General features: G+C 45.2%; 48 protein-coding genes, 1 tRNA gene and 2 pseudogenes (1 of these 51 running past the window's edge). 24 read left to right on the forward strand and 27 right to left on the reverse strand.

Annotated elements, in window-relative coordinates; genetic code table 11:
* Positions 1-77 precede the first annotated feature (77 nt).
* Positions 78-665, forward strand: a pseudogene (locus QUA10_RS09095) (acyltransferase family protein); the annotation flags it as partial.
* Between the two features lie 239 nt (positions 666-904).
* Positions 905-2,470: an NERD domain-containing protein gene (locus QUA10_RS09100; RefSeq protein ID WP_333082542.1), complete on the forward strand. Its 1,566-nt coding sequence runs from the start codon at positions 905-907 to the stop codon at positions 2,468-2,470.
* A gap of 10 nt (positions 2,471-2,480) precedes the next feature.
* On the opposite strand, the gene QUA10_RS09105 is transcribed toward QUA10_RS09100, so the two are convergent.
* Positions 2,481-4,202: an RNA-directed DNA polymerase gene (locus QUA10_RS09105; protein WP_333082544.1), complete on the reverse strand. Its 1,722-nt coding sequence runs from the start codon at positions 4,200-4,202 to the stop codon at positions 2,481-2,483.
* Positions 4,203-4,431: 229 nt separating this feature from the next.
* On the opposite strand from QUA10_RS09105, the gene QUA10_RS09110 reads away from it, so the two are divergent.
* Both QUA10_RS09110 and clpP read left to right on the forward strand, forming a co-directional pair.
* On the forward strand, positions 4,432-4,659 hold the full coding sequence (locus QUA10_RS09110; RefSeq protein ID WP_333086224.1) for a hypothetical protein: 228 nt from the start codon (positions 4,432-4,434) through the stop codon (positions 4,657-4,659).
* A gap of 327 nt (positions 4,660-4,986) precedes the next feature.
* On the forward strand, positions 4,987-5,595 hold the full coding sequence (clpP, locus tag QUA10_RS09115) for an ATP-dependent Clp endopeptidase proteolytic subunit ClpP (RefSeq protein ID WP_006635758.1): 609 nt from the start codon (positions 4,987-4,989) through the stop codon (positions 5,593-5,595).
* Between the two features lie 213 nt (positions 5,596-5,808).
* On the opposite strand, the gene QUA10_RS09120 is transcribed toward clpP, so the two are convergent.
* Complete coding sequence (locus tag QUA10_RS09120; RefSeq protein ID WP_333082546.1) at positions 5,809-6,786, reverse strand: hypothetical protein; 978 nt, start codon at positions 6,784-6,786, stop codon at positions 5,809-5,811.
* Between the two features lie 876 nt (positions 6,787-7,662).
* Here QUA10_RS09120 and QUA10_RS09125 point away from each other — a divergent pair.
* From QUA10_RS09125 to QUA10_RS09140, 4 genes are all read left to right on the forward strand, one after another.
* Complete coding sequence (locus tag QUA10_RS09125) at positions 7,663-10,029, forward strand: ribonuclease R family protein (protein WP_333082547.1); 2,367 nt, start codon at positions 7,663-7,665, stop codon at positions 10,027-10,029.
* Between the two features lie 348 nt (positions 10,030-10,377).
* Entirely contained in the window at positions 10,378-11,001 is a 624-nt protein-coding gene (locus QUA10_RS09130) for a flavin prenyltransferase UbiX (protein WP_333082548.1), read from the forward strand.
* A gap of 115 nt (positions 11,002-11,116) precedes the next feature.
* Positions 11,117-11,998, forward strand: a complete 882-nt coding sequence (locus tag QUA10_RS09135; protein WP_333082549.1) for a LapA family protein — start codon at positions 11,117-11,119, stop codon at positions 11,996-11,998.
* A 22-nt stretch (positions 11,999-12,020) separates the two neighbouring features.
* On the forward strand, positions 12,021-12,572 hold the full coding sequence (locus QUA10_RS09140; RefSeq protein ID WP_333082550.1) for a shikimate kinase: 552 nt from the start codon (positions 12,021-12,023) through the stop codon (positions 12,570-12,572).
* A gap of 950 nt (positions 12,573-13,522) precedes the next feature.
* On the opposite strand, the gene QUA10_RS09145 is transcribed toward QUA10_RS09140, so the two are convergent.
* Together QUA10_RS09145 and QUA10_RS09150 are read right to left on the reverse strand one after the other, a co-directional pair.
* Entirely contained in the window at positions 13,523-13,966 is a 444-nt protein-coding gene (locus QUA10_RS09145) for a hypothetical protein (RefSeq protein WP_333082551.1), read from the reverse strand.
* 63 nt (positions 13,967-14,029) lie between these two features.
* Positions 14,030-14,434 carry an NIL domain-containing protein gene (locus QUA10_RS09150; RefSeq protein WP_333082552.1) on the reverse strand — a complete coding sequence of 135 codons (405 nt, stop codon included), beginning with the start codon at positions 14,432-14,434 and terminating at the stop codon, positions 14,030-14,032.
* A gap of 178 nt (positions 14,435-14,612) precedes the next feature.
* Between QUA10_RS09150 and QUA10_RS09155 the strand changes: the two genes are divergently transcribed.
* From QUA10_RS09155 to QUA10_RS09165, 3 genes are all read left to right on the forward strand, one after another.
* On the forward strand, positions 14,613-15,215 hold the full coding sequence (locus QUA10_RS09155; protein WP_333082553.1) for a thioredoxin family protein: 603 nt from the start codon (positions 14,613-14,615) through the stop codon (positions 15,213-15,215).
* Positions 15,216-15,332: 117 nt separating this feature from the next.
* Positions 15,333-15,467: a hypothetical protein gene (locus QUA10_RS09160; RefSeq protein ID WP_333082554.1), complete on the forward strand. Its 135-nt coding sequence runs from the start codon at positions 15,333-15,335 to the stop codon at positions 15,465-15,467.
* A gap of 204 nt (positions 15,468-15,671) precedes the next feature.
* Positions 15,672-18,899, forward strand: coding sequence for an efflux RND transporter permease subunit (locus QUA10_RS09165; protein ID WP_333082555.1), 3,228 nt, complete (start codon positions 15,672-15,674; stop codon positions 18,897-18,899).
* 117 nt (positions 18,900-19,016) lie between these two features.
* Here the strand turns inward: QUA10_RS09165 and QUA10_RS09170 are convergent, their stop codons facing one another.
* Complete coding sequence (locus tag QUA10_RS09170; protein ID WP_333082556.1) at positions 19,017-19,160, reverse strand: hypothetical protein; 144 nt, start codon at positions 19,158-19,160, stop codon at positions 19,017-19,019.
* 62 nt (positions 19,161-19,222) lie between these two features.
* On the opposite strand from QUA10_RS09170, the gene QUA10_RS09175 reads away from it, so the two are divergent.
* A complete protein-coding gene (locus QUA10_RS09175) occupies positions 19,223-21,370 on the forward strand; it encodes an RtcB family protein (RefSeq protein ID WP_333082557.1) in 2,148 nt (715 codons plus the stop codon).
* 120 nt (positions 21,371-21,490) lie between these two features.
* Here the strand turns inward: QUA10_RS09175 and QUA10_RS09180 are convergent, their stop codons facing one another.
* The gene (locus QUA10_RS09180; RefSeq protein ID WP_333082558.1) at positions 21,491-21,862 is read right to left on the reverse strand and encodes a DUF4278 domain-containing protein; all 372 of its coding nucleotides are present in this window, start codon (positions 21,860-21,862) and stop codon (positions 21,491-21,493) included.
* A gap of 243 nt (positions 21,863-22,105) precedes the next feature.
* Positions 22,106-22,450, reverse strand: coding sequence for a BON domain-containing protein (locus tag QUA10_RS09185; RefSeq protein ID WP_333082559.1), 345 nt, complete (start codon positions 22,448-22,450; stop codon positions 22,106-22,108).
* A gap of 181 nt (positions 22,451-22,631) precedes the next feature.
* Here QUA10_RS09185 and QUA10_RS09190 point away from each other — a divergent pair, with 181 nt between their 5' ends.
* Positions 22,632-22,757, forward strand: coding sequence for a hypothetical protein (locus QUA10_RS09190; protein ID WP_333086225.1), 126 nt, complete (start codon positions 22,632-22,634; stop codon positions 22,755-22,757).
* A gap of 72 nt (positions 22,758-22,829) precedes the next feature.
* Here QUA10_RS09190 and QUA10_RS09195 read toward each other — a convergent pair whose 3' ends face one another.
* The 8 genes from QUA10_RS09195 to purC form a co-directional block, all read right to left on the reverse strand.
* Positions 22,830-24,092 (reverse strand): DNA cytosine methyltransferase, encoded by a 1,263-nt coding sequence (locus tag QUA10_RS09195; RefSeq protein ID WP_333082561.1) that lies wholly within the window; start codon positions 24,090-24,092, stop codon positions 22,830-22,832.
* A 136-nt stretch (positions 24,093-24,228) separates the two neighbouring features.
* Positions 24,229-25,401, reverse strand: a complete 1,173-nt coding sequence (gene lpxB, locus QUA10_RS09200) for a lipid-A-disaccharide synthase (protein WP_333082562.1) — start codon at positions 25,399-25,401, stop codon at positions 24,229-24,231.
* A gap of 9 nt (positions 25,402-25,410) precedes the next feature.
* Entirely contained in the window at positions 25,411-26,013 is a 603-nt protein-coding gene (locus tag QUA10_RS09205; protein ID WP_333082563.1) for a Uma2 family endonuclease, read from the reverse strand.
* A gap of 41 nt (positions 26,014-26,054) precedes the next feature.
* Positions 26,055-26,849, reverse strand: a complete 795-nt coding sequence (lpxA, locus tag QUA10_RS09210) for an acyl-ACP--UDP-N-acetylglucosamine O-acyltransferase (RefSeq protein ID WP_333082564.1) — start codon at positions 26,847-26,849, stop codon at positions 26,055-26,057.
* 220 nt (positions 26,850-27,069) lie between these two features.
* Positions 27,070-27,591, reverse strand: a complete 522-nt coding sequence (gene fabZ / locus QUA10_RS09215) for a 3-hydroxyacyl-ACP dehydratase FabZ (protein ID WP_333082565.1) — start codon at positions 27,589-27,591, stop codon at positions 27,070-27,072.
* A gap of 86 nt (positions 27,592-27,677) precedes the next feature.
* Entirely contained in the window at positions 27,678-28,535 is an 858-nt protein-coding gene (gene lpxC / locus QUA10_RS09220) for a UDP-3-O-acyl-N-acetylglucosamine deacetylase (RefSeq protein WP_333082566.1), read from the reverse strand.
* Positions 28,536-28,731: 196 nt separating this feature from the next.
* Positions 28,732-31,113, reverse strand: coding sequence for a BamA/TamA family outer membrane protein (locus tag QUA10_RS09225; protein WP_333082567.1), 2,382 nt, complete (start codon positions 31,111-31,113; stop codon positions 28,732-28,734).
* A 185-nt stretch (positions 31,114-31,298) separates the two neighbouring features.
* Positions 31,299-32,027 carry a phosphoribosylaminoimidazolesuccinocarboxamide synthase gene (gene purC, locus QUA10_RS09230; protein ID WP_333082568.1) on the reverse strand — a complete coding sequence of 243 codons (729 nt, stop codon included), beginning with the start codon at positions 32,025-32,027 and terminating at the stop codon, positions 31,299-31,301.
* Between the two features lie 400 nt (positions 32,028-32,427).
* On the opposite strand from purC, the gene QUA10_RS09235 reads away from it, so the two are divergent.
* The 6 genes from QUA10_RS09235 (at position 32,428) to QUA10_RS09260 (ending at position 40,919) form a co-directional block, all read left to right on the forward strand.
* Positions 32,428-32,859, forward strand: a complete 432-nt coding sequence (locus QUA10_RS09235; RefSeq protein WP_015177949.1) for a response regulator — start codon at positions 32,428-32,430, stop codon at positions 32,857-32,859.
* Positions 32,860-32,979: 120 nt separating this feature from the next.
* Positions 32,980-36,396, forward strand: a complete 3,417-nt coding sequence (locus QUA10_RS09240) for a response regulator (protein WP_333082569.1) — start codon at positions 32,980-32,982, stop codon at positions 36,394-36,396.
* A gap of 212 nt (positions 36,397-36,608) precedes the next feature.
* The gene (locus QUA10_RS09245; protein ID WP_333082570.1) at positions 36,609-38,918 is read left to right on the forward strand and encodes a DNA phosphorothioation-associated putative methyltransferase; all 2,310 of its coding nucleotides are present in this window, start codon (positions 36,609-36,611) and stop codon (positions 38,916-38,918) included.
* Between the two features lie 91 nt (positions 38,919-39,009).
* On the forward strand, positions 39,010-39,513 hold the full coding sequence (locus QUA10_RS09250; RefSeq protein WP_333086226.1) for a GNAT family N-acetyltransferase: 504 nt from the start codon (positions 39,010-39,012) through the stop codon (positions 39,511-39,513).
* A 300-nt stretch (positions 39,514-39,813) separates the two neighbouring features.
* A complete protein-coding gene (locus QUA10_RS09255) occupies positions 39,814-40,044 on the forward strand; it encodes a hypothetical protein (protein ID WP_333082572.1) in 231 nt (76 codons plus the stop codon).
* A 329-nt stretch (positions 40,045-40,373) separates the two neighbouring features.
* Positions 40,374-40,919 (forward strand): hypothetical protein, encoded by a 546-nt coding sequence (locus QUA10_RS09260; RefSeq protein WP_333082573.1) that lies wholly within the window; start codon positions 40,374-40,376, stop codon positions 40,917-40,919.
* A gap of 406 nt (positions 40,920-41,325) precedes the next feature.
* Here QUA10_RS09260 and QUA10_RS09265 read toward each other — a convergent pair whose 3' ends face one another.
* On the reverse strand, positions 41,326-42,498 hold the full coding sequence (locus QUA10_RS09265; protein ID WP_333082574.1) for a TRC40/GET3/ArsA family transport-energizing ATPase: 1,173 nt from the start codon (positions 42,496-42,498) through the stop codon (positions 41,326-41,328).
* A gap of 66 nt (positions 42,499-42,564) precedes the next feature.
* Between QUA10_RS09265 and QUA10_RS09270 the strand changes: the two genes are divergently transcribed.
* Positions 42,565-42,723, forward strand: a complete 159-nt coding sequence (locus QUA10_RS09270; RefSeq protein ID WP_333086227.1) for a hypothetical protein — start codon at positions 42,565-42,567, stop codon at positions 42,721-42,723.
* 70 nt (positions 42,724-42,793) lie between these two features.
* On the opposite strand, the gene QUA10_RS09275 is transcribed toward QUA10_RS09270, so the two are convergent.
* Positions 42,794-43,186, reverse strand: a complete 393-nt coding sequence (locus tag QUA10_RS09275) for a DUF2358 domain-containing protein (RefSeq protein ID WP_333082575.1) — start codon at positions 43,184-43,186, stop codon at positions 42,794-42,796.
* A 69-nt stretch (positions 43,187-43,255) separates the two neighbouring features.
* Between QUA10_RS09275 and QUA10_RS09280 the strand changes: the two genes are divergently transcribed.
* The gene (locus QUA10_RS09280; protein ID WP_333082576.1) at positions 43,256-43,864 is read left to right on the forward strand and encodes a glutathione S-transferase N-terminal domain-containing protein; all 609 of its coding nucleotides are present in this window, start codon (positions 43,256-43,258) and stop codon (positions 43,862-43,864) included.
* Positions 43,865-44,032: 168 nt separating this feature from the next.
* On the opposite strand, the gene QUA10_RS09285 is transcribed toward QUA10_RS09280, so the two are convergent.
* From QUA10_RS09285 to ahcY, 3 genes are all read right to left on the reverse strand, one after another.
* Positions 44,033-45,457 (reverse strand): NADP-dependent isocitrate dehydrogenase, encoded by a 1,425-nt coding sequence (locus QUA10_RS09285; RefSeq protein ID WP_333082577.1) that lies wholly within the window; start codon positions 45,455-45,457, stop codon positions 44,033-44,035.
* A 176-nt stretch (positions 45,458-45,633) separates the two neighbouring features.
* Complete coding sequence (locus tag QUA10_RS09290) at positions 45,634-46,236, reverse strand: DedA family protein (RefSeq protein WP_333082578.1); 603 nt, start codon at positions 46,234-46,236, stop codon at positions 45,634-45,636.
* A gap of 168 nt (positions 46,237-46,404) precedes the next feature.
* Positions 46,405-47,682 carry an adenosylhomocysteinase gene (ahcY, locus tag QUA10_RS09295; RefSeq protein WP_333082580.1) on the reverse strand — a complete coding sequence of 426 codons (1,278 nt, stop codon included), beginning with the start codon at positions 47,680-47,682 and terminating at the stop codon, positions 46,405-46,407.
* A gap of 360 nt (positions 47,683-48,042) precedes the next feature.
* On the opposite strand from ahcY, the gene QUA10_RS09300 reads away from it, so the two are divergent.
* A complete protein-coding gene (locus QUA10_RS09300) occupies positions 48,043-48,228 on the forward strand; it encodes a mechanosensitive ion channel domain-containing protein (RefSeq protein WP_333082615.1) in 186 nt (61 codons plus the stop codon).
* Here QUA10_RS09300 and QUA10_RS09305 read toward each other — a convergent pair.
* Positions 48,194-48,484 (reverse strand): transposase, encoded by a 291-nt coding sequence (locus QUA10_RS09305; RefSeq protein WP_333082581.1) that lies wholly within the window; start codon positions 48,482-48,484, stop codon positions 48,194-48,196. The genes QUA10_RS09300 and QUA10_RS09305 overlap by 35 nt on opposite strands.
* Positions 48,481-49,495, reverse strand: a pseudogene (locus QUA10_RS09310) (transposase); the annotation flags it as partial. The pseudogene QUA10_RS09310 and the gene QUA10_RS09305, both read right to left, overlap by 4 nt.
* 298 nt (positions 49,496-49,793) lie before the next feature.
* Here QUA10_RS09310 and QUA10_RS09315 point away from each other — a divergent pair.
* Together QUA10_RS09315 and QUA10_RS29090 are read left to right on the forward strand one after the other, a co-directional pair.
* Complete coding sequence (locus QUA10_RS09315; protein ID WP_333086228.1) at positions 49,794-50,120, forward strand: hypothetical protein; 327 nt, start codon at positions 49,794-49,796, stop codon at positions 50,118-50,120.
* Between the two features lie 162 nt (positions 50,121-50,282).
* Positions 50,283-50,477 carry a transposase gene (locus QUA10_RS29090; RefSeq protein WP_445243572.1) on the forward strand — a complete coding sequence of 65 codons (195 nt, stop codon included), beginning with the start codon at positions 50,283-50,285 and terminating at the stop codon, positions 50,475-50,477.
* 251 nt (positions 50,478-50,728) lie between these two features.
* Here QUA10_RS29090 and QUA10_RS09320 read toward each other — a convergent pair.
* The 5 genes from QUA10_RS09320 to QUA10_RS09340 form a co-directional block, all read right to left on the reverse strand.
* Positions 50,729-50,810 (reverse strand) — tRNA-Leu (locus QUA10_RS09320).
* A 223-nt stretch (positions 50,811-51,033) separates the two neighbouring features.
* Positions 51,034-51,744: a peptidoglycan-binding protein gene (locus QUA10_RS09325; protein WP_333082584.1), complete on the reverse strand. Its 711-nt coding sequence runs from the start codon at positions 51,742-51,744 to the stop codon at positions 51,034-51,036.
* 613 nt (positions 51,745-52,357) lie between these two features.
* The gene (locus QUA10_RS09330; RefSeq protein WP_333082585.1) at positions 52,358-54,778 is read right to left on the reverse strand and encodes a sucrose synthase; all 2,421 of its coding nucleotides are present in this window, start codon (positions 54,776-54,778) and stop codon (positions 52,358-52,360) included.
* A 133-nt stretch (positions 54,779-54,911) separates the two neighbouring features.
* Positions 54,912-56,435 carry a carboxypeptidase M32 gene (locus QUA10_RS09335; protein WP_333082586.1) on the reverse strand — a complete coding sequence of 508 codons (1,524 nt, stop codon included), beginning with the start codon at positions 56,433-56,435 and terminating at the stop codon, positions 54,912-54,914.
* A 79-nt stretch (positions 56,436-56,514) separates the two neighbouring features.
* Positions 56,515-57,671, reverse strand: the 3' portion of a protein-coding gene (locus QUA10_RS09340) for a tetratricopeptide repeat protein (RefSeq protein ID WP_333082587.1). 46 nt of this gene lie beyond the right edge of the window; 1,157 of the gene's 1,203 nt are visible here — the last part of the coding sequence; its start codon lies off the right edge, out of view; the stop codon is at positions 56,515-56,517.

Genomic DNA, 57,671 nt, shown 5'->3' on the forward strand with positions numbered 1-57,671 from the left:
GCCGCTTTTACCAACAAGGTATGCGGGCTGCAACCCTGATTCGGTCTATCTCTTAGGCATCTTTGTCACCCCCCCAGGTCGATCGGCTAATTCTCGGTAGCCAACACCTGTATAAAGGCGGCCCCTTCGATCCAGAAGGACTGTTGAGCACTTTACCCGCAGTTGTCACAGTCCTCACAGGCTACTTTACCGGAGAATGGCTGCGCGTGCAGCCCATTAAAACCCGCACCAGTATCAACTTAGCAACCTGGGGGTTCCGTTGCATAGTAATCGGCCGTTTGTGGGGTTTTTTATTTCCGCTCAACAAACAACTTTGGACGAGTTCGTATGTAGTTTTTACTGCTGGTTGGGCCTTACTATTGCTAGCATTTTGCTACGAAACAATAGAAGTGCGGGATTGCAAATGGGGGAGGCCGTGTGAAATCATGGGATTGAATGCCATTTTCCTGTTTGTTGCTTCCGGTATTGTCGCCAGAATCCTGTTGAAAACTCATATCGGTACTGGTGAAAATGCTCCAACAACTTACACTTGGATTTATGAAAACTGGTTTGTGCCGTGGGCGGGGCCGCTGAATGGTTCCCTAGCGTTTGCCGTGACTGCGGTATTATTTTGGTGGTTCATTTTGTATGGAATGTACCGCCGTGGTTGGGCGATTAAAATTTGAGTAGTTTAGTATGTAGTGGATATAACTCTTTTCTGGCTAGCGCCTGATCCACTTGAATCGGAGTGTGCGAGGTACTAGATGCTTGAAAGGGAGACTTCCTCTGGCAAGTAGTAGCTAATGGGGCTTGACATACAAAAGCCTTTTGCGGTAAAATACACCATAAAAATTATTCTCCAAATACTATATAAAAACTTACCAATAAAGTAGTAGTCATCTAAAAAGAGAAGAGGTGAATAGTTATGGCAAGAATGATTCCTCAAAAATTATCATCAACAACTAAGAGCTACGCAGAAAAGACTCTATTCCAGATTTTTGAAAAAAATTTGAGTGATGACTACGTTGTTTTTCATGGAGCATGGTGGCAGCACATCAAATATATCGTTCAAGATAGGGAAGCTGACTTCATCATTATTCATCCCGATCGAGGAATTATTATACTAGAAGCCAAAGGAGGGCAGATCGCCTACGATCATCTGAATATGGCATGGTATCAGAACCAATACAAGATGAAGATATCTCCTTTTCAACAAGCTAGAGAAATTAAGTATAAGTTTTTGGATTTTCTCAGTAAACACGACGAATTTAAAAATAAAGATTTTTGTATTGGACAATGTGTGGCTTTTCCTGATATGGATGACGTGGCAAATAATCTACCCTCGGAAGCACCTCAAGAAATCTTACTTTTACGTCCTCAGTTAGGAAATATTAGTGGCTGGATATCTTCTGTTTTCGATTATTATAGAGCGGCAGGAAATTTTCCAAAACTTGGACAGCAGCGGACAGATTCAATCATTAACCTCATATCTCCAAGTACAGTGTTCAAAAAATATATTGTTAATGATATTGGTGAAAACAACCAAGAAATTCTTCAATTAACAGAACAGCAATTCGATATCTTGAATAATTTGTGCTTCCATTCTCAGTGCATTGTTTTGGGCTGTGCTGGTTCAGGGAAGACTCAGTTAGCCATAGAAAAAGCAAGAAGGTTATGCCAACATAAGGTTAGAACGCTCGTAATATGTAAATCTAATAACCTTTCTCTTTATCTCGCTGCTGCTTTACAAGATGAAATTACAGAGGGTTACTGTGTAGTTTATAGTTATGAAGAAATACAACCCCAAAAATCTCAGTTAACATTTGAGTATACAGCAATCATCGTTGACGAAGGACAAGACTTTGAGCAAAAGGAAATTAACGATTTGAAACAGTTGATTCCTGATGATGGAATATTCTACATTTTTCAAGATAGTAATCAAAAAATTTCAAAACATGCAAATAGATGCGCCCTTCAAGTAAACCCGACTGTCTTAAATAAAAACTGTCGAAATACTCACAAAATATTCAAACATGCTGAGAAATTTGTATCCTGTATTTATGAAAGAAAGAGTTCATTAATTGAAGGAAGAGAAGTAATACATCAGATATATGAAGAGACAGATGATATCTTTAGTCTATTAGAAAAAGATATTACCGATCTAGTGAATAAGGAGAATGTTTCTCCGGCTCAGATAGTTATATTAACTGATATGTATCCATCATCAAAGTCCTTACTTTCACAATATTCGCATATCGCTCGTTTTTATCTTAAGCCATATTCATTTTCCGATAAAGATCAAAATACTATTCATTGGTCGAATATAGGGATGTATAAGGGACTAGAAAGTGATGTTATAATGTTATTTTTTGAAAAAGAAAAGAATTTGATATTAAGTAATTGGGATATCGCAGATAGGTATGTTGGATCTACAAGAGCAAAAAGCTTGCTTGTTATTTATGAACCTCCCGATCGAGATATTGATTTTTAAGATGGGAATTTTACTGAGAATTCAAGTCTTCAGATTCATATTCTATTTCACTCTCTTCCAAAATCTCTTCAAAAGAAGCTAACCCGGGAGAATGATTTTCATATAAAGTTCCTATCTGATAAACAGCCTGTTGGATCGGTTTTGGTATGGGACGCTTTAAGTTATGAGATACAAAGTCTTGCAAATGTCGATGATCGCGGTCTCTGAACATCAGATAATAAGCATATATACAATTCAACTGCAATGCGATACAATTAATTTTCATTAACTTAGTTATATGTTCAATAATTCTATTTCGGAGTTTTTGATTCATCCCTATTCTTTCTATATAGGGTAGGCCCCCCTTTCGTGAATTAACCAGATGATGAATAATTCTAGTTTTGATAAATACATTAACAAGTTCATCATCAAATACTTTAAAAAGATATTTAAGGCTGATGTTTTGAATATCATTACTATAATTTTGTGATATAAATTTTACCAACAACCAAGAGTAATAGCTCCAATGTTTTGGGTATTTTTTGGACAATATATAAAGAGATTCCATCTGCTGACTAAATGCTTGATTTTCAAGTTTCGCGCCTAATTTAATGCCATTCAAAAAAACACAGAAGTTTTTTGCTTTATCTTCATCATCAATATCGTTTATTTTTATAACTTTCTTTGGATATTTTGAAAAATATAATTTCTCATATTGCTCACTTGCTTGTTTAGAATCAATTTCTTTAATGATTTGGGTTTTATCTAGCTTCTTTTCTTGCTTGCTTTCATTATAACTCTCTTCTTGACAGGGCATTCCATAAATCCCACTTTTATTTGAATGTTTAATGAATTTAATAATTTGTTCTTGAGCTTCTATGATTTTAGTTTTTGAAGTATTCAAATTTAGTCCTATTTTTAGAAGAAATTCTTGTAGGATTATTAACACCTTTAATGAATCACTTTTATTGTTGGTAAAAACTCTAAAATCATCTACGTATCTGCCGAAATTTATACCTAAGTTGAATAATGCTTCATCCACTTCATTAAGAAATATATTAGCTATAAAGCCTTCTGCTGAATTTCCTATCGGTATACCTTGGCTATTATATGTTTCACATAATTTTCCGTCCACCATTGAATAGTAACAAGTTTTGAATTTCAATGTCCTACTAAATAGAATCATAAAATGACTTTCATTAGTTATGTTTAGTTTCTGTGAAATTGCTGAGAGGAGATATTCATGAGATATAGAGTCATAAAAAGATGATATGTCGGTTTTCAGCAGACAAGTGCTATTTTCGACTTGGGCTAATTGCCAATTTATAAACTCTTGAAATCCTGCATAGTGAGGCCTATATAAATATCTCTTGGAAATCTTATTTTTTATATTTCTATCAAGACGATGTGAAAAACAATTGTGAACAAACGTAAAATCTAATAGTTCAGCTAATACAGATACAAAAATAAATTTGATTACTAAGTCTTTGAATGGAGTATATATCATCCTTCTGAAGAACATATCTGATTTTGGTAGATAGAATGAAAACGCAGTTTCTGGTTCATACAAACTGGGATTTTCCAGAGATGATTCAATTTCTTTAAATAATTTTTCTTTATTTTGTCTGTAGTAAGCTATTTCAATAAAGTTGCAGTAGGCATCTTCTTTGATTTGGTAGTAAATAGCATAGACATAGGCTTTTTCAAAAACTTCTCTTTTTTTAATTTGTTCAAGCCAAAAATTTTTATTCATTAGTTGGATTAATTTAAATGTTACCTATCAGCAAAGGATTCAATGGGTCAGGGCAAATCCCGAACGGCGGAGGGCATCAAGGGAAGGATTGCCGCTCGCACCTCTCATGATATGAGAAAAGGGCGATCGATCTTTCTAGCAAAACACCAGTTTAAGTTAAAATTGAAGGCATGAGCAAGTTTTTAGGCAGACTATCGCTCAGGAAATCTATATCCAAGTTGTCCGCACTTTGTCACTAACAGAGCGGCTCCGCTTGGCAGCTCTTATCCTCAACGAGTTATGGCAGCCCAATCTCGCTGTAGTCGAGCCAAGTGATACCTGGACTGAGGAAGATTGTCTCGATGTCACAACCTTTTCTTTGCAATACGCAGCTACTATCGTTCATAGCGACCCCGACATTTTAGGGGGGAATTCCTGTCTTTATCGGTACTCGCGTCCCGATGAAAATTCTGCTTGATTGTATCGAAGCTTGTGATTTGCCCTGCGGAGTTTCTAGACCATTTTGCTAGTGTCAGTGGCGAACAAGCAATTTCAGTTTTAGCAATGATACGATCGCCACATAACAAAATTTAACGTTTATTGATGTCCGCTTCCTCAACATCGATCGCCTGCGGGATCGGAAATCCGATCGCACCCCCGCCACAAATCCCTCAAATTACCGCCCCAACCCCGCCCAGCTAAAGGATTTTGCCGATTTCTCGATCGCACGCCACCGATCGCTAACTATAACTGAGCCCTAATCGCTAAAATTAAAAAAAGATACGTAATAGGCAGGCAGGCGTCAATGATCCCAACAGTTATAGAACAATCCGGTCGCGGCGAACGCGCCTTTGACATTTACTCGCGACTCCTGCGCGATCGCATCGTCTTCTTGGGCCAACAGGTTGACTCAGACTTGGCTAACCTGATCGTTGCCCAATTGCTATTTTTAGACGCCGAAGACCCGGAGAAAGATATTTACCTCTATATCAACTCCCCAGGGGGTTCGGTAACAGCAGGTATGGGCATTTTTGACACGATGAACCACATCCGCCCCGACATTTGCACTATTTGTCTCGGTTTGGCCGCCAGCATGGGCGCTTTTCTGTTGAGTGCCGGCGCTAAAGGCAAGCGGATGAGTTTGCCCCACTCCCGGATTATGATCCACCAACCTCTAGGCGGAGCTCAAGGACAAGCAACCGATATTGAAATTCAGGCCAAAGAAATTTTGTACCACAAGCGCCGCCTGAACGAACATCTTGCCAACCATACCGGTCAGCCACTTTCCCGCATTGAAGAAGATACCGAACGGGATTTCTTCATGTCGGCTGAAGAAGCAAAGGACTACGGATTAGTCGATCAAGTGATCGATCGCCGTCCTTCCGCCAGCCGCCCGATCGCCGCTGTGGTCTAAATAAAAAGTTAAAAATCAAAAATGAGGAAATACTCTTCATTTTTGATTTTTAATTTTTAACAGTCATATAGCAGTTTTCAGTCGAGTGAATTACAGATGCTGGGGCCCATGATACGCCGTCATAGTTTAGTCCTTACTGTTTTTGATACAATTGAAAACTGCTATATGTAGCTTTTTATAAAAAACATCACACCTAGAAACCCTACATAATTACTAGGGCAAAGATTCGAGATATTGCAGGAAGTCGAGCAATTCTACTTGATTTAAGAAATGGCGCGCTTCTTTGCCATAACCTTGTTTGAGATAATCTTTTCCTTGGTTGGGAGTCCAGCCCAACCGCTTGATTTCCTCAGTGGTTCTGCTGTAGATTTCCAGATATTCTAGAAAATCTACTAACTGTTCGCTAGAAAGCTCTCTCTGCGACGACTTGCCGTAATTTTGTTCGAGACAATCGCTTTCCTGTTTTTTCTTCCATTGCAGGCGTTTGAGGATGGCGTCTATTTCGGCGATCGTATCCGAATTATCCTCGATCGCATCGCTCGGAATTCCTACTGCGATCGGTTGCAATTCCCTGACTTCGGCCGCACCCTGTAGCAGTTCACTTTGGCTAGAAGTCGGTACCTCCAGTTCCTGAAGTGGTTCGCCGTAGCTAGAAGAAAGCCAAGCGTCCGAGTCTAACTGCTTTGGTACAAACCCAGTAACCTCGACGCGATCGACCGTTGGTGGCAGCGGTTCCGGTACAGGTGCGATCGGCTCTTCATTTAATTTCGCTTCAGTCTTGACAAAATTGCTTTGATGTGTTTGAGACAATTTGTCAGCAACAGGCATTTCTAGAACCGGAAGAGGAACACTTGTCGGCCCAACAGGAACCGGAACAGCAGGAGGAGGGGGAGGGGGAGGAGCAACTGGAGCAACGGAAGCAACCGGAGCAATCGGAGCAACTGGAGCAACCGGAGCCGGATCAACACTCGCGATCGCACGATCGGGCGCAGCAAATCCAAGGATAGCGATCGCTCGCAACCGGGCGCGGTCTTCAGCATCCTCAACAGACTCAGCAGCCGACATAGCCGTAACAAGAGTTTTGCCGTCAACCTGAACCAGACAGCGAACAACAAACTTACCGTGATGAACAGTCAGCAACTCACAAATTAACTGTCCAGCGGGATAAAGGGCGCGAAATTCAGCAAACATAATTTTTTGACCCCGAAACCAGAGGGGGCTTATGACTTAAGTGTAGTACAGCCCTGAGAAAACAATTTTCTGAAAGCACCTATTCAACATACAATAAATTAAAGGTGAGTCATCCGCGCAACCTTAAACGCCACTAAACCCCATGCCACATCCAGCGGTTTAAGCTAACAAGCATCGGGCGTCATTTCTACCTATAAGAGATGACACAGCAACTAAGCAAAAGTAGTAAAAGTCTCCGGTTTGCGTACCTGTACTTTCTACAGCACAGATTGCTCCCGGCCCGCTCGTTGCACCTCCGTCCGCAAGGACAGATCGCGTGCAAAAAACAGGGGCATCGCAGCGGCGAGCTACTAGCAATTTTGCCTTGATCCGGTAAGTTCTTTGCTAAAGCAAGAGGCAAGAGGCACTTCAAAAGGAAGAAGGAACAACGCAGAAGGAAACAAGGCAGAAGCGAGAAATGCACATTTTCTCCCTCTCCATCCCTCCATCGGCTCATCCTCGACTCAAGCCGTTGCTTTCAGTATCGAGCCATCTTTTAAGAACCGACAGAGGCTTTCTAATTCGCGAAGTGCTCGGCGCTGCTGACCTAAAAGCAAACAAACCAACGCTAAAAAATTGTATTGGGGAATAGCGTGCGGGACAGTTTTCTGCACCGTCAGCAGTCAGTTCAATACAGACAGCAGACAATTAGCACCAAGCCGGTGTCGGGAGAGAATCTCAAAAAAAACTCGCGATGAAACAAGGTGGCTGTGCTCGCGTCTCCACCTATCAACCCGCCCATTTGTTGGGAAGCAGGCACTGCGAGGGCCCGAGGGGGTGCGGCTGATTTCGCCAAAATTTAGACTAATTGCTGGAAACAAGAGGATCGATCGCTACATGGAATTTTCTATCGCTGCACTGCTGGCAAATTTTACAGAAGACAAATTAGTGGCCCCAAAAGCATTGGAGAAAAAACTCGACTGCAACGACGCCACCAGTCAACTCAAACTTCAAATCGCATTAGAAGCTCTAGAGAAAATTGGCATATTAGTCAAAGACAAAGGCCGCTATCGCCGAGTAGCTGAAGACGACGTAGTAGAAGCAAAACTGCGCTGTTCGAGCAAAGGATTTTGCTTTGCAATTCAAGACGCCGAAGGCTCAGAAGACGTTTACGTGCGGGAAAGTCACCTCTCGACAGCTTGGAATGGCGATCGAGTCTTAGTCAAAATCATCAAAGAAGGTAGCCGCCGCCGATCGCCCGAAGGCGAAGTCATGCTCATCCTCGAACGCGCCAACCCCTCGGTACTCGCGCGAGTCAAGCAAACCGCCACCCCCACCGGCCGCGTCAGCTACAGAGCAATCCCCCTGGACGATCGCCTGTTGTTTGAACTAGACTTGCTCGCAAATGGCACAAATCTCCAAGAGGCGATCGACCACCTAGTACACGTCGAAGTCAAACGCTACCCCCTCGGCACCCATCGGCCAGTCGGCAAAGTAGTACAGGTACTAGGTTCCGATGCCGAAGCCGCCGACGACCTCGACATCGTATGCTGCAAACACGACTTGCCGCGATCGTTCCCCGCCGCCGTCATCAAAGCAGCCGAAAATTTGCCCAGCAAAGTCAAAAAAACCGACATCAAAAAACGCCTAGATTTGCGTAACATTCTGACGGTTAGCTTCAGCAAAAACGAACCGGGAACAACCAACAGCGAAAACGATAGCCCTCGATCCCAGGAGGAAAATATCTCCGAAGGAGGAGGGGAAAACGAGTTTGATCCAACATCATTCCTGTCCGATCCGCCAGTAGAACGCGCTTTGTCGATCGAAACCCTGAAGCCCGGCCGCTGGCAAATAGGAATCCACATCAGCGACGCCGCCGAGTACGTACAGCCAGAAACCCCGATCGACCGTGAAGCCCGCAAGCGAGGCACCGCCGCCCATCTGGGAGAAAAAATCATCGCCGTATTGCCAGAAACCCTCAACGAGCGCTGCTCCCTGCTGCCAGACACAGAACGGCTGGCCTTCAGCATACTGCTCACCCTCGACCAATCAGGAGAACTCCTAGAATACGAAATTCAAACTAGCGTCATTCAAATTGACTACCACCTCACCTACGAGCAAGCTCAAGCAATTCTCGAACCAAGCAATGCCCAAGAGCACCCTTTATCTTCCGCCCTCCGTCCTTTCCTCGATCAAATCGGGGCCGCCTCACAGGCAGCCAGACAGACAAGGCTCAAGCGAGGAGCTTTTGAACTAAATTTGCCTGATGCTAACTCTCACTTCGACGACGAAGGCGAATTAGGAGCTTTTGCAACAGCTCCCCCCGTTCAGTCGGCTGTCTCCGAGTTGGTCGTACTCGCCAACCAAGCTGTCGCCACCCACCTGCAAGCCTTGGGAGTCCCAGCAATTTACCGTGTCCAGCCGATGCCAGATCCGGCAGACATTCAAGAGTTCATCAAACTCTCGAACAACCTCGGAGGCGAACTGTATCTCGAAACCGAAGAAGAAGTTTTGCCCTTAGACTTTCAGCGATTTACCCAGCAGTTTGCCGGTCTTAAGTCCGAAAGAGTTCTCACCTACCTGCTCGAAGACACCATGAAGCCCGCTGTTTACAGCACCACTGCCAAGCCGCACTTCGGTTTGGGGCTGTCAGAGGGTTACACACGGTGCACTTCGCCGCTTTCCCGCTACGCCGATTTGCTGGTGCTGCGGGTGTTGCAAGCGGTGTTCGAGCAAGGGCGCAGCAGCCGCACAACACGGGCTAAGGAAAAAGTTGACTTGCACCATTCCTCCTGTCACGGTCAAATTACTTGGAATGTTCTCCCCCCAGATTTGCACCACGAATTTGAGACAGAGTTTGCATCGGTCGTGGTACACCTGACGGAACGCGAAAGGGTTGCTGAGGATGCCGAAAGCGATTTGCAGGGATTGAAGAAAACCGGATTGATGAAAGAACGCACTGGGCAAACTTTCCAGGGTTTAATTACAGGTGTGCAGTCTTACGGTTTCTTTGTGGAAATTGAGGTGCGGCCACCGGAGAGCGACATCCTGCGTGTTGAGGGATTGGTGCACGTTTCTTCGCTGAAGGATGATTGGTACGAATATCGATCGCGCCAGCAAACTCTGGTGGGTCGCAAAAACCGCAATCAGTACCGTTTGGGCGATCGGGTGGAAGTTCAAGTCAAGAGTGTGGATTACTACCGCCAGCAAATTGATTTAGTTGCAGTTGGGGGCGGCAGCCAAGCTTTTGACGATGATGAATAATCTGTTGACAGTTGACAGTTGACAGTTAACTTTTCTCAATACTTAGTTGTCATTATCGGGCAACTAAGTATTAAAAAGTGGGCGCCCAACTATACTCAGCAATCATCAATAAACAATTAATGACTAATATCCAATCCGGTAGCATTTATATAATTAATCTGCGTTAATCTGTGTTAATCTGCCTGTATCTGCGGTGAAAAGAAGAGAATTTGTTAGCCGCAGATGACAAGGGATAGACGCTGATTCACGCAAATTAACAGAAGAGAGATATGAATAATTCCAATGCTAAGAAATTTGAGCTAACAACTAATTACTAACAACACTCAAGCGTCAACTAACAAATAACTAATGACGAATAACTACCCTCTCATTGTAGGAGTTACTGGTGCATCGGGACTGATTTATGCGGTGCGAACTCTCAAATATTTGTTGGAAGCCGATCGCGCGATCGAACTGGTAGCATCGAAATCTACTTACATGGTTTGGCAAAGCGAACAGAACACGCGAATGCCCGCCGAACCGACGCTTCAAGAGGAATTCTGGCGAGAACAAGCAGGAGTCGCCACAATGGGTAAACTTCGGTGTCATCCTTGGCAAGATGTCGGTGCTAATATTGCTAGTGGCTCCTTTCGTACCCAAGGGATGATCATTATTCCCTGTAGCATGAGTACGCTGGGCAAATTGGCTGCTGGCTTGAGCTCGGATTTGCTTGAAAGAGCGGCCGACGTTCAGCTCAAGGAAGGGCGAAAATTGGTACTCGTGCCTCGCGAAACGCCTTTTAGCTTGATTCACCTGCGGAATTTGACTACCTTGGCGGAAGCTGGAGCTAGAATTGTACCAGCGATTCCTGCTTGGTATCACAATCCGCAAACTATTGAAGATTTGGTAGACTTTGTGGTGGCTCGCGCTTTAGACCAGTTGGGGATTGATTGCGTTCCTCTCAAACGCTGGAAGGAAGAAGAAGGGAGTTAGTTGACAGTTGACAGTTGACAGTTGACAGTTTGTTATTTGTTATTGATGATTTGTTAGTTTTAATTAGCAATTCCCAATTAGCAATTCCCAATTACCAATTACCAATATTTTTAATATGCGACTTGTATTTTTGCTAGTAATTGTGTTGGGGTTAACTATTTTTGCCCTGCAAAATGTGGAGCCAGCATTGTCTCTGGTATTTTTGGGAGTTCGATCGCCTGCTTTGCCTTTATCTATCTGGATTTTGCTGAGCATGGCGGTGGGAGCTCTCACATCTTTATTGATTTCTGGTTTGCTGGCTTTTTCAAATTACCTATCTCTAACGGCAGACCGCGCAGGCAGATCCAGTCGCAGCCGTCCCGATACTTTCCCAGAGGACAGGAGAACGCCTTACACGCCGCCTCCCCCTCCTCGAAAGATGGAAATTGACCCGGATCTGAATAGGGAAAATAGCCAAACTCAGGCTGCTGGTTCCTACCGAACTGAGTACGGCTCGTCGGCGGGTTACAGTGCCCGGACTTTCCAGCAAGAAACTCCGAACCCTGATGGGGCGAAGGATTACGCTCAACCGGGGACTTATGCAGCAGACGATGAGGACGATTGGGTCTCAGATAACTCAAAATCCGGCTCTCAAGGGGGTGATGACGATTGGGGGGACGATCACGATTTTTCCGATCAACCGCAGGTCAATGATGTTCCAGCGGCAAATCCGAGGGCTTATGAAGCTCAGCAGGAACCGAAAAGCAAGTCTTGGGCTGGCTCAGTATATTCTTACGGCTATAGAGATCCGAGCCAGTCTGGGGTGGGACAAACTGAGTCTGTATACGATGCCGAGTATCGGGTGATTGTTCCTCCGGGAGGGGACATTCCTAAACCCGCTGATGAAGCACCAATAAATCCTCTTGCAGAAGCAGATGAGGATTGGGGATTGGATGAGGGTGATGAGTTTGATGACGATGATGGCCTCAGTGGCAGATCGATTAACCTGAAAAAATAGAAAAATATCGGAGGATTTGGCAGTGGATGGGTTGAGGGGAGTAAATATCTATCTTGTGGGGATGATGGGTGCGGGGAAAACAACGGTAGGGCGGATTTTGGCAAAAAAATTAAAATACCGTTTTTTTGATACTGATGAACTAATTGTTCGAGTTGCTAATCAGTCAATTGCTGAGATTTTTAATCGAGAAGGGGAAGAGGCTTTTCGGGAACTAGAAACTAAAGTGCTCGGCGAATTGTCTGCGTATCAAAATTCGGTGGTGGCTACGGGCGGTGGGATTGTGACGCGACCGATGAATTGGGGTTACTTGCACTATGGTGTAGTAGTTTGGCTGGATGTGCCTGTAGATCAATTGTACGATCGACTGCGTTCAGACACCGCTCGACCCCTACTGCAGGAGGGCGAGATCAAATCTAAGCTGCAAAGCCTTTTGAAAGAGCGAGAGCGTTTCTACACTCAAGCAGATGTCCGAGTCTATGCTGGTGTCGGGGAAAGGCCTGAAGCAGTGGCGACTAGGGCGATGGAGGAAATCCAAAAAGTTATCAAATCAGAAACCGGGCCTGATCTCAATTGATACATTCAGAAACCGGGTTTGTGGAAAAATAACAGGTTTTTGAAGGCTTTTGATATTAGTTCCCAAAAATAATGCAAGCCTAAGCAAGCTCCAAAACACCAGCTTCATCAGTTATTCCCCAAATCTAAAATCTAAAATCTAAAATCTAAAATTGTATGACTTCGGTAAAAATACTGATTTTTGTCTGAGTGTGTCCGTTTCACTACCCCATATTTTGAAATTCACCGGGTTTGAGTGGATGTAATGCGTAAGTTTTATAGGTATGAGGATGTGGCGATGCGGAGATTTTATACAAGAACTAATGCCAGAATCATCTGATTCGTTAAAGCCGGCTATTGAGTTATCCCTAAAAATAAAATGGCCCCACCGCTGAAGGGCTGTAGGGCGCAAGGACAGTTAAACGCTAACTTGATTGTCGGGAAATTTAGCATCAATGATACCCTGCTATGTGACGATTTTACGATCGTCCATTCCCTCATCAACTATCCCGTATCAAAAAATGTAACCCAGCACTGATCGAATTCAACCTGTTCTATTCTAAAAACAATACCTCATGCATTCTGACTAGCAGCTCCCGAAAGCTGCTTTTTTATTGCGATAAGTTTTTGGCTGCGGGACTTCCGGGATCTTGGCAATAACATTTTGAGCAAAAGTCGCTACAGTTCAATACAACCCTAGGGGTTTTCAGTTCCACTCCCGGTTTGTCGGTAATTAGTAATTGGTAATTAGTAATTGGGAATTAGTAACCCCCAACGGGGAATCGGCAATTGAGAGGCTGTAACTCACCAGGCTTGAAAACTGCTATGATTACGGCGCGGAACGGGGGATTAATCCGGGGGTGGGGGATTGAAAAAAAATAAGCTGTATTTATTGATGGGCGATGTGATAGTTTTTGGCTAAATATCAGTTGCGAGTTATAGAATTTGGTTGGATGAATTTCCCGTTCCTCATTAAGAGAATACGAGCCTGCCTGTTTTTAACCAAAACTCCAGAGTTCCGCCCAGCGCCACACCTGTTAAAGAAATGGTAGCTAATACCGCAAAAGCCCGCCAATTCTTCCAACCAGATATTTGAATATCGAGTCTTGCCAAAGCTCCGGCTGAAATCAAGAGTAAACAAGTAGCAAAAAGGTGCAGCCAAGCAAAAACTACCACTGCCACAAAAGCTCCTACAATAATAGAAAGAAAAGCACCGATATCACTCGAAAACCACCGCATGATTAATGCTTTTATGTCTCTCAGCGGGAACGACAAGGCGGCCGCCAACACTAGAATTGAAGCTATGGCTAGAAACCAAGTCAGGTGCGGGGGAACATCAAACTCTGATAATTTCCAGCCAAAAGTGAAATAAGTAACAAAAAGTAGAGTTAGGGAAACCCAAGAGTTTTTTTTCATCCAATGGCACAATTAGGAGAACCAGGGAAAAAAGATGATGCTTCCGATGAGTGTGTACAGTTTCTAGAGGTTAGTAGAAATAGCTTGCACCGGACAAGTAGGGATGCACTGCTCGCAAACGATACACCGCGATCGAGCAAAACTTAGTTTAAAGCTTTCTGGGTCAATGGTCAAGGCTTCCGTCGGGCAAACTCCCGTACACAAACCGCAGTGAACACAGCTATCTTCGTCTATGAGTATTTCCCGACTGGCTAGGGAAACGCCGATATTTTGCGATCGCATCCAGTCGATCGCCGCTTCTAGTTGGTCGATATCCCCTGATAACTCTAGCACAAGTTTGCCCACTTGATTCGGAGCTACCTGAGCACGGATAATGTTGGCTGCAACATTAAAATCTTTTGCCAGTCGATAGGTGACAGGCATTTGGATCGATCGTTGGGGAAACGTCAGTGTTACCCGTTTTTTCACCCTGCAAGTCCTCGGTAATTTACAAACAATCTTTGTTATCTTATGTTTTAGCGCACTTAATCTAATTACTGCCTTTAGCACAAATTTTTATGAAATGGGTCTGATTATCTCAAAATGTGCTATAATCTGAATCTATTATTTAAAATAAAAACATAGAAATCAAAGCGCAATTTATTTTATGACCCAGAATTCGCCCAAGTCAACGGTCGCCCCCGTCGCCAAAAATCCCGAAACAAAAGTCGCCACGCGCCTCAGAAACTTATTGATCGTGTTAACAGCGATCGCCCTTTCAATATCCATCTTCTTCGGGCTGCAAACCCAAACGCCGTCAAGCAGTCTCACCGACATGGCAAAAGCTTCAACGCCATTAGAAACAGCTTTGGTAAATGGGAAACCGACACTCATGGAATTTTATGCTAATTGGTGCGGTAGCTGTCAGGCAATGGCTAACGATTTGAGCGAAATTAAACAGAAATACGCCGAACCGCTAAATTTTGTGATGCTGAATGTAGACAATGACAAATGGCTCCCAGAAATCACCAAATATCGAGTAGACGGCATTCCGCACTTTGTCTACTTGAACGATAAAGGCAGCGCCGTTGCTGAAACGATGGGCGAAATGCCGCGCAGTATTATGGAAGCTAACTTAGAAGCTTTAATTGCAGGAAAACCTCTGCCACACGCCCAAGCTGGCGGTCAAGTTTCTAATTTTACTCCCCCCACAGGGCCTGTCAAAACAAGTAGCTCCGACCCCCGCGTCCACGGCTCTCAAGTACAGTAAAAGAAGGAAGTTCGGCAACGGATTCGCTCGACGGATTTAACTGATGTCAGGAAGAAGGAAGAAGGAAGAAGGAAGAAGGAAGAGAGAAAAGGGAAGAAGACTTTAGGAACAGGCAAGATGCCTGTTCCACAAGAAAGTTTATTTGTTGTGGAACAGGCATCTTGCTTGTTCCTGATGGCGATAAGTTACAGAGATTCAAAATCCCCTCGCAATTTCTGCCAATCTGCATTTTGGGCGATCGACTACCTCTAAAGGAATATTCAAAAAAACATTTTTGACAATTTATTAAAATTTATTATACTACTTGTCAGGTGCAGAGCGTAAATATTCTCTCACTGCCTATACAAAATAAAGCCTGAGCGAAAACAATTTGGTCGCCAGCCCCGCGATTCATTCATTTGCAGGCTGGCTGACTGGGTAAACTTTTCAATTCAAAAATCTAAAATCTAAAATCAAATGACCCCCGACAAACCCGGATTCAGCATTAGCGCGATCGCCATCCGTCGCCACATCGGCACCCTCATGCTGACAGTTGCGATTATAGTCGTGGGCATTTTCTACATCACCCAACTGCCCGTTGACTTGCTGCCCTCCATCACCTATCCCCGCATCAGCGTGCGCTTAGACGCCCCCGGAGTCTCGCCAGAAGTTGCAGTTGACGAAATTACCCGCCCCCTCGAACAAGGGCTTTCAGCGACAGAAGGAGTCACGCAAGTTTTTTCCCGCACCCGCGAAGGACAAGTCAGCGTCGATTTATTTTTCCGACCAGGGGGCGACATCAACCAAGCCCTCAACGACGCGACAGCCTCCGTCAACCGAATTCGCAACCGACTTCCCGATACAGTTGAATCGCCCAGTCTGTTTAAATTTGACCCTTCTCAACAGCCGGTTTACGAATTTGCCCTGACTTCAGACTCGCGACAAGGGGTAGATTTGCGGGTATTTGCCGATGAAGAATTAGCCAGGGAAATTAACGTTATTCCCGGAGTAGCTTCGGTTGACGTTTCCGGCGGCGTTCAAGAAGAAATTCAGGTTAATATTGACCTGAATCGGCTGCAAAGTTTAGGAGTTAATCTTAATGACGTTTTTAATGCTTTGCGCGATCGCAATTTAGACACTTCCGGCGGCCGCCTGCGGCAAGAATCTAACGAACCGCTGACGCGCACAATCGGTCGCTTTAGAACAGCCTCTGAAATCGCCAATCTTTCCTTTCAAGTATCCGGTTCCAACCCGCCAAAACGAGTTTACGTGCGAGATTTTGCTCAAGTCAATGACGGCACGGAAGAACAGCGAGTCAAAGTTTTTCTCAATCAAAAACCAGCCGTTAAAATTAGCATCTTAAAACAGCCGGACGCCAACACAATTACTGTTGTAGATGGAGTTAAAAATCGCATCAAAGAAATGCAGCAGTCCGGCTTAATTTCTGCAGACATGACCGTAGTTACTACCTTAGACGAATCCCGATTTATCCGCAATTCCTTAGCGGATGTGGCGAATGCGGGGGTTTCAGGCGCAGTGCTGGCTGCGATCGCAGTTTTGTTCTTTTTAGGTTCTCTCAGACAAACGCTGATTATTTCTCTGACTATTCCCCTGTGTACTCTAGCAGCCATTATTTTAATGCGGCTGTTCGGCTTGTCGCTGAACTTGTTTAGTTTAGGCGGTTTAGCGTTAGGAATCGGTCAGGCTATCGACACCAGCGTAGTTATTTTAGAAAATATTGTAGTCGGTCTAGACAGCAACCCTCATCTGAAAAAAGGCAGAATCAAAGATCGAAAAGAACGCACGATAGAAGAGTCAGTATTGCGGAGTGAAGAAGTAGAATCAGCAATGGTTGCTTCCACAGCAGCCAACTTAGTATCAGTGCTGCCATTTTTGCTTATCGGCGGCTTCTTTTCTCTGCTATTTAACGAATTAATTTTGACAATTAGCTTTGCAGTAGCAGCATCTCTGCTAGTAGCTTTAACGGTAGTGCCGATGCTGACTTCTCGCCTGATGGGAATGTCTTATTCCAGCAATATCAGTCAGTTCGGGCCGATCAAACATTTCAACCGCGGCTTTGAAAACGGTACGCGGGCTTACGGTTCGATGCTGTCAAAAGTTCTGAGTTTGCGGTTAATTATCATTGGACTTGCTTTTGTGATTTTAGGCGGTGGCACTTGGGTGATGGCGGGTCAAATTCCCCAAGAAATTTTGCCGAGAGTTAATACAAGTCAAGCCAGATTATTTGCTTCGTTTCCTCCGGGGACTAACTTGGAAACCAATCAAAAAGTGATTGCAGCAGCCGATAAACTTCTACTAGAACAGCCAGAAACAGAGTACACTTTAACGACAGCAGGGGGGCTGCTTTTCGGGAACAATACGGTGGAAAATTTGCTCAGGGGAAGCAGCACAATTACCCTAAAACCAGGTACGAATACTACCGATTTTACGGAAAGAATGACTGAGGAATTTAAAAAACTTGACCTTCCTAAAGGAACTCGTCTGCGGCTAGTGCCAGAATCGATTAGGGGTTTAGTTTTAACTAATTCTCCCGTACGGGGTGGCGAAATTGATGTCGTGGTTCAGGGGGAAACTGAAGAATCATTGCAGGAAGCCGGCCGTCAGATATTAAAAGAATTAGATGAGAAGGTAAAATTAGCCCGGTTTCGGCCGGAGGCAGACGCGCCGCAGTCAGAGGTACAAATTCGTCCTGACTGGGAAAGGGCCGCTGTGTACGGGCTGACAGCCCAAGATATTGGGGAGACAATTCAGACAGCAATTGAAGGTGCTGTTCCCACTCAGTTGCAGCGGGGAAACCGATTAATAGATGTGCGGGTGCAGTTCGATCGCAATTCTGTAAAAAATACTTCCCAACTCGGACAAATTCCCTTATCTGGCGGCAATAATACCATCATCCGTTTAAGCGACGTAGCCAATATTGCGATCGGCAAAGCGCCGGCAGAAATTCAGCGCCTCAATCAGCGCCAAGTTTTCTTAGTTGTCGGAAACTTGAATAAGGGTGCAAGTCTCGGCGATGCTGTCCAGCAAGTCGATGCAGTTTTATCAGAACTGAAGTTGCCGCGAGGAGTAAGAATTCTGCCGAGTTCGGCTGCTGAAACTAATGAACAATTGCAAACTTCTCTCAAGCTGTTGGGAGGGTTGGCGACTTTTTTAGTGTTTGTAGCGATGGCGGTGCAGTACAATTCTTTGGTCGATCCGCTGGTGATTTTGCTGACAGTGCCACTGGCGTTGGCGGCGGGAGTATTCGGGCTTTATGTGACCAAAACTGCGATCGGTGCGACGGTGATGATCGGTGCAATTTTGCTCGTGGGAATTGTGGTGAACAACGGCATCATTATGATTGAGTTGGCGAACCAAATTCTGGAAGATGAAGGAGTCGATCGCACAACAGCAATTCTCAGGGCGGCACCTCAGCGCTTGCGACCGATTTTGATGACAACTATTACTACAGTTTTGGGTTTGTTTCCCCTAGCTTTGGGTATTGGAGAAGGTTCGGAGTTTCTGCAACCTTTGGGTGTGGTGGTATTTTCCGGTTTGTCGCTGGCGACGCTGCTGACGCTGTTTATTATTCCGTGTTTCTATATTTTACTGCACGACTTCTTCGGGATGTTTGCAGGGAATAAGAAACCGCAGGCGGTTGCTATTCCTGTGCAGAAGGCGGGGAGAAAGAATGCGAATTTGTAAAATGTAGCGTCAGCTTTTTACGCACTTGCCCGCAATCCGGCAGGGGTTTAAACCCCTGCCTCATAGCGAAAGTCGGTTAAAACCGACTGTAGATTTTGACTGGAAGTGCGATCGATTTCAGTTTTCTTTCAGAGGACTTTCGCTATGAGACAGGGAATTCATTCCCTGTCGGAGTGTCGGATTTACCAACAATATCGGTGCTGCAATTGATGTTAAGCTGACGCGCCCTAATAAAATCAGCCAGTAAGGTGAATTTGACATTATAAATCATTTATACTACAATATATACTACACAACACTAAGCAAAATAAATCTCAATAAAAATGCCCTACGAAAAATTAGACATCTCAACCCCAAAGCCAGTTTTATCTTGGGCAAATCACGCCTTGGGCGAAAAAGAAACCAAGATGACCGCAAACGTAGCATCTTTGCCCTTTGTATTCAAACACGTCGCACTAATGCCCGATGTACATTTAGGAAAAGGTGCTTTAGTCGGTTCAGTAATTGCCACAAAAGAAGCGATTATTCCGGCTGCTGTGGGGGTTGATATTGGTTGCTTTACTGATGATACACAAATTCCTCTAGTTGATGGCAAATCTTATGCGATCGGGGAACTGGCTAGGAGCCAAAAAGAATTTTTTATCTACTCCTGTACAGAAACAGGCCGAATTGTTGCTGCTAAGGCTACAGCCAAATTAACTAGAAACAATGCCGAACTGGTTAAAGTGGTACTAGATAATGGAGAAGAAATCAAATGCACTCCCGATCATCAATTCATGTTGCGGAATGGTGAATACCAAGAAGCGCGGGATTTGACAACTGGAACGTCATTGATGCCCTTTTATTCCAAACTAGATAAGGATGGGTATACCTTAGTACAGCAAAATTATTCAGGTAGATGGCAAAAAGCTCATTGGATGATTGCTCGTTGTGGTTTGTTAGGAGACATACCATCTTTCCCCAATCAGAGAACTGTGATTCATCACAAAAACTTTTATCCCGCAGATAATAGACCAGAAAATTTAGAATTCATGGGTCATAATGACCACTCTGCCTATCACAGCTCATTGGTTGATAGAAATACCTATTGGCAATCCCTGGAATTTGAACAGAAAAGAAAGCAAGCCCTAGCTAATAAAGCTCAAACCTCAGACGGACACAGGTATTACGCCGAACGCGGAACGAAAAATATCCTTAAGTATATGAATAATAATCCCCAACACTTCCAAGGGTCAGTGGCAGGGAATGGCGAACGAGGAAAGGAGTATCTAATTAACTACGATCAGAGTGAAAAGGGTCCAGCAAAGAGTAAAGAAATTGCTAATCGGCTTTACCCTTGTGATACTTGTGGAACTCAAATTAAAAGTCCTATCGGGCTTCACAATCATCGGAAATATCAGCATGGCTACAACCACAAAGTAGTTGATATTATTCATTTAGTTGAAAAGGAAGATGTCTATTGCCTAACAGTTCCCGAATACGGAAACTTTGCGTTAACAGCGGGAGTATTTGTCCATAACTGCGGTATGATGGCAGTGAAAATGCCTTTCACTGCCAACAAATTAGAAGGCAAACTCAAACAAATTCGCCTCGATATCGAAGCCGCAATTCCCGTGGGATTTGCGGAAAACAAGGAAGTAGAAAAAACAGTCACCAACTGGCAAGGATGGGGCGAGTTTAAGGAACTTCATCAAGGCGTGCAGCACCAAAACAATAAAGCCTTAAAACAAATGGGTTCCCTCGGCGGCGGTAATCATTTTATTGAGGTTTGCGTTGATACTGAAAACTTTGTTTGGCTGATGCTGCATTCCGGTTCTCGCGGCATTGGAAATTTGCTCGCACAGCAGCACATCGAGAAGGCTAAAGATTTAGCTAAACTGGCAGAAATTAATCTGGCTGACAAAGATTTGGCTTATTTTGTAGCGGGTACGCGGGAGTTTGCGGATTACTGGCACGATTTGCAGTGGGCGCAAGATTATGCTCGTTTTAATCGCGATGTGATGATGAATCGGTTTAAGCGGATTGTCGAAAAACACGTCGCGGGTGGCAAATCTGTCAAGCCGCTATTAGAGGTAAATTGCCACCACAATTATGCGGAAAAAGAGGTGCATTTTGGCGAAGATGTGTATGTGACTCGCAAGGGTGCTGTGCGCGCGGATGTAGATGATTACGGGATTATTCCGGGTTCGATGGGGGCGAAATCTTTCATTGTTAAAGGGAAGGGAAATGCTGAAAGTTACTGTAGTTGCAGTCACGGCGCAGGGCGCTTGATGTCTCGCACTCAAGCTAAAAATGTATTCACTCTCGATGATTTGGTGCGGCAGACTGAGGGGATTGAGTGCCGGAAAGATGAGCAATTTTTAGATGAAATTCCGGGGGCTTATAAGCCGATTGATGAGGTGATGAGTCAGCAGTCGGATTTGGTGGAAGTTGTGGCGACGCTGAAGCAGGTGGTTTGTGTCAAGGGGTGACAGAAAGTGGTTTATTTGTACTTCACTTACCTGAAAATTGCTTTATGGGAAGAGGGGGGAAATCAAGCCGCTGTTGATTTCCCCCTCTTGACAAACGCTTTGTTTTCGGAAGCTTTTTCTCTAACACACCATGTGTCTCGACTCAATTTCTAGCAAGCGCAGCAGTGTTTCATCGCCCTTGGCTTTGGCTGCTTCCTTTCTACGATCGAGAATATTGCAAATATTCGCTTGATGCACTTGCGCCACTTCCACAACTGTTGGGTAATATTCCCCCCTCGCTGAGGCGCGAGCTGCTGCGACATCCCGATCGCCAGCTTGAGCATCTCGCTTTTTGGTATTGTTTGTGCCACCGTATTTTTTGGGGTTGGGAATGTGTCTCGGATACCGATAGTTCCAGTTTTGGCCCCGATATTTGCCCGCGACTTCGCCTTCGATCATATCAACTGTCGGAATGTCGTACTCGTAGTTTGAACCGCGATAAGTCAGTTTCATATTTTTTGATCCTTATATTTATGGAGATAAAAAGGGCAGTCAGGTCAGGGTTGGTTTTCTTTGCTAAAACTTTTTTAGTTTCTGTATTCAATTATACTGTTTTTTGAGATAAATCAATTTTATTTACAATAATTAATATTTTGAGGGGGGTGACGGCAACAAAAAACCCGCCGCAGCGGGTTTAATCGAGTTTTTGGCTAATTTGAGCAGCACCCGGAGCGAGACTGCTTCGGTTCCCAAGAACTAGCCGACTGTCACCTGATCGGTTTGCACGTTTGTGGCACCTTCTTCAGCAGAGGCGATCGCCACCAACTTGTCGAGAATTTCCTGACTAGGAACTTGACCTTTGAGAACAACCGTGCTGCTGAGCTGAGCTACATAAACAGTCTCGATATCAGCAACTTCTGCATCGGCGTCAAAAGCTAAAGCAACCCGCTTCGCTAAGCCGCTTTCGTCAAAATTTCCGTCTGGGCCGACTTTAGCAGGAGCGATGGATTGCGCTTGTGCTGCTTGCTGTACTACTTGTGCCATCGGTTCAGCCTGGGGTGCAGGCTTTTCGAGTCCGAACAGTCTTTTAAACCAACCCATAGTAGTTGAGTCTCCTGAAAATACACTTTTTACACAATAGCTCTAGAAGTCCAAAAGACTTGTAATTGTTGCAAAACTCAGTGAAATTTTTCACAATGTTTGCCGGCAGACTTTCACAATCTCAAATCTCCTCTGATATCCAGATGTTGATTTTGCTATTTTATGTATAGGACGCTACGCCTTGGATTGCAGGCCAGTAGTCGAAATAGTTCCCACTTTTACCTTGAAAAAACTTCACAGCGCCCCGGAATACATTCCCGGTTTGTTTAACTACCGGGGACATCTCGTGCGGGTAATCGAAGTGTGATCACTGATACAGGGGACGCTAAACCCGCGCTTAATTGGAGGTAGCCCTGGATATACGCTGTCAATCTAATTCTTAACTTTTTAGATAATATTGTTCTGCTTCCGACCAATTGAGTTTAAGCAACGAATCATCTCCCCATGTCAGTTTGAGACTGGGCTTAAAGGCTGTCACCCCTAAAGCGCTAATAATTTGCGCTGCGACAGCTTTCGCCAGTAGCGGTGGTACAGAATTTCCGACTTGGCGAAAACCGTGCCATTTTGTGACGTGAAATCTAAACCAGTCAGGATAGGAATGCAGTCGCGCAGCTTCTCTGACTGTAATGCACCGAGGGGCGATCGGGTGAATCGGTCTCGGCGAAGTATAAGCCCCCCTAGCCCTGTCGGTTCCGGCCCTGAGTGTGTTGCAAACTCCGTCAGGGTGAAGCTTGTAAAAACGGCTGATTGGCTCTTTTTCGCCGTGTTTAGCCGCCTGAAACCTTTCTATACATTCCTGAGAATGTTTAGTTCGCAAACTACCAGAGAGGATTTGTCGATCGTACTCGCGATCGTAGGAATAATCATCATCCAAAGCATCAATTCCGCGCATTATACTCCCATAAGTGCTGCATTTTCCGTACTCCGCCATCACCCAATCTCGATACAGCAAGTCGCTGTACTTTTCCACTTCCGGCAAATCTCCAATCGCATCCCAAACTGTCGGGACAGCAGGCAAATTAATTTTTTTATAGCGTTTAGCAATTTTAATTTTCGGCAGTATAGTAATTTGCTGAGGGTATTTGGGTAGCTCATAACCTTCTTTGCACCCCATCAAAAACAATCGTTTGCGAGCTTGCGGCACTCCATAGTTAACAGCGTTGAGAACTTGATATTTTTCTTCTACTTTATAGCCACATTTCAGAAAAGAGCTAATTAAAACATTCAGGAGTTCTTTGTGTTCTCCTGATGCAATTCCTGGCACATTTTCCATTACAAAGAACTTGGGTTTTAGCTCCAAAACTAAGCGCTGAAAGTGAAAAATTAGAGAATTTCGCGGGTCGTCCACATCGCGCTTGCCCATCATGGAGAATCCTTGACAGGGCGAACCGCTGATTACTACGTCTATCTCGCGCCGCCCGATCGCCGATTTTTTCCGAATTTCTGAACCCGTAAGCTGTGTGACATCTTTGCAAAGAATAGAACACAGCGGGAAATTAAACTCGTGTGTGGCGCAGTGAATAGGGTCGATTTCGACTGAGGCAAGTACATCAAACCCTGCTTGTTCAAAGCCCAGGGTCATGCCGCCCGCGCCTGCAAATAAATCAACAGCGATCGGTCGCTTTTTCCGATTGCTTGGCATAACATTTCAATAACAAAGTTGCTTTAATAGAAATTAAGGAAATCAACCGCGTTTCTGGTAATAAATCGTGGGTTTGTCCACGAGCCAGCCACAAAGGAACCGGGTTTCTACATAACCTTTCAATACCAAAATTGCTTTAAGAAGCTGTATTTAATTTAACATTTTTCATGATTTCTGCAGCGGCCCGATCGCACACGCCCACATCTCCGAGACTTTCGCGCATTTCCCGATAACCTGCCAAAGTTTGCTGGCGTCGATCGGCATTTTGCAGCAATTCCAGTGCGTGATTCACTATATTTTCCGCAGTCGCCTCGTCTTGCAGCAACTCCGGGACGATCGGCTTCATTTGCACCAAATTGGGCGGAGACATAAAAGGAATAGAAAATTTCAGCACATGGCGAAAAATCCAAGCCGTAATTGGACTGACGCGATAGAGGACAACTTGCGGAACATCCAGCAAAGCCAACTCCAGATTAACAGTACCAGATTTAGTAATCGCCAGATCGGCAGCGGCTAATATTTCCAGAGTTTGATTTTCTAACAAAGTAGCCCGCAAACCGTAATTCTCGATCGCCTGTTCGATTTTGCTGCGGAAAGCTTGGTTAGCAAGCGGAATCCAAAAATGAACTTCCGGCAATTTAGCTTGAATAATTTGAGCTGCCTCAAATATAACCGGCATCAGGTACTTGAGTTCTTGGTGTCTGGAGGCGGGAATTAGGGCGATCGACACCTGTTCCGGCAAAATTCCCAAAGTTTTGCGGGCAACTTCCCGGCTGGGCGCAGATTGCATTCTATCCACCAAAGGATGACCAACCCAACTCACTTGGGCTCCTTTTTTTTGATAATAACAAGCTTCTTCGGGGAAAATTGCCAAAAGTTGGTCGCAAATATTGACAATCAGATCAGTATTGCGAGGAGAAATCGACCAAACCCATTCTTGAGGTGCGATGTACCAAACCACTGGCAAATCAGGCAAACAGCGGCGGATGTAGCTGCCAATACCGAGATTTGGAGTCAAATAATCAATCAATACAACAACATCGGGGCGGAAGTTTTGAAGATATTGTTTAGCTTTTTGCTGAACTTTGATCGTTGGCCAAATATACGGTACTGATTCTATCAGACCCATAGAACCAATGCCCACAGTATCGCCTAAAATAGTAGCACCCGCTTCCGCCATACGAGGCCCCCCCAATCCTGTTATTTCTAAATCCAAACCGGCGGCGACAGCGTGACGTTTTAACGCTGCAATTAACAAAGATCCTTGCAAATCGCCCGAAACCTCACCAGTGCTGATAAAAATTTTCATATTCTGAATTTATACAGGTGAGATGTTTGCTAATAACTCAGTAACAGCATCATATTGATCGGGCATATTAGCACAGCTTAGCAGTAATTCTAAGTCCAGATCGGGAAGGAATGTACTCCGGGCCATCTCCTGATAATTTTCATCGGTTAAGTAATAGAGAGATAACTGACTCTTTTGCCAAAACCAGACTTCCCTAACGCCCAATCTTTTGTAAAATTCTAGAGTATTTATTCCACCACTGGTAATTACCACTTCAATAGCAATATCTGGGACTATTTTTTGGGTTCCTATATCATAGGAATCATCCGGCTCTTTTCTACCGCCCAATTCTCTGTTACCCAAAGTCGGCCCGCCCTTGCCGTAAAATCGAATCCCATTTGCTCTCATATATGCCTCTAGCAGCATACAGAGAGTTTTCTTGATGATTTCGTGTTCGGGCGAGACAGTCATAATTTGCAGTAGTCGATCGAGATAGAAAAATTTCACACCTCTGAAATCTTTAAAAGCTGCTTCTATAGCTTCAAATTGCTCCCAACTCACATCTGAGAACCTGATGCAGCCATCTTGTTCTGTTTCAGGGGATGTAGATTTGACTGAAGTATATACATTCATAGGGCAACCGTCGCTTAGTTCCTAGGTTTATTCTACCTGATTCACTTTTTACCAGGAATCAAACCGCGCCGCCCTTTGGTTATAGACTGCTGCACAAATCTCTGCAGGTGCTGCAAGTGGGGGTTTTCCGGCAACAAATCCAACTGTTCCAAAGCTTGATTTAGAGTGTAGCCAGAATGGTAGAGAATACGAAAAGTTTTCTTCAAAACTAGCAAATCTTCTGCTGTAAAACCGGCACGTTCGAGACCTATTTTGTTGATTGCTCGCACTCTCGAAGGATTCCCCTCGACTAGCATATAAGGAGGTACGTCTCGATCGATCCTGCTCAAGCCGCCCACCATAGACAAGCGGCCGATGTGGACAAACTGGTGAACGCCCAAAACACCGCTCAAGCGGGCTTGAGACTCGATTTTAACGTGTCCGGCTAAGGCTACAGCATTAGCGATAATTACTCGATCGGCGATCGCGCAATTGTGTCCCACATGAACATAAGCCATCAATAGATTATGATTGCCAATAGTCGTGCTTTCCCCGGCTCCAGTAGCGCGGTTAATTGTCACGTATTCCCGAATCTGATTGCTGTCGCCAATTTTCACCCTAGTCGGAGAACCCTCGTATTTCAAATCTTGAGGTTCCAAACCTATCGCCGCACCGGGGAAAATTTGATTGCGAGCACCTATTTCGGTTAGCCCGTCGATAATTGCATGGGCACCAATCTTAGTATCTGGCCCGATTTTCACTCTTTCCCCAATTACAGCATAAGCTCCCACTTCTACAGTCGGGTGAAGTTCAGCACCGGGATGAATCACAGCAGTTGGGTGAATCAAAGTAAGCATTTGTCAGTTGTTTTGCTGGTAAGTGGGAAGGAAGTTTTGCAAAGCGCAGTGTAAGGAATTAAACGGATTTAACGGATGGATGTTGACGGAATACGGAAGAGGGAAGAAGGATTTTTTTTTAATTTTAAGATTACTTCCTTCCAATGAAGGCTTGGCGGTTTCAATTTAAATTCAAAACTCATAACTCAAAACTACCCGCAAGCCCTCACTAATTCCAAATTTAATCTACCATCGAAAACGTCAATTCTCCTTCACAAACTTTTTGTCCGTCTACTACAGCCAGAGCCTGCATTTTTGCGAAGCGGCGGCGTTTTACCCACAGCAATTCTACAGTCATCAGCAACTGATCGCCCGGTACAACCTGACGACGGAACTTGACTTGATCAATTCCGGTAAACATCCACAATCCTTGCTTGATGTCGGGCAACTGAGCCAGAACAATACCGCCAACTTGAGCCATCGCTTCGACAATTAATACTCCAGGCATAATCGGCCGTCCGGGGAAATGCCCTTGAAAATGTGGTTCGTTGAAAGTCACATTTTTAATTCCTACAGCCTTCTCGGACGGCACGTAATCAACAATCTTGTCAACCAGTGCAAAAGGATAGCGATGAGGCAATAATTTCTGAACTTCTTCGAGAGTAAAAGTAGATTTAACCGCTGGAGAATCTTCACCGTTTTTGGTGGAGACGGATTCAGAATTAGCAGTATTGAGGGTGTTAACTTCAGTCAGCGTAGACATTTCTTGAAGAATTTTGAGTGTGGTATGGCAGAAGGCAGAAGTCAGAAGGAAGATGCAATCTTAACAGAAGATCACCTTGTTTTTTCCTAACTTTTATCTAGGGTAGCTAGAGCTTCCGATTTCAGGGCTTGGGCGAGTTGGACGTGCAGGTTGTGACTGGCTTTGTAAGCCAAGTAGTGAGCTTTTGGCCAAGTTCCGAGCAGACTGAGGTCGCCTGCTAGGTCTAGGATTTTATGGCGCACGGGTTCGTTGGCAAATCTCAAAGGCGGGTTGAGCCAGCCGGATCGATCGCAAACTAGGGCGTTCTCTAGGGTACCACCTTTGATCAAACCTGCTTGTCGCAATTGGTCAACTTGGCGAGCAAGTCCAAAAGTGCGGGCTGGGGCGATCGCCGTCGCAAAACTTTCTGCCTCTGGCGACCAACTGTACCATTGATTGCCGATCGCCTGTTCCTCAAAATCAATTCCGTAACTAAACCGAGTTTCGGCTGACGGTAAAGCCGCTGCAAAAGCATCCCCGTAGCGCACCCAAATTGGCTCACTAACGACAAAGGAGGAAGTGGGGTCTTGCTTCGATTCTTGAGGAACTAAGCCAGTATGGGCGATCGCCTCTACCCAAACCTGAGCCGAACCGTCCAGCAGAGGCACTTCCGGCCCATCAACCTCAATTCGAGCATTATCCGCTCCCATCCCCGCCAAAGCGGCTAATAGATGCTCTACAGTGCGAATGTGAGCATCGATACCTGCCAGTTCTGTTGAAAGTGCAGTCTGGCAAACCGCCTCAATTTTTGCAGGAATTATCGGAGCACCGGGCAAGTCAATTCTGACAAAATAGCGGCCTTCCTCAACCTCCGCAGGCAAAACTCGGACGCGAGTTTGTTCGCCGCTGTGCAAACCGATTCCCGACAGTTCAAATTCAGATTTTAAGGTACGTTGAATAGTCATTAGTTATGGGAATGGGGCATTGGGCATTGGGCATTGGGCATTGGGCATTAGTTAGTAGTCAGTAGTCAGTAGTCAGTAGTTAGTAGTTAGTAGTCAACTGCCAATTGCCAACTGCCAACTGCCAACTGTCAACTGTCAACTGCCAACTGCCAACTGCCAACTGCCAACTGCCAACTGCCAACTGTCAACTGTCAACTTAGAATCGCTCACCAATTCCAAAGTGAATTTGATTGTCGCCCGTGTCGTTGATACCGTAATCGATGCGGATCGGCCCTAAAGGAGATTGAACCCGCACGCCGAGGCCGTAACCGTAACCGCTACCGGGCTTTTCGCGGATACCGGCCGGGTCGCCCGGCACATCTTTGCCCGTGCCCAAGTCAGTGCCAGCATCCAAAAATAGCGCTCCGCCGATAAACGAAATAATCGGGAAACGGTACTCAACGCTGGCTTCTAGGAAACTGCGGCCGGCTCCCATGTCGCCTTCGTCGTATCCGCGCACCGAGTTGGCGCCCCCCAAGGCAAAGGCTTCGTAGGGAGGCAAATCTCCGAATACGGTGCCGCCTCTAAAACTGAATGCCAGGGTTTGAGGGCCGGGGGTAAAGTTAGTGTACTTGACTGGTAGGTACAAGCTGTAGCTGGCCCGCAGGCGGTTTAACAGGATGCTGCCGGAACCTACAGGAATCGATTGTTCCATCCCAAACCTGAGCAGGGAACCGCTAGTGGGGCGGAGGGGGTCGTTGCGCCGATCGCGCACAACACCTGCTTGCAAAGTTGTCAAGTCATCCGAGCCCGAATCGCTAAAACTCAACAGGTTGCCGAGTTCGTCCTCGGACTCGCGCCTGCCTTTGCGATCGGTAATTGAGACTCGCTGGTACTGCAAGCCGACTGAAGCTGTCCACTCAGAATCCGCAAAAGGATTCCGATCCAGGGGACGGGTGAAATTGATACCGGCACCGGTGCGGACGACGCGGGGTCGATCGTCGTTGGGCAATCTAACTTCCCGTTCGCCACCGTCAAAAATCACGCTGATCGATCGTCTTCTAAACGCATTAATCGTATAAGAAGTCCGGTAAGGATCGCCCGCAATCCAGGGGTCGGTAAAACTCAGGTCAAACAGGGTTTGGCGTTCCCCAATTTGTATTTCAGCCCCCAATTTCTGGTTCCTACCTCTCAAGTTTTGCTGCTGGTAACTCAGCGTACCGAATAAACCCGTCGCGGAACTCAAACCCGCACCAGCCGCCAGAGAACCGGTATTTTTCTCAATGACGTTGACAATTACTCTTGCCTTGCGGGGGTCAGTCGTTCCCGGTTCCAAGGCAAGTCGCACGTCTTCAAAAATTCCCAAACCAAACACCCGTCTCAAATCCCTTTCCGCCTTAGTGCGGTTAAAGATGTCTCCGGGCTTGAGTTCTACTTCGCGGGTGATGACAAACTGACGGGTGTTGCCTCCGATCGGCTGACCCGTGGCATCTGTTGCCTCTCCCTCCTTGTTCAGGAAGCGGACATCAACGGATTCGATCTGGCCTTCTGCCACTACCAGGGTGACAGTGCCGTCGTCTGCTACTTGCGGGGCATCAGTGATTTGGCCCAAAACATAGCCGTTCTCTTGATACCACGCATTAATTTTTTTCACTCCCTCTTCAAAGCGGCGAAGGTTGAGAATTTTGCCGTATTGATCGCGGAAGCTTTCGTCAATTACGCTTTGGGGCAGCACTTGCTGACCGGTGATTGTCACTCCCCGCAGCACCGGATTTGGCTGCACAATAAAAGTTACCCGGACGCCCAACGGGGTGTCTTCCGGTACTGCCCGCACGTTTCTGAAAAAGCCTGTGGCAAAAATGGCGTTGATGTCTTGTTGCAGTTGGCTGCGGTTGGTCGTGCGTCCCGGTTGGGTGCTGATGACTCGGTAAATTTCGCTTTCCAGGTCGTCCGTCGCCCCGGTGACTGTCACTTCTGCAACTAGCACTTGCGGTTCTGCCGCCCCGGCGGGTGCGGGGGTTTGTCTCGGCTGCGGTGCTGGGCTAGGTGGCAATGGGGGAACGGTGTTAGCGGGCGGCCTGGTCGGGGCCGGTATTGTCGGAACTTGGGCGTTTTGAGCGATCGTCCCTGGTTCCTCTGGTTTCCCTAGCTCTGCTGCGATCCAGGCGGGCGTTACAGCCGATTCCTCGGGGGGGAGCGAAGTGTCCTGTTGCGCGTCTGGCAGGGCGTTTTGGCTGCTAGAGGCGGGGGAGGGGTTGGATGCTAGCTCGGGTTTGAGTTGAAGGATCAGAGGTGAAACCGGCGAAGGCGGTTCTGTGACTCGATCTGGGGGTTGGTCGTTGGGTTCTCCTCTGGCAGGGGCCTGAGCTATTTTTAGGGCTTCCCCTTTGCCGGTTTTAGCGGCTTTACGGTTTTGAGGAGGGTTTTGGGTTAATTCTGGAATGGGGCGATCGGGTAATTCGATCAACGGGGCGGGTCGGGCGGCAGCCAAAGCTTCCTCTGCTGATTCAGAGTAGGATGTTTGGCCGGAAGCAGAATTTGATAACCCGAATGTTGCTGAGGCAGTAAAAACTGCCACCAATACAGCAGATAAACGCATTTTTGTTCACTTTTTTGGGCAATCCACACACCACATTAGTCATTAGTCATTAGTCATTAGTCATTAGTTATATAAGTCGGTGGAATTTCGCGCTGACCGCTAATTGATGACTGTTGACCGCTGATTGCTGACATCGAAAGCAGAAGGGTGACAAACTGTGCAATTCTAGCGCATTACCAAGGCCTCTAGACTTTCTGAGCGAGAACGCGTTGGAGAACTTGCTGGTAAGCGGTTTCTACCGATCCTAAGTCGCGGCGGAATCGGTCTTTGTCCATAACACGGGCGTCGGGGTCGGCTTCTGCGTTGTCCCAGAGGCGGCAGGTGTCGGGACTGATTTCGTCGGCGAGGATCAGATTTTGATGTTGGTCGATACCGAATTCTAGTTTGAAGTCTACCAGGGTGATGCCGCACTGGCTGAAAAATTCTTTGAGTATTTCGTTAATTTCGCGGGCGGCGATTTCTAGTTGGTCTATTTGTTCGGGGGTGGCTAGCTGCATTAGCAGCAGCCTGTCGCGGGTCAGCAGCGGGTCTCCCAAATCGTCGTTTTTGTAATAAAACTCCACCAGCGGCGGATTGACTATTGTGCCGAGAGCGAGTCCCGTTTGCTTGCACAGACTGCCGGCGGCAATGTTTCTGACTACGACTTCCAATGGCAAGATTTGGACGCGACAGACTCGCATTTCATTGGGGGCCGGCGTGTCGATGAAATGGGTGGGAATGCCTTTGGCTTCTAGCATCCGAAACAGGTGGGCAGATACGGCGCAGTTGATTTCGCCTTTGCCGACGATGCTGCCGCGTTTTTGGGCGTTAAAGGCTGTGGCGTCGTCTTTGAAGTGGGTCAGCAAAATTTCGCTGTCTTCGGTGGAGTAGAGGATTTTGGCTTTGCCTTCGTAGAGTTTGCGATCGGCTGACATGGCGATTAATAATAATGTAGATGAGTTTTAGATTTTACCGTAGCTCGATCGGGTGTTATTGGCGAGTTTTTGGATCTCCGCTGCACCGCTCATGCTCTGACAAGCGAATTTCTTGATGGTACAAGCCGCCGGATTTATCCGTGGAATCAATCCCAAATCTCAAATCTAAAATCCTCAAGCCCCCGCATTTATCCGTCGGGTCAATCCAAAATCTCAAATCTCAAATCTCAAATCGAATGACGGGCAAGTACGCCTGCAGGTAGATACTGTCATCGACCCCGGCATAAATGATTCTTGACAAAGGACAATAGATATTAAACCTGCTGGGCTCGCGATCCGTGCTGACAAAACCTCGCAAACGAGACGGGCGCTTAAAAAACATCTAGAAAATGGCTGATTTATGCAAGACAAAAAAATTCATATTCTCTTGGTAGAAGATGATGAGGTTGATGTGATGAACGTCCGGCGAGCTTTCAAAAAAAATAACATCGTCAACCCCCTCTACATTGCTGCCAATGGATTAGAAGCTCTAGCTATATTACGTGGAGAAGGAAAAATAGATCCTCCCATGCCTAAAGCGCGCCGGTTGATTTTGCTGGACTTGAATATGCCGAGAATGAGCGGGATCGAGTTTTTGCAAGAATTGCGACTGGATGAATGTTTGAGGTCGATTCCGGTAATCGTCCTCACAACTTCTAATGAAGATAGAGATAAAGTAAAAGCTTATAATTTGAATGTAGCGGGCTATATTCTTAAACCTGTTACTTTTTCTAACTTTGTGGAAGTGATGGCTACCCTAAACAAATACTGGATGCTGAGCGAAATTCCCTAAAATAGGGAAATTTGAATATTTTTTTTTTCAAGAGGGCTTTATGATTTTTCAGCGATGCAGTTGTTTGAATGCCTTTTTCTCGACAGCAGCTTTTTCGGAGTAATCCACAATTCGGTTTTTATGGACAAAATTCTCACAATTCTGATAGTTGATGACGATGCAGTAGATCGAATGGCGATCAAACGCTCGCTCAAGTCCGCTGGTGTTTCGGCAGAAGTTACTGAGGCAGAAGACTGCGCGGATGCCCTGGTCCAACTCTCGGTCATCAAAAATTCTACGCAGGCTACCGCGAAACACTCCCAAAAAAATAAATCTCAACCTTTAAGCGAGCTTGAGGAGACAGAACAGGGGCTGCTATTAAATCAAATATTTGAGTGCAAATTTGACTGCGTATTCCTCGACTACGGATTGCCGGACGGAGACGGACTGAGTTTGGTAAAACATCTACGAGAAGCTGGACTGAAAGTTCCCTTAATTGTACTCACCGGTCAAGGCGACGAACAAATTGCTGTAGAATTGATGAAGGCAGGAGCTTCAGATTATATCGCTAAAAACAAGCTTTCTCCCGATAGTTTGTCCCGCAGCTTATCCAATGCGATGCGCGTTTACCGTGCCGAATATCAGGCGTTTCATACTAGTCAAAAGCTCAAGGAAAGTGAAGAACGATACAGGTTAGTTTTAGAGGGAGTGAACGACGGAATTTGGGATTGGGATTTAAGTAAAAATGAGGTTTATTGGAACGATCGCCTTTTGGAAATTATCGGTTTGTCGCGCAAGCAATTTGGCAGGACTATGGAAGCTCTATATAACCGCCTGCACCCCGATGACAAGGAGGGAATTGTCGCGGCGATCGCCGCTCACTTGGAACAAGAAATAGACTACAATGTAGAATTTCGGCTGCTGCACTCGAACGGTGTTTACCGCTACTGCACTTCTCAGGGAAAAGCTCAGCGCAATTCCCAAGGAAAACCGCTGCGAATGGCCGGCATGATTAGCGATATTACTGAGCGGAAACAGGCGGAAGATGCTCTGGAAAGGGAACGGCAGCAACTGAGACAAATTATTACTTGCGTGCCTGTAGCAATGGCTATGTTCGATACACAAATGCGCTATATGGCTAACTCTAAAAAATGGGTTAGTCAATTTAATTTGGGCTTGCGGTCCCTGAATAATCTCAGCCATTACGAATTGTTTCCAGATACGCCGAATCGCTGGAAAGTAATGTACCAAGAAGTGCTCCAAGGCAAGGTAGTTTCTGTGAGCGAAGATGCTTGGGAACGAGCAGACGGCTCTGTTATCTACCTGCGCTGGGCCGCTCACCCTTGGTACAATCCAGACGGTAAAGTAGGGGGAATTGTGATGGTTGCCGACAAGATTAATGAGTTGGTGGAAGCGCGGGAAACTGCCTTAGAAGCTAGTCGGGTGAAGTCGCAATTCTTGGCGAACATGAGTCACGAAATTCGCACTCCGATGAATGGGGTTTTGGCAATGGCTCAATTGATGCTGCGCGCTCCTCTAGAACAGAAACAGCGGGGCTGTGCTCAGACGATTTACCGCAGTGCTGAACATTTGCTAAATGTTATTAATGATATTCTCGATTTCTCTAAGATTGAAGCTGGAGAGATGCGGCTGGAAAAGGCTAATTTTGATTTAGATAGTTGCGTGGAGTCTGTGATAGAAATTATAGCGCATTTGGCTGAAGAAAAAGGTCTTGAATTGAATATTTTAGTTGACAGTTCAGTGCCCAGAAAGTTGGTAGGCGACTCGGGCAGATTGAAGCAAGTTTTGCTGAATTTGACGGGTAATGCCATAAAGTTTACGGATCGCGGTCAAGTTTTAGTTCACGTAACGGTGAAACAAGGCAACCGACTGGCAGAGGGTAGACAAGGGGCAAGATTGCTATTTTCCGTCCGAGATACTGGCATTGGAATTTCGGCAGAAGGGCAAACAAAGTTGTTCCAATCTTTTTCTCAGGTAGACGATTCTCCTACTAGACCTTACGGCGGGACGGGTTTGGGTTTGGCTATTTGTAAGCAGTTAGTGGAGATGATGGGAGGGGACATTGGAGTTCGCAGTTTGCTGGGCAGTGGTGCTACTTTTTGGTTTACTGTACCTTTGGAAAAACAGTTGCCAGTTGAGCCTCATGATCCCGAACTAGCGGGCAAGAAACTGTTAGTAGTCTCTGGAAGCGCTTTGAGAAGGGCAGCGGTGCGCTCGCTCGCTCAAAGTTGGGGTGCCCGCTGCGATGAGGCAGAAACTGCTGCTGAGGCTTGGAATTGGTTTCCTAATGCCCAGGGCGGGATTTCTCAGTATTCGGGAGAGGGGGGAAAAAGCTGGGATGTGGTGCTTGTGGACTTGCAAATGCCGGAGTTGGATGCGGAGGAATTTGCTAGGAAAGTGCGATCGACCTCGGCAGTTGGCTCGTTAATCGCCATGACTGCTTTGCGGGAACAGCCGAAGGCTGAATCGCTTTGCAGTCGAGGTTTTAACGGATATTTGATCGAGCCGGTGCGACCAAGCCGCCTGCTTGAGGCTTTGCAGGCGCCGGTGAAGGGAACGGGAGATTTTGGGAGAGTGGAGGCTGCTAATACTTACAAGTTGCCACCAGTTAATTCTCAATATGTTACTCCCAATTCGCTGTCATCGCTAAGGATTTTGGTGGCGGAAGACCACCCAATCAATCAACAAGTTCTTGTGGAACAGTTGGCAGTTTTAGGCTATCAAGCTGACTGCGTGGTCAACGGTCAAGAAGCGCTGGATTTGCTGGCAAAAAAAAGCTATGATTTAGTGCTGATGGACTGTCAAATGCCGATACTTGATGGTTACAAAACGGCGCAAAAGTTGAGGCAAATTGAAGGAAGAGATCGGCATACTTTTGTGATGGCTTTAACGGCTCATGCTATGCCGGGGGAACGAGAAAAGTGTCTGGCAGCGGGGATGGATGATTATCTCAGTAAACCTGTAGATTTAGATGCTTTGGCGGCGGCTCTGAAAAAGTATGAAGCCTTAAATGTTCAGGGTGACAATAAGTATGGAGTTAAAAGTATAAATTCGGCAAATAAATCTCAATTAGCAACAAATTATACAGAAGTTATGGAAACAGCGCAGGTTGTGGCTCTGCCGACACCAAGGGCGATCGCACATCAAACTTGGGAACATATAGACTACGACGGACTGTTCGACAAGAGCAGATTGGAGCAACTCGGACGAGTTAATATTAAATTGCCAGAGCGACTTTTACAAGCTTTTGTGGCAGGCGCGCAAGCTGATGTAGCTGCTGCCAAAATAGCCGTAGAAGCTAAAGATTGGCAAGCTGTGGAATATCAAGCCCACCGTCTCAAAGGAACTTCTGCTAATGTGGGAGTTGCTCTGATGTCGGATTTGGCCGCACAATTGGAGCATCAAGCGCGAAGCTTTCAATCTGAATCACCAGATGTGGAATTGTTAAATATTGAGAGGGTTGAGAACATATTAGTAAGTTTGTTCAGTCATTTAGCCAGGGTTCAAGAATTTGTGGAAACGCGAATGCTTGGTTAATATCTTACTCAATCATAGTTGCTCCTAGTCGGCAATTAAAATCGCCATTACAAAAACGAAGTTTCTCTCTAAGAGACTAAGAATATAGAGCGGTACGGTACGGAGTGTGCATCCTAAATAGAAAAAATCTAGAAAAATTTTGTTTCTTTCTTTCGTTACTCCGTGTTCTTTGCGTTCTCTGCGGTTAATTAAAAATAATAATTAATTTAGCTATGAATTACGATACCAATACAAACACTATTTTAGATAGCAATTCATTAAAAAATGATGAAAAAATGCTAACGCCTTTGAGGGTTTTTGCTCGGGAAGTTTTATTGTATGAAAACAAGGCTATATCTGAGCAAGATTCTGTAAATTTTGTGCCGTACCCGCAAGATGAAAACAATAATTTATGTGTTGACAATCTCCTAGCAAAAGTGGCTCGCTGCTGTCGAGAAAGCAAGGTGGGAAAAAAATTACCGACGGCTTTTTACGTTCACGTTTCGGCTTTGCAGACACTCCACCCTGTCCTCGGTATCTACGAAAATTGTGCCAGACACACTCTCGAAAATATTGATGAAGCAACTTTAGTGAAATTTCTGCTCCATCAACCTAAAATATCTTATCTTTTTTATCCGGATTTCGATACAGATGCTCATCCTGCTTTGCAAACCAGCATCCAAATTAATCTAGCAACAGGGGAAGTTAAATATTTCGATTACAGCAACAGCGAAAATCCTCCTGTTTTGCACCGTAAGGAAACTTTTGTAGCTGCCGATTATCCCAATTACGAAAAGTTTGCAAGGCTGACTCGCACCGAGGAAAAGTGGGGGCTGCTTGACAACACTAGCGTGATCGGCACTCGCGAGGGTTGGCTCAAATATTTGGGATATTGCGGTGTAGAAATCCAAGATCATACTGTTGTCGAGCGTTTGAAACAGGAGAATAGTGAGCTATCAATTCCTAAGATCGAGCGACACAAAGCTGCAATGGTACGCAACTCGCTTTCTAAACCTCTGCGTCTGGTTTTAGAAGCTGATTTAGCGAGGGACGGGGCGACTTTTTTTGATTACGGTTGCGGTTACGGGGGGGATGTTAAATATATTGCACAAGAGGGTTATGCTATTTCTGGTTGGGACCCATACTATCAGCCGGATACTCCGCGAATTTGTGCTGATATTGTGAATATTGGTTATGTGATTAATGTCATTGAATCTTTGGCGGAACGCCGAGAAGCGTTGCTGAATGCTTGGGAGTTAACTAAGAATTTATTAGTTGTGGCGGCTCAGGTTTTGATTGATGATAGCGATCGAGGTCAAATTGCTTATGGGGATGGGGTGATTACTTCTCGGAATACTTTTCAGAAGTATTACGAACAAGAAGAGTTGAAGGTTTATATTGACCAAGTTTTGAATGTTGATGCGATTCCTGTGGCTTTGGGGATTTATTTTGTGTTTCGGGATGCTGCGGAGGGTGAAGGTTTTCGCGCTTCTCGTTTTCGATCGCACTTATCGACTCCCAGGGTGCGATCGCAAGTTAAGCGGTTTGAGGATTATGCGGAAATGCTGGCTCCTTTGATGGCTTTTGTGAGCGATCGGGGCCGACTTCCTGTTAAAGGCGAACTAGCGGAAGAATCGGCGATTAAGGGGGAATTTCACAGTTTTAATCGCGCTTGGAGGGTGATTTTGCAAGCAACGGATGCGGATGATTGGGAGAGAATCGCCGACAAGCGCCGCCAGGATTTGCTAGTATATCTCGCTCTCAACGGTTTGGGAGAGCGGCCTTCAATGCGCCGACTCCCGGCTCAAATCCGCAACGACATCAAAGGTTTGTTTGACAATTATCAAAAAGCTTGCACTTTGGCGGATTTAATGCTATATAGTTTGGGAAAACCTGATATTGTGGCTGACTGTTGCGAAGATAGTGCGATCGGCTACAAACAGCCCGGTTCCCTTTCAGTTCACGTCTCTGCATTAGAAGAACTTGACCCTTTGCTGCGGCTCTACGAAGGCTGCGCCAACCGCACAATTGGCAGGCTTGACGGGGCGACAATTATCAAATTTTACGCTCGCAAGCCTCAGATTTCCTATTTATTTTATCCCGATTTTGACAGTAACCCGCATCCAGCTTTGCACACTTCTATGCACATAGATTTGCGCGACCTTTCGGTCAGCTATCAAGACTTTTCTGATGTGTATAATCCGCCAATTTTAGTTAGAAAAGAAGCTTTTGTTACTGCTAGTTATCCGCATTACGAGAAGTTTGTGAAACTCAGCCGCCAAGAAGAAAAGTTAGGGATTCTCGATCGTGGCGCAGTTAAAAAACATCGGGAATGGGTGAAGTGTTTGGAGGAAAATTGCGTTAAAATTAAGGATCATAAGTTGTTTTGGCGATCGAATGCTGACCCAGAAAAGTTGAAAATGCTGCAAAAAGCTGCGTCGGAACGTCAGCAGAAAAAGATTGAGTTGAATCCAGGAAAGATTGAACAAACCGCAGAGGACACAGAGAGCACAGAGGATGGGAAAGAAGAGGGAGAGGAATAGTTATGGAAGCAGAGTATGATTTTAGTTAAGGTAAGTGAGGGCGATCGATCTACAATTACCTGGGAAAAATCGGATCTCAGCTATCACAAGTTTGACATTCAAAGAAGTTATGATTAATCTACGCTCGGCGACCTCCGCTGATTTGGATCTGTTACGACACTGGGATGAGCAACCTCACGTAATTTCGTCAGATCCTAACGATGACTGGGCTTGGGAAATAGAACTTGAGCGTGCGCCCGATTGGAGGGAGCAATTAATTGCTGAAATTGATGGTCGTCCCATCGGATTTATCCAAATCATCGATCCGGTACGCGAGGAGACCAACTATTGGGGTGATGTTGCGGCGGATCTTCGTGCTATTGACATTTGGATTGGGGAAGAGGCTGATTTAGGTAAAGGCTATGGAACACAAATGATGCAGCTTGCAATTGTCAGATGTTTTGCAGATCCGGCGGTGAAGGCTGTCCTCGTCGATCCGCTTGCCAATAATACTCGCGCCCACCACTTTTATGAACGTCTTGGCTTTCAATTTATCGAGTCCCGAAAGTTCGGTGACGATGATTGCTTTGTTTATCGCCTGAACCGAGTAGATTGACTCCATGAATTGCTCTCGTATCGCTGTAGCAGCAGTGCGTGAGCGATCGTACAAATCTATAAGTTTTTTTTGAGCTGTGATTGGAAAATATTAGATGATCCTTGACGTAATTGATTAGGAAGTTGTGGTCAGAGTCGCTAAAAATTAAGCTGAGTTCAGGAAAGATTGAACGAGCCGCAGAGGGTGCATAGAGCGCAGAGGAGGAGAAAGAAGAGGGAGCGGAACTTGAGCGTATTGAAAAGTGAAGTGCTTACATAGAGCTAACATAACACGGCATCTCATTACGAAATTCACTGTCTCATGAACGAAGATGCTATGAACAATACCTCCAGAACCGACTGGGCTAGAATCGACGCAATGAGCGACGAAGATATCGATATATCCGATATTCCACCACTGTCGGAGGAGTTTTTTGCTAAAGCGCAATTACGAATGCCTAAGTCGGCTATTACTATGGCATTTGAAGTCGATCCTGAACATTTTCTTGCTTTCAGGCACAAGGAGAAAGTGCCCAACAGCAAATGTCTGTAGCACTTAGGATTTATGCAAATGCACACAAAAACTATGGCGTTTAGGCAGAAACTTGACAATCAGCCTAAATGCCCTATAGTGATATTAGACATAATTTTTCCGTCTAATACATAGTTAAACTGCTAAATATTCGGTTTGAACACAGTTAAAAGTTGATCTGTGGGTAAGTAAGTAACCGGACAAAATTAATTACCTCAAGCCTTTTGAAGAGGCAAGGTTTTTAGGAGGTATTTTAGGTAATTAATTGTGTCCCACTACTTACCGAAAGTTGAGTGGTGATCGCACAGAAAAGCAGTTAGAGTTTAGGCAAGCATAGCGAATCTATTTACATGACTAAAAATTCAGACAAAAACTTAAGAGAATTTATATTGGATACCACCGCAAACATCTCTGATAAATATCTAAGCCAACTCCTGATAGAAATTTTTGGACGGTATAATTATCATCAGGAAATCGCAAAGAAAAACCACAAATTTTTTAGGAATGCAAATTATTTGTTTTCTTTCTTAATTCCTACCTATTCTGCATTTCTTACATATATTGTCAGTACTGACTTCATAAAGTCCAAGGCGATTTTAGGTGTTATCGGACTATTTTTGACTATTCTTACAATTGTCGCATCTATCTTAAAACCTTATGAGAGATGTATCTCTGCTGCTGATGTACTGATTATTTTAAGTGATTGGAAAACAGACATAATAGTTAATTTGGGTAATATTGAATTTGAGCTAGATGAAGCTCAAAAAAGGAAAGCACTTTATGAGCTTTTGCAGAGAAAAGACCAGGAAATTTCAAAAGTAGGAGAAGCTATGATGGAAAACTTGATACTTAAAGGTATCAGCGTTCAAGGAAGTGCAGATAGAGAAAAGAGCTAATTAGGTAAATGTCCATATATTACATCGAGGTGAACGGATGAAAGACTTTTAGTTCATAGTTTCTAGCTTCTGGTTGATCGAGCTGGCTAACCCTGCGTTGGAGGGGATTTCTGAAAGCCTCTGAATACTGAGTCTTAAATGATCTGAAGCCGCTCAACTTGATCGTTATACCAACAGCAAAAGTCCGTTAAAGTTATCTATTTTCAGCCAAGATTTGGCAAGGAAAAATAATCGGCTTATTTGTAAGTCCCGAAAGTGGATAGCCGATCGCACGAGGATAAATAATTGTTAAGCGATCGGAGTATAACACGTCATTGGAGCCGACAAAAGAGATATAACTTCAGTTAAGCTAAAAATACAGAACTTACTCAGGCACGCTACATATAGTGTGCCTGCGTAAGTCTTCTTAAGCAAACTTAATCTTCAAATAATCATCCTCCATCTTCGCCCCCGAAGGTTGTAGCGCCGCTAAAGCTTGCGGCAACACCATATTGCGCCGGTGATTCCCAATCCGAACATTCAACTCATCTCCCGTTTTGCTCAACTGAATTTGATCTTTAGCAATTCCAGGCAAATACAGTTCAAGACTATACTGATTGTTTTCCTGAACAATCCTAATCGTATTTTCTTTGTAATATATTTGACTAGGATCTTCGTCTTTGTAAAGCGTTTCTTTCAAGCGTTCCAAAGCTGGTAAACCGCACATTTCTTCGGAATAAAGCGGTACTTCTTTAACTGGCAGCGGCATGAAATCCGAGTGAATTTCCTGACGGTACTGCTCCTGGCTTTCTTTCCACCGTTTAAAAAATGGGTCAGTTACTTCTGCGGGAATAATCCGGTTAGCTACTACTAAATCTGTGGCTACATTGTACAAACTCAAATAGGCATGAGCCCGCAGAGACTCTTTAATTACCATTTTTTCGGGATTGGTAACTAACCTTACCGAAGTTACAGTATTGTCGGTTAAAATCTTTTCCAAAGCCTCAATTTGTTCGTAAAATTCGTAAGGTGCATCCATCACCTCTTTGTCTGGCAAAGAAAAACCCGCAATTGGTCTAAAAATAGGTTCAACTAAAGGCCGAAGGGCGGCTGATATGCCTTGCAACGGCTTGTAAAATTTTCTCATGTACCAGCCGCCAACTTCCGGCAAACTTAGCAGTCTCAATGCAGTGCCAGTCGGAGCAGAATCGATAATTAAAACATCAAATTCGCCTTCGTCGTAATGCCGCTTCATTCGCACTAAACCGAAGATTTCATCCATTCCTGGCAAGATGGCTAATTCTTCAGCTTGCACCCCTTCGAGTCCCTGCGCTCGCAAGACTTGAGTAATGTAGCGCTTAACGGCTCCCCAATTGCCTTCTAATTCCCTGAGAGCATCTAATTCTGCTCCCCACAAATTCGGTTTCACCAGCCGCGAATCGTGCCCGAGTTCCATGTCAAAGCTGTCGGCTAAGGAGTGAGCGGGATCTGTACTCAGCACTAGCGTTTTGTATCCCAATTCGGCACAGCGCAGCCCAGTCGCAGCGGCTACGGAGGTTTTGCCGACGCCGCCTTTTCCAGTCATTAATATTAAGCGCATTGATTGTTTAGCTCGCCTGAAAGTAGTTTACTCCTATATTGTAACGTTATGTAACGGAAATTAATTTTGTGGGGAATTAATTTGGGCGATCGCGCCGCCGAACATACAACATTTCCCGTGATACACGAAATTGCCGCTATGTCAATATCCGTTAAAATTACTTATCTCAGATATCAATTGCAACAAATAAAAATCCATCAGCGTTCATCTGTGTTTATCTGCTAACGTCTGCGGTTAAAAAAGATCTCTCTCTTGAAATACTATTTTTTATTGCTAAAAAATCTAAGATCAATTCTCAAACATTAGTTTTCAGAGGAAATACAAGCTGTTTGAGCACATCCAACCGCGAACAGTCCCAGTAATCGATGTGAGAAACAATTAAATCATCACTGTTGACTTTAAGTTCGCTCCTTCCGGCGATCGCCATTTTCGGTTTCCAAGGTAGCGGTGCGATCCAGCTCAGAGTCCAGCGAGTTTCGATAGTATCTCCCGATCGCGAAATGCCGTGCAAATCGAGATTTATCTCCTGAAAAAAACTCCCCATAAACCCGATCATTTTGCGGTAGCGATCGATTCCTGTAAATCGATTCACTGGATCTTCAAAATAAACATCTTTTGCATAAATGCCGTAAGTCTGATTGTCAGGAAATCTTTGATAATCGTCTTTGAGAATTTCAATAATGTCCATTATGATTAGCTATTTGCCTTAAATTATTATAATATAGTTTATACCTGCTTGAGAAAAGGCGAACAACTTATGATCGACCTGTACACTTTTACCACACCAAACGGCCGCAAAGTCTCGATCATGCTCGAAGAAATAGGTTTACCCTACAACGTGCACGTCATCGACATCACAAAAAACGACCAATTTAGCCCAGAGTTCATCGCAATCAACCCCAACAGCAAAATTCCGGCGATAGTCGATCGAGATAACGGCATCACCGTCTTCGAGTCGGGCGCTATTCTAATCTATCTTGCTGAAAAAAGCGGTAAATTTATGCCCACAGACAAACAAAAATACTTTCAAGTTATGCAGTGGCTGATGTTTCAAATGGCCAGCGTCGGCCCGATGTTTGGTCAGCTAAACCACTTCAAACGCTTTGCACCCGAACAAATTCCCTATGCGATTGGGCGCTACGAAAAAGAAACCTTGCGCCTCTACGGAGTATTAGACACTCAACTAGCAAAATATGAATATATCTGTGGCGACTATTCTATTGCCGACATTGCTACCTATCCCTGGGTTGCTATTTACGAATTTCAAGGATTAACCCTCGACAACCACCCCCACCTCAAACGTTGGGTAGAAACCTTGCAGAAGCGTCCCGCAGTTGAGCGCGGAATGGCTGTTCCAACATTATAAACCGGGCATCTAAATTATATTTTTGGCAGGGCGGGACACCCCACAAGCAAATTGACTTTTGTGGAACCGGCTAGAAGCCCGTTCTTAATAAACAGCGGGCGGGCTAGAAGCCCAAAGTTTACTGGTTGTGGAACGGGCTTCTAGCCCGTTCAAAAAAAGCCCTCAAACTCAATCAGCGAAATGCTTAATAATCGCCTCAGCAAACTCCGAACACTTCAACTCAGGCACCGGCGGCTCCATCAACCTTGCCAAATCGTAAGTAACTTCACCATTAGAAATTGCCGCTCCCAAACCCTTCTTAATCAAGTCTGCTGCTTCCTGCCATCCCATGTATTCTAACATCATCACCCCGGACAAAATCAGGGAACCGGGATTGACTTTATCCAAACCAGCGTGTTTCGGTGCAGTGCCGTGAGTGGCCTCAAAAACTGCACATTCATCACCAATATTCGCACCAGGGCCCATACCCAATCCACCCACAATGGCGGCGGCCGCATCGGACAAATAATCCCCGTTTAGATTCATTGTCGCCAAAATCGAATACTCGGCCGGTCGGGTTTGAATTTGTTGGAAAATACTGTCAGCAATTCGGTCGTTGACCATAATTTTTTCTTTCCACTGACCGCTGCCGTGAGTCTCCCAAATTGCAAACAGAACGTCGGCTACTTCTTGACGAATTTTGGCTTGTTTTTCTGGCGTCAAAGCATCGTATCCCGGATCTATTTGACGAGCATTATCTTCTAAGCTAATGTCGGGATTTTTTTCTTTGTTGCCGAGAATCCAAGACTCTCTTTCAGTTACGCACTGTTGGCGAAATTCGGTGGTTGCTAATTCATAGCCCCAATCTCGGAAAGCTCCTTCAGTATATTTCATGATGTTGCCTTTGTGCACCAAAGTCACTTGCTGCTTATCTTTCGGCAACCGCAAAGCGTGGGTAATGGCACGCCGTACTAAACGCTGAGAACCTGTTTTGCTAATGGGTTTAATTCCGATGCCAGAATCGAGGCGAATTTGTTTTTTGCCATGTTCTGGTGTTGCTGGAATTAACTCATTATTGAGGAAGTCAATCAATTTTTTGCCGATTTCGCTGCCTTTAGCCCATTCAATTCCGAGGTAAATATCTTCTGTATTTTCCCGGTAAATAATTACGTCTAGGAGTTCAGGAGTTTTGTGTAGCGATGGTGTTCCAGCATAATATTTGCAGGGCCGCACGCAGGCGTAAAGGTCAAAGATTTGCCGCAAAGCTACGTTTAGCGATCGAATGCCGCCCCCGATTGGGGTTGTCAGTGGCCCTTTGATGGCGACTCCGTATTCTTTGATGGCGTCTAAGGAATCCTGGGGCAGATATTGGTAAGTACCGTAGACATCGCAGGCTTCGTCGCCTACATAGATTTTAAACCAGTTGATTTTTCGATCGCCACCGTAAGCCTTTTCTACCGCAGCATCCATGACTTTCTGGGATGCAGGCCACAAGTCAACGCCGGTACCGTCGCCGCGAATGAAGGGAATAATCGGGTCATTGGGGACGATCGGCGAACCGTCTTTGAAAGTAATTTTAGAACCTGTTGTTGGGGCTACAATTTTTTCGTACATATCTTAACAGCGCGGATAGGAATGTTCCCTATTTTGCCACGATTGTCTGCCTAAACCTCAATCAATCCTAAATATTTGTATAAATTTTTGATAACTTGATTTTTCACCGCAGATAATAGCAGATAGACGCAGATAAACGCAGATGTTTTTGGGGATGTCTGCATTTATCTAGGATTTTATTCTTTTTGCATATTCTTCTTCACTATCCATAAAATACACCAGATGACTATAATCACCACAACTATTTTGGAAACCGGGCCGAGATAATCCTCTACAAGTGTATAATTTTCCCCTAGTTTATATCCGGCAAAAGTCAGAAAACTTACCCATAAAAGAGTGCCGCCTGTTGAGTAGATTAAAAAAGGAATTAAAGGCATATTATTGATGCCAGCGGGTAGGGAAATTAGGGTGCGAACTCCGGGTACGAGGCGACATAAAAACACGGCTTTGTTGCCGTGTCTGTTAAACCATCTATTTGCTTTGTCAATATCGGCGCCCGATACTGTGATCCACTTACCGTATTTGTCGGCTAAATTCCTCAAGCGTTCTTCGCTCAATAATTTACCAGCATAGTACCAAGGAAGTGCTCCTAGAACTGTACCAATTACTCCTGCTGCGATCGCCGGTGAAAACTCCATTCTGTTCTGGAATACCGTGAATCCTGCCAGCGGCATAATCAATTCTGAGGGTATGGGGGGGAAAAGATTTTCTAAAAACATCAACAGCCCTATTCCGAGATAGCCCATCGACTGCATTGTGTTAGTTATCCATTCAACCATTTTGATTCACTAATTTGGTAAGAAGAAGTCAGTAGTCATTAGTCATTGTTCGTTCCCTGGCTGTGCCTGGGAACACATATCTAGAGGCTCTGCCTCGACTCCCCTTGAGGGAGGCAGAGCCTCCTTGTATCCATTCCCAGGCCGAGCCCGGAAACGAGAATACTATGATTAAGTGCCCGAAGTCCAAGAGTTTGTGTACTCAATTTGTTCGGCAGTCAAAGTATCAATGTGAATACCCATTGCTTCCAATTTGAGACGGGCAATTTCTTTGTCAACTTCCACAGGGATTGAGTGAATACCAGGCTCTAGTTTGCCTTTGTTCGTAACTAGATATTCGCAGGCTAAAGCTTGGTTAGCAAAGCTCATATCCATCACGGCACTGGGGTGTCCTTCGGCTGCTGCCAAGTTGATCAAACGACCTTCGCCCAACACAATAACCGACTTGCCATTATTGAGGTGATATTCTTGAGTGAAAGACCGGACTGTTTTCACGTCGGTGCTTTTTGCACCGAGGGATTTGAGGTCAATTTCAATGTCGAAGTGACCGGAATTGCAAACAATTGCGCCGTCTTTCATTGTCTCGAAATGTTCGGCACGAATGACGTGTTTGTTGCCGGTAACGGTAATGAATATATCTCCGACTGTTGCTGCTTCGTCCATCGGCATGACGCGGAAACCGTCCATCACTGCTTCGATCGCCCGAATCGGATCGATTTCGGTGACAATTACGTTAGCACCCATACCACGGGCGCGCAGTGCCGTGCCTTTGCCGCACCAACCGTAACCTGCAACCACAATATTTTTACCTGCTAACAAAATATTGGTAGCGCGGATAATGCCGTCTAGGGTAGATTGACCGGTACCGTAGCGGTTGTCGAAGAAGTGCTTGGTGTCGGCGTCGTTGACGTTCATTGCGGGGAAAGTCAGCACGCCGTCTTTCAACATGGCCCGCAGGCGCACGATGCCGGTGGTAGTTTCTTCAGTAGTTCCGATCAAGTCGGAAATTTGGTTCGGGCGGTGTTGGATCAGTGCCGCTACCACGTCGCTGCCGTCGTCGATGATAATATTGGGGCGGTGGTCTAGGGCTGTGTAGACGTGACGTTCGTAGGTAGCCGCATCTTCTCCTTTGAGGGCGAAGACGGAAATGCCGTAGTCTTGAACTAAGCAAGCTGCTACGTCATCTTGAGTGCTCAAGGGGTTGCTGGCGATCAGTACGGCGTCGCCACCGCCGAGTTTGATGGCGATTGCCAAATGAGCGGTTTCTGTGGTTACGTGGCAGCAAGCAGCCAAGCGAATGCCAGCGAAAGGCTTTTCTTTAGCGAAGCGTTCTTGAATTTGCCGTAAAACGGGCATTTCCCGGCCGGCCCACTCGATGCGTTGCTTTCCCAAGGGGGCGAGGGACAAGTCTTTGACTTCGTGTTTAATCTTGACGGATGTAGCAACCATGTATGTTATTTCTCAGAAATCATCAAACTTTGTTAGTTTTAGCAGATTAACCCATCGGTGGGCAAGTGCTGTGATTTTACTCGATCGGGGTCGGCGCTGCTAATCTTAAATTTTGATTGTGTTTTAATGATTAGCGAGCTAGTCGATGGAGTCACCCGCACAGTGAGAGTCAAACATTCTTGTCGGGCGATCGAGCTCAATCTTTTGTGTTAGCGTGGCGTTCTGGAATTATTTGACACTCTCACTTGGGCTGCTGGCAGTTTGAGCGCCTGCGTGATTGCCTTCCCGGCTTGGCGTCCGGCAGATATCATTGGTTTGTTATGACTTGGTTCAGTAGGGATTAGTTTCGCCTTCCAAGACATCTTCAAATACTTTTTAGCGGAAATATTATTGCTGTGGCCCGAACCGTTTGAATTGGGCGATCGGATAATTGTAGAAGGCTTTGAAGGTACTCTTGAAAAGATTTTGCGGCGTTCAACTGGCTCTCCTGAACTTATGGTTACAAGTTTATCTAATCAAAAAAGCAAGCTAATACGCGATTCCTAAAATTATTAAAATTAGACAAACCATACCATTGCTGCATTATCAACTTAATCGGATTGTTGATTCCTTCCATGACTCCACTTGTTGTGGTGCGATCAAGAAAATAGTTGCAAATACCCTCAAAATAATTTTCAATTGTTGATGCAGATTCTCTAAAAAATATTTGTGCATGATTTGGAATTATGTCAATTTTGTAGTGACTAATTAGGGCTTGCTTAATAATCCATCGCTTTCCCAATAACAGGAGCGATATATTCAAGGTCGATTTAATATAAGTCTTTTATGTATTAATCTACTCCTCTTAGAAGGGAAGATTATCATCAATTCCAAAACAGGTGTTCTTTTTCCAAACAGACATGAAAAAACACAAAAAACCCGGCGCCACCAGGTAGAAAGATTCATTACCAAAAAAGTAATTGCAATAACGCTACCAGATTTATTATCAAGTTTAGCCATCACTCGATTCAGACCGAATCGTCGTTTACATTGTCCGAATTTTCCCTCAATCGCGTTGCGAATTCTCTCATCCTCGAACGCTTGCCTCTTTTTTTTCTTTACTCACATTTGCTGGAGGTCTTCCTAAAGGATGCCCACTGATTCTAATTCCTCTTTCTTTACACCAAGCTCGGTTTTCTCGATTTCGATAAATTCGATCTGCATGAACTGACTCTGGATAATATCCTGTGATCCTATGATATGCTTCTACTTATGCTTTTAAGTCCCCAGATTCGTTAAAGTTATCCCAGCTCATCCTGTCTAAGAATACATACCCTTCAAAGCAACTGACTGATAGTTTGGCTCGCATCTCTACGCTTTTTCCGGCTTTTCCTCTGACTATTGGGCGAATGTGGGGCTGACTTAAACTTACTATTTTATCTTCAATACTCTGTTTATTGTTGTCAAATAACCATTGCTGTTTACGATAGCCTTCCGTGAGGACGAGGAAGGTTTTACATTGTTTTTTATTCAAACTTTCTAGGGTCGCACCTGACTCGATTAGCTGTTCAATATGAGCGAGATTTATTTTGATGTATTGGAGTTGCTGCTTAAGGCTCTGTCTTCTTTTATTGCGGGTAGATCGTCTTTTGTTAGCTAAAATTAAGTAGTTTGTTCTGGCAATATTACGGTAGGCTCTGGGTTTTTTATTGGTTTGATATTTGAGTTATTTATACAGGATACCTATAATTTTTTCGGTATGAAATCTGGCTCCGTTTAATAGTCCTAAGTCGGTAGGATAGCTAATGTCGGCTGGGGCCGAGGGAGCATTTATAGCATTTCTTAGAAAGATGAGGTATAAGATAACTGACTTAAACGGAGTGAAAAATATAGAACTTCAAAATGTTATACATATCTCATTAAATGGGGCGCTCTTCGAGCAGTAATCCCTCGACCCGCAGTCACTAGAATGACAACTATCTCAAATTTTAGCAAGGATCACGCATTAGTAAAAATGAAAAGTTATTCTCTTGATTTTAGACAAAAAATTATGGATGTGTAGCATAATGAACCGCTGTCACAAAGAGCAATAGCTAAGCGTTTTTGTGGAGCCTCAGAGTTTTGTCCAAAAATTGGTTAAACAGTATCCTGACACCCAAAACATTGCTCCTCGCGCTGAGCGATGTGGAGTCAAATTAAAACTGAATGCAGAACAACTGCTAATTTTAGCGGAATTGATTGAAGCAAACAATGATGCAACTCTCGAAGAACTCCGTTATTTACTGTATCAAAAAATTGGTTTTACCATCAGCGTAGCAACGATGGGAAGAATGGCAAAACTCTTAAACATGACGAAAGAAAAAAAACTCTTTTCCCGTCAGACAAAGGCACTGACAGGGTTCAGAACCTGCGATACGAGTTCTGGCAAAAAATTAGAGAAGTTTGTTTCAACGAGTTAATATTCATTGAGGAATGTGGAGTAAACTGGGCAATGGTTAGGTTATATGCTCGATCTCTAAAAGGTTCAAGAGCTCTCGTGATCAAAACCGAATAAACGCGGAAGAAATGTCTCAATAATTGGAGCTATATCGGTCAAAGAAGTCCTAACATGAGTTAATTTAATAGGTACAACTGATGGAATTACATTTGAGGCTTTTATTATCCGAAAATTAGTGCCAAAGTTATGGAAAGGTGCTTGTGTAGTGCTGGATAATTGTACTATTCATACCGGAGAAGAAGTAGAAAAAGCCATTAAAGAGAAAGGGGCAAAATTAATATACCTGTCGCCCTATTCGCCCGATTGCTCACAAGCGTGAAAATTTATGGTCAAAACTTAAAAATATTCTCCGTTCTATCAAGAGACCTAATTATAAAGAGTTAGCAAAAGCCCTGACGGGGTGACAACAAGAGTCAAAACCCCGATAGAATCAAGGACATAGCCTTCAAAGCCCTTTGAAAAAATGGCAGCTTGTAACACAACCTTCAATTCCGAGATGCCGTTCACAAAGCAGCAAAAACTCTGCTAAACCAAGGGTGGGGGTTTTTCGTTTGGGAATACAATCTGTTATGCGGATAAAAGGACTTGAACCTTCACTCCTCTCGGAACCAGAACCTAAATCTGGCGCGTCTGCCAATTCCGCCATATCCGCATTTTGACATTTTAATACTATAACACACAACAGAGCGATCAGTCAATCGATTTTAGATTTTAGATTTTAGATTTTAGATAAAACACAGCGACCCACTGATAAATCCGCAGGCGGATGACCAAATTGCTCGATCGCCCAACATCGAGAAACCCGGTCATTTTGGCACACCGGGTTCAATCATGAGTTATCGCCACAGCAATTTTCCGTATGTTTTACTCCTCGCTTACTTTTGACCCAGCGCCTTCCAGGTTGTTTCGTCAACCATGCCGTCAACCGTCAAACCCTTAAATTTCTGAAAGTTCTTGACAGCCGTAGCAGTGCGAGCGCCAAAAATGCCGTCGATCGGGCCCGGATCGTAACCCTGCATTTCCAAACGCACCTGTAGCGTCTTCACCTTGGAACCGACAGCACCTTTATTTAGAAGAGCTGGAGGATTGCCGGCAACAGCAGCATTGCTCAGAATTGGAGCATTGTTCTGCACAGTTTCAGGAGCAGGCGCCGGATCTGCTGCTAAAGCTGTCCAAGTTTCTTTGTCCACAATGCCGTCTGAGTTCAAACCCTTAGACTGCTGAAAGGCACGAACCGCCGATGTAGTGCGAGAGCCATAGGAACCGTCGATCGTCCCCACCTTGAAACTGTGCACCTGCAACCGTTGCTGTATGGCGGCAACTTCTGGCCCGTCAGCTCCGGCCGAGATAGTTTTTTCCTTTCTGACTGGCGCCTGCTCGCCCGCGTAAAAAGGCTTGTTAAACATATCTGCTTCGGACTTTCCATCGGGCGATGCTGACGCACCCGGATCGGCGGGAGCCGTAAAGTCTCTGCGGTACTGTTCCTGCACCAAGGGCTCGGAGTCAAAAGCAGCCATTGCCTTTCGGGTTAAGCCGGGAGCGAGCAGAGCGATCAAGCTGAAAATCGTAACAGTAGTCACACGCATAAATTTCATCCTGTTAGTAAGGTTTGACAAGGTTTCCCTGTTTTCAAGTTTCTAAATCTAATTGTATTACCCGGACAGCTTTCTGAGACATATAGCAAAAGCAAGAAGGAAGAATGCCCTTCTACTTCGCTATCGGGTAAGAAGAAGTCCGAGGCAAGGGGTAATAGACCGCATTGGTTTGAGCCATTAAGAAAGTTCTAAGCGTCTGGCGCGGTTGCTATATCTGCCCCGGTCTCTAGAATTTCAGCACTCGGGACACTAGCACTCACAACTTACCTGTTATAAGTAGGGGCCGGTTCGCACTATTCCTAATAAACCCGCTTGATTCCGAGATGTTTCGTTACCAAAGCTTATATTTTCTTATAAACCACGTCTTTTAGCCTCAGTCTTATGGTACAAAACCTGCCGTCCTTCACAAATCTTTACAGGCGAATTTTCTACAAAGTTGATCTATGAAAAGCGAAGTTTTTTCCTTCAATCTCCCCGTAATATCAATTTCGGTTGTATGGGAATTATTAAACCCCTCTTGACGCAGAGGATACAGAGAAAGGGAAGAGAGAGATGAATAATTGCGATACCAACCGATTGGATATAAAAAGCAAAACTCGCGACTTTATCGATTTGCGTGTTCTGCCAATAAAGCCTTTGCTCTTGGTTTGTAAATGAGATAAAACAGCGATTCTATGTAGCGGAGCATATCTTCGCGGTTTTCCTTGGACGAGTAGTTCCAGAAACCGTAACTCCGCGCCAGCGTCAGCAGCTTGGTAGTATGAATTTTCCAGGTATACGTGCTATAAACTCGCTCAATGCCTCGCGTTGAAATTTCATACCAATAGTTGGGATTGTGTTCGCATTTCGATAAAAAATCTAGAATTTTTTGGGCAGTCTCCTGGTGGTTAGTCGGGTTGATATAAAACCCATTTACGCCATCTTGAATAATTTCCAGCGGGCCACCAAACTGTGTCCCGAAAGTAGGAATACCGGTAATCATTGCTTCGAGAATTGTCAAGCCGAAAGCTTCAAATAAGGCTGGCTGAACAAATATACCTTGGGTGTCGGCAATTACCCGGTAGATTTCGCCGGACAGGCTTTTGGAAAGCCTCACTCCCAACCAGCGAATTTTACCGTGAAGGTTGTATTGGTCGATAATTGCGTAGAGCTTTTTAATTTCTTCTGCTTCTTCGTAATCGTCGGTTTCTTCGACGCGCAGCTTGCCAGCTACTAGAATTAAGTTGCATTTTTCTTGCAATTCCTGGCTTGTTCCGAACAATTGTGCTAAGCCTGTCATGTTTTTAATGCGATCGAGCCGGGCTATCGAAAATAAAGGGCGCTTGTGCGGATCGTCGAGTTTTCCAAAGACTTGTTCCGGGTCTTCTAGAGTAAATAGTAATTCGTTGAGCCGATCGCGATCACCTTGCACCCGGTCTTCTATCCGCGTGTAGGGAAAGTACACACTTTCGTTAACTCCCGGCGGCACGACGTTGAATTTAGGGCTGAACAGTTCAATCCCGTTCACAACGTGGTACAAATCCGGCATGGTAAAACACTTGTAAGATTCGTACTGACCGACACTATCCGGTTTGCCCACAATCTCTTGATAGGTGCTACTGACAATACAATTAGCTGCATTCATAGCAATTATATCGGCCGTAAATTGCAGCGAAAAATGGTATTTTTCCTCTAATTCTTGCCAGTAAAAATTGCTGAGCAAATATTTAGATTTCTCCAGCGCATGGGCAATATTGCACTGAGTAACTTTGAGTTTTCGAGATAGCAAAAACGCTACCAAGTTGCCGTCTGAATAGTTGCCGACAATTAAATCTGGCTTACCATGAAACTCAGCCCACAGTTCTTTTTCTGCATCGATCGCGTAAGTTTCCAAATAAGGCCAAATCTCGAACCTCGAAATCCAATTTTGAGTCAGTTTGGGATTGAACTCCCGGAAGGGAACCCGTAAAATCCAAGCATTTTCTGTGCCGTGAACTTTTTCCAAACGTTTGTTGCAGCGCGTGCCGTCGCTGTTAGGAATTAACCGGGTGAGAATAATTACTTTAGGTTTGACTCCTAAACTATCGAGACCGGCAAGATGAATGTCTTCTTGCAGTTGTTTCTCTAAACTCTTGGCTTGATCGAGGACATAAACTACCTGACCTCCCGTATCCGGTCGCCCCAAAACTCCTTCTTGGCCGAACCAGCCGTGAGGAGAAACTAGGACGATGTTGAAAATCATCGGGATGCGAGAAATAAATGCTTCTAGGGCTTGGGGATCGGGGGCATCAATTAATTCGTCAAGAAGTCCTAGGGTTTCATGCACGCGGGCGGCGGTATTTCCCCAACCTACCTCGAAACCCGTCATTTGCAAAACCCGTCGAAATCTCTCGTAGGATTCTTCTCCAGAAAGTTCGCTAACAAAGGTGAGGGCTTTTTTGACTTGTTCTGAAAGTTGTTCTTGGGATTTTATGCGCTCGTTAATTAGTAATTGTACGCCGTTGTAGCGGTGAATCTGCAAGAAATTAAATAGAGTTTCCTGCCACTGTCTGGCGTCTTGAAAGAGTTTGCTGGACAGGTATCGGTTGAGGAATTGCACTCCTTTGCCGATGTTTTTGGGGTCGCGAATTGTGGGGGAATAATCGTAAAAAGGCCCGAAATCTAGTTCGAGAATGTCGCCTTCTTGGGGGTGAAAGTGGTTGACGAAGCGATCGTCCACATCGAGCAAGTCTTGCACTGTCATCTGCTCAACAGTCAAGTCGTCTGTAACTCGCACTATTTCCATTGTAGCAATTTTTGGTCGCATCAGGACGCAAAGGCTGCCATCTTCGAAGATAATTTCCTGAACGTAGTAAATTAATTTGCTTAAATGAGAAGATTGATGGAACTCTTCAGGCTTTTCGTATTTGGTGCAGTAGGTGGCAAAAGCGTTAACTATGTCGTTTCGCAGTAAATATTTGTTTCTCACAGCGCGCAAATCGCTCACAAACTGACGCAAGTCGGTTTTTTCGTCGCTGGCGATAACAGCCTGAAAGAGTTCCGACATACACACTCCCTTATTTAGGATTTTTGATTTTCGTTGTAAAACTGGGCGATACTTTGTGAGTATCGCCCTTTATTTTTAGGGGGCTACTTTTTTTAATGCCATTTTAAAATCTGCAAAGTGAAGTTGCTATCCCTCAAATGACATAAAATTCCCCGTATTTGTGGCGAATGTAGCGGATAAAGGGATCGATAGTTAAAGGTGAACCTGTAACGCGATCGATCAATTCGACAGCAGTGTATTTGCGGCCGTGCTGGTAGATATTTTGTTTTAGCCAGTCGTGAAGTACACTAAAATTGCCCTGTTCTATTTCTACGGGAATTTCAGGATTGATTTTTACTGCTGTTTCGTAGAATTGAGCGCTCATCAAGTTGCCGAGGGTGTAACCTTGGAACATTCCGCCGATCGTACCAACATACCAGTGAACATCTTGCATCGCGCCTTCGCTATCGGTGGCTGGGACAACGCCGAGGTCGGTTTTATAACGTTCGTTCCAGGCTTCGGGGAGGTCTCGCACTGCTAGTTTTCCCTCTACCATTGCCAATTCTAGGTCAAAGCGGATAGCTACGTGGAGGTTGTAGGTTACTTCGTCGGCGTCGGTGCGGATGAGCGATCGTGAGACTTTGTTAATTGCCCGGTAAAATGCGTCAGTGGATACGTGTCCCAACTGTCGCAAAAATACGCCTTGGAGTTGCGGATAGAAACATTCCCAAAAACCGCGGCTGCGGCCGACCAAATTTTCCCAAAGTCGCGATTGACTTTCGTGGACGCCGGAGGAAATGCCGCCTGCCAGAAGCGTGCCTTCAAATTCCGGGGAATTTCCGAGTTCGTAGAGGGCATGCCCGGCTTCGTGGATGCTGCTGAAGAGTGCTTGATCCAAGTGGTCTTCATAGACGCGGGTGGTAATTCGTACGTCGTCTATGGAGAAGTTGGTCATGAACGGGTGCAGGGTGGTGTCTTGCCGTCCCCGTTGGAAGTCGTACCCCATGCGTTCTACGACTTTACGGGTGAATTCTAGTTGCTGGGATTCTGGGAAGTCTTGGTGCAAGCAGGAGTCGTCGGCGGGAGGTTGGGAGGTGATGGCTTCGACTATCGGCACTAATTCTTCACGCAGTTTGGCGAAAAGCGGGCGCAGCAGAGATACTTTCATGCCGTAGTCGCTACGATCGATCAAAGGATCGGCAATGTGTTCGTAGCCGGGGAAAAAGTCGGCGTATTGCCTGCTTAATTCTAGGGTTTTTTCTAGATACGGCTCGACTGCTGCGAAATTATTGGCTGCCCTGGCTGCGGCCCAAGCTTCGTAGCTGTCGGCTTGGTGGCGACAGAGTGCGGACATGAAGGTTGCGGGGACCCTGGAGGCGCGATCGTAGTCTCTGCGGGCTATGCGGATCAGGCTGGCTGCGGTGGAGTCGTAGGGGAGGGTTTGTTCGTAGAAACGCAAGTCTTCTAGGAGTTCACCTATTTTGGGGTCGGTAAATTTTTCGTGGGATATTTGTTTGAGAGTAGCCAACTGGCGGCCTCTGGCATTTGCACCTTTGGCGGGCATATAAGTTGATTGATCCCAATGCAGCAGCGACGAGGCTGATTCGATGTCGTTAACTTCTCTGAGGTGGGCTGCCAGTTGAGCGAATTTTGCTTGAGTTTTGTCTAGGGTTTGCATGATTGGGGTTTATGGTGCTGTTTTGCCTACAAAGGTTGCAGTGCGGCATCCGTCTCCATCAATCATTGCTACCCTGAAATCAAGCTAAAAACCGCACTTCTTCCCGTATTGTACGCAATTTAGAGTCATTTTTGCACAATTTCCGGTATTTATGCGGATTGAGTTCGATCGCCTTGGACAAGTTTTCGATCGCCAGCCGGATGCTTGTAGCTACAAGTTCGGGGCTGTTTGTGAGTTCGCCTGTTTGTTTTTCCAGGGCGTACACGCAAGCTTTTTGATAGTACAGGTTGGGATCGTCGGGTGTGAGTGCGATGATTTTATCGTAGGAGGCGATCGCTTCGGTAAATCGTTGAATTTTTTTGAGGGCTACGGCGCGGTTGTACCAGGCTTCGGTGTTGTCTGGCTGCAACTCTAGGGTTTTGTCCCAAGAGGCTATTGCTTCTTCCAAGCGTTGTAAGTTTGCGAAGGCTAAGCCACGGTTATAAAAGGTTTCGCTGTCGTTTGGGTTGAGTGCGAGGGCTTTGTCCCAGGATGCGATCGCTGATTCAAATTGTCCCATTTGTGCGATCGCCTTGCCGCGTTTGTTCCAGGCTTCGGCGGAATTCGGCCGCAGTTGCAGAGTTTTGTCGTAGGAGGCGACGGCTTCCGGGTAGAGTTTTTCATCGGCTAGGGCTAAGCCTCGGTTGTACCAAGCTTGATGCAAATTTGGTTTGAGTTCGATCGCTTTGTCGTAGGAGGCGATCGCGGCTGTATTTTCGTCGGATTTTCTCAGGGCAAATGCTTTGTTGTACCAAGCTTCGCAGTAGTCTGGTTTGATTGCTATAGCTTTCTCGTAAGATGCGATCGCTTCTGATAATTTCTCTAAGCTGACGAGGGTGTTGCCGCGGTTCGTCCAAGCTTCGGGGTAGCTGGGGTTGAGTTCGATCGCCTTTTCGTATGATGTGATCGCTTCTGAGAGTCTATTGAGCTTCCGCAAAACGTTGGCGCGGTTATACCACGCTTCGGGATTGTTTGGTTTGATTTGTAGGGATTTGTTGTAGGCGGCGATCGCTTCTTCTAGCTGGCCCATTTTTTTGAGGGCTACGCCTTGGTTGTACCAGGCTTCATAAAATTTTGGTTCAAGTTCGATCGCTTCTTCCCAAGATTCGATCGCTGCTTGGAATCGTCCCATTGCTTCTAGGGCGTTGCCGCGATCGTAAAATGTTTGAGCCTTTTGGGTGTTGACTGCTATGGATT

The organism is Microcoleus sp. Pol8_D6 (assembly GCF_036700965.1).
In the GTDB taxonomy this organism is placed as follows: Bacteria; Cyanobacteriota; Cyanobacteriia; order Cyanobacteriales; family Microcoleaceae; genus Microcoleus.

Excerpts from the sequence above, each read along its gene's own strand:
- QUA10_RS09100 (WP_333082542.1), top strand. The coding sequence starts at position 905 with ATGGCAAGAATGATTCCTCAAAAATTATCATCAACAACTAAGAGCTAC.
- QUA10_RS09105 (WP_333082544.1), bottom strand. The coding sequence starts at position 4,202 with ATGAATAAAAATTTTTGGCTTGAACAAATTAAAAAAAGAGAAGTTTTT.
- clpP (WP_006635758.1), top strand. The coding sequence starts at position 4,987 with ATGATCCCAACAGTTATAGAACAATCCGGTCGCGGCGAACGCGCCTTT.
- QUA10_RS09120 (WP_333082546.1), bottom strand. The coding sequence starts at position 6,786 with ATGTTTGCTGAATTTCGCGCCCTTTATCCCGCTGGACAGTTAATTTGT.
- QUA10_RS09125 (WP_333082547.1), top strand. The coding sequence starts at position 7,663 with ATGGAATTTTCTATCGCTGCACTGCTGGCAAATTTTACAGAAGACAAA.
- QUA10_RS09130 (WP_333082548.1), top strand. The coding sequence starts at position 10,378 with ATGACGAATAACTACCCTCTCATTGTAGGAGTTACTGGTGCATCGGGA.
- QUA10_RS09135 (WP_333082549.1), top strand. The coding sequence starts at position 11,117 with ATGCGACTTGTATTTTTGCTAGTAATTGTGTTGGGGTTAACTATTTTT.
- QUA10_RS09145 (WP_333082551.1), bottom strand. The coding sequence starts at position 13,966 with ATGAAAAAAAACTCTTGGGTTTCCCTAACTCTACTTTTTGTTACTTAT.
- QUA10_RS09155 (WP_333082553.1), top strand. The coding sequence starts at position 14,613 with ATGACCCAGAATTCGCCCAAGTCAACGGTCGCCCCCGTCGCCAAAAAT.
- QUA10_RS09160 (WP_333082554.1), top strand. The coding sequence starts at position 15,333 with ATGCCTGTTCCACAAGAAAGTTTATTTGTTGTGGAACAGGCATCTTGC.
- QUA10_RS09165 (WP_333082555.1), top strand. The coding sequence starts at position 15,672 with ATGACCCCCGACAAACCCGGATTCAGCATTAGCGCGATCGCCATCCGT.
- QUA10_RS09170 (WP_333082556.1), bottom strand. The coding sequence starts at position 19,160 with ATGTCAAATTCACCTTACTGGCTGATTTTATTAGGGCGCGTCAGCTTA.
- QUA10_RS09175 (WP_333082557.1), top strand. The coding sequence starts at position 19,223 with ATGCCCTACGAAAAATTAGACATCTCAACCCCAAAGCCAGTTTTATCT.
- QUA10_RS09180 (WP_333082558.1), bottom strand. The coding sequence starts at position 21,862 with ATGAAACTGACTTATCGCGGTTCAAACTACGAGTACGACATTCCGACA.
- QUA10_RS09185 (WP_333082559.1), bottom strand. The coding sequence starts at position 22,450 with ATGGGTTGGTTTAAAAGACTGTTCGGACTCGAAAAGCCTGCACCCCAG.
- QUA10_RS09195 (WP_333082561.1), bottom strand. The coding sequence starts at position 24,092 with ATGCCAAGCAATCGGAAAAAGCGACCGATCGCTGTTGATTTATTTGCA.
- lpxB (WP_333082562.1), bottom strand. The coding sequence starts at position 25,401 with ATGAAAATTTTTATCAGCACTGGTGAGGTTTCGGGCGATTTGCAAGGA.
- QUA10_RS09205 (WP_333082563.1), bottom strand. The coding sequence starts at position 26,013 with ATGAATGTATATACTTCAGTCAAATCTACATCCCCTGAAACAGAACAA.
- lpxA (WP_333082564.1), bottom strand. The coding sequence starts at position 26,849 with ATGCTTACTTTGATTCACCCAACTGCTGTGATTCATCCCGGTGCTGAA.
- fabZ (WP_333082565.1), bottom strand. The coding sequence starts at position 27,591 with ATGTCTACGCTGACTGAAGTTAACACCCTCAATACTGCTAATTCTGAA.
- lpxC (WP_333082566.1), bottom strand. The coding sequence starts at position 28,535 with ATGACTATTCAACGTACCTTAAAATCTGAATTTGAACTGTCGGGAATC.
- QUA10_RS09225 (WP_333082567.1), bottom strand. The coding sequence starts at position 31,113 with ATGCGTTTATCTGCTGTATTGGTGGCAGTTTTTACTGCCTCAGCAACA.
- purC (WP_333082568.1), bottom strand. The coding sequence starts at position 32,027 with ATGTCAGCCGATCGCAAACTCTACGAAGGCAAAGCCAAAATCCTCTAC.
- QUA10_RS09235 (WP_015177949.1), top strand. The coding sequence starts at position 32,428 with ATGCAAGACAAAAAAATTCATATTCTCTTGGTAGAAGATGATGAGGTT.
- QUA10_RS09240 (WP_333082569.1), top strand. The coding sequence starts at position 32,980 with ATGGACAAAATTCTCACAATTCTGATAGTTGATGACGATGCAGTAGAT.
- QUA10_RS09245 (WP_333082570.1), top strand. The coding sequence starts at position 36,609 with ATGAATTACGATACCAATACAAACACTATTTTAGATAGCAATTCATTA.
- QUA10_RS09255 (WP_333082572.1), top strand. The coding sequence starts at position 39,814 with ATGAACGAAGATGCTATGAACAATACCTCCAGAACCGACTGGGCTAGA.
- QUA10_RS09260 (WP_333082573.1), top strand. The coding sequence starts at position 40,374 with ATGACTAAAAATTCAGACAAAAACTTAAGAGAATTTATATTGGATACC.
- QUA10_RS09265 (WP_333082574.1), bottom strand. The coding sequence starts at position 42,498 with ATGCGCTTAATATTAATGACTGGAAAAGGCGGCGTCGGCAAAACCTCC.
- QUA10_RS09275 (WP_333082575.1), bottom strand. The coding sequence starts at position 43,186 with ATGGACATTATTGAAATTCTCAAAGACGATTATCAAAGATTTCCTGAC.
- QUA10_RS09280 (WP_333082576.1), top strand. The coding sequence starts at position 43,256 with ATGATCGACCTGTACACTTTTACCACACCAAACGGCCGCAAAGTCTCG.
- QUA10_RS09285 (WP_333082577.1), bottom strand. The coding sequence starts at position 45,457 with ATGTACGAAAAAATTGTAGCCCCAACAACAGGTTCTAAAATTACTTTC.
- QUA10_RS09290 (WP_333082578.1), bottom strand. The coding sequence starts at position 46,236 with ATGGTTGAATGGATAACTAACACAATGCAGTCGATGGGCTATCTCGGA.
- ahcY (WP_333082580.1), bottom strand. The coding sequence starts at position 47,682 with ATGGTTGCTACATCCGTCAAGATTAAACACGAAGTCAAAGACTTGTCC.
- QUA10_RS09325 (WP_333082584.1), bottom strand. The coding sequence starts at position 51,744 with ATGCGTGTGACTACTGTTACGATTTTCAGCTTGATCGCTCTGCTCGCT.
- QUA10_RS09330 (WP_333082585.1), bottom strand. The coding sequence starts at position 54,778 with ATGTCGGAACTCTTTCAGGCTGTTATCGCCAGCGACGAAAAAACCGAC.
- QUA10_RS09335 (WP_333082586.1), bottom strand. The coding sequence starts at position 56,435 with ATGCAAACCCTAGACAAAACTCAAGCAAAATTCGCTCAACTGGCAGCC.